This is a genomic window from Shinella zoogloeoides (assembly GCF_022682305.1).
Taxonomy (GTDB): domain Bacteria; phylum Pseudomonadota; class Alphaproteobacteria; order Rhizobiales; family Rhizobiaceae; genus Shinella; species Shinella zoogloeoides_B.
The window spans coordinates 1784271-1838699 of record NZ_CP093528.1 but is presented as its reverse complement, the minus strand read 5'-3'; the positions used below and the strand labels follow the sequence as shown (position 1 = coordinate 1838699).

General features: G+C 63.9%; 59 protein-coding genes and 1 pseudogene (2 of these 60 running past the window's edge). 32 read left to right on the top strand and 28 right to left on the bottom strand.

Annotation, left to right across the window (positions count from 1 at the left end):
- Both MOE34_RS09415 and MOE34_RS09410 read left to right on the top strand, forming a co-directional pair.
- A protein-coding gene (locus MOE34_RS09415; protein WP_242223138.1) for an L-serine ammonia-lyase crosses the window boundary here: on the top strand, positions 1-182 show its 3' portion. Its footprint begins 1219 nt before the window's first position; only the last 182 of its 1401 coding nucleotides appear in the window; its start codon lies beyond the left edge, outside the window; its stop codon occupies positions 180-182.
- Between the two features lie 73 nt (positions 183-255).
- Positions 256-693: a DUF1489 family protein gene (locus MOE34_RS09410; RefSeq protein ID WP_242223137.1), complete on the top strand. Its 438-nt coding sequence runs from the start codon at positions 256-258 to the stop codon at positions 691-693.
- Between the two features lie 6 nt (positions 694-699).
- Here MOE34_RS09410 and MOE34_RS09405 read toward each other — a convergent pair whose 3' ends face one another.
- The 6 genes from MOE34_RS09405 to MOE34_RS09380 form a co-directional block, all read right to left on the bottom strand.
- Positions 700-972, bottom strand: coding sequence for a hypothetical protein (locus MOE34_RS09405; RefSeq protein WP_242223135.1), 273 nt, complete (start codon positions 970-972; stop codon positions 700-702).
- Positions 973-1132: 160 nt separating this feature from the next.
- Positions 1133-2605, bottom strand: coding sequence for an SPOR domain-containing protein (locus MOE34_RS09400; protein ID WP_431522421.1), 1473 nt, complete (start codon positions 2603-2605; stop codon positions 1133-1135).
- Positions 2606-2710: 105 nt separating this feature from the next.
- The gene (locus tag MOE34_RS09395; protein ID WP_242223133.1) at positions 2711-3472 is read right to left on the bottom strand and encodes a hypothetical protein; all 762 of its coding nucleotides are present in this window, start codon (positions 3470-3472) and stop codon (positions 2711-2713) included.
- A 219-nt stretch (positions 3473-3691) separates the two neighbouring features.
- A complete protein-coding gene (locus MOE34_RS09390) occupies positions 3692-4291 on the bottom strand; it encodes a transglutaminase-like cysteine peptidase (protein ID WP_160784315.1) in 600 nt (199 codons plus the stop codon).
- 469 nt (positions 4292-4760) lie between these two features.
- Complete coding sequence (locus tag MOE34_RS09385; RefSeq protein WP_242223132.1) at positions 4761-5369, bottom strand: PilZ domain-containing protein; 609 nt, start codon at positions 5367-5369, stop codon at positions 4761-4763.
- A gap of 125 nt (positions 5370-5494) precedes the next feature.
- Positions 5495-6130 carry a PAS domain-containing protein gene (locus MOE34_RS09380; protein WP_160784313.1) on the bottom strand — a complete coding sequence of 212 codons (636 nt, stop codon included), beginning with the start codon at positions 6128-6130 and terminating at the stop codon, positions 5495-5497.
- Between the two features lie 293 nt (positions 6131-6423).
- On the opposite strand from MOE34_RS09380, the gene MOE34_RS09375 reads away from it, so the two are divergent.
- Complete coding sequence (locus MOE34_RS09375) at positions 6424-7167, top strand: rhomboid family intramembrane serine protease (RefSeq protein WP_242223130.1); 744 nt, start codon at positions 6424-6426, stop codon at positions 7165-7167.
- Between the two features lie 185 nt (positions 7168-7352).
- The gene (locus MOE34_RS09370; protein WP_160784311.1) at positions 7353-7781 is read left to right on the top strand and encodes a CBS domain-containing protein; all 429 of its coding nucleotides are present in this window, start codon (positions 7353-7355) and stop codon (positions 7779-7781) included.
- Positions 7782-7856: 75 nt separating this feature from the next.
- Here MOE34_RS09370 and MOE34_RS09365 read toward each other — a convergent pair whose 3' ends face one another.
- The 3 genes from MOE34_RS09365 to folE all read right to left on the bottom strand — a co-directional run bounded on the left by MOE34_RS09365 (position 7857) and on the right by folE (position 10248).
- Positions 7857-8819, bottom strand: coding sequence for a patatin-like phospholipase family protein (locus MOE34_RS09365; protein ID WP_242223127.1), 963 nt, complete (start codon positions 8817-8819; stop codon positions 7857-7859).
- Between the two features lie 364 nt (positions 8820-9183).
- A complete protein-coding gene (hisI, locus tag MOE34_RS09360) occupies positions 9184-9636 on the bottom strand; it encodes a phosphoribosyl-AMP cyclohydrolase (RefSeq protein WP_242223125.1) in 453 nt (150 codons plus the stop codon).
- Entirely contained in the window at positions 9637-10248 is a 612-nt protein-coding gene (gene folE, locus MOE34_RS09355) for a GTP cyclohydrolase I FolE (RefSeq protein ID WP_242223122.1), read from the bottom strand.
- A gap of 333 nt (positions 10249-10581) precedes the next feature.
- Here folE and MOE34_RS09350 point away from each other — a divergent pair, with 333 nt between their 5' ends.
- The 3 genes from MOE34_RS09350 (at position 10582) to MOE34_RS09340 (ending at position 12138) form a co-directional block, all read left to right on the top strand.
- A complete protein-coding gene (locus MOE34_RS09350) occupies positions 10582-11028 on the top strand; it encodes an iron-sulfur cluster assembly scaffold protein (RefSeq protein ID WP_242223120.1) in 447 nt (148 codons plus the stop codon).
- A gap of 204 nt (positions 11029-11232) precedes the next feature.
- On the top strand, positions 11233-11601 hold the full coding sequence (gene yidD / locus MOE34_RS09345) for a membrane protein insertion efficiency factor YidD (RefSeq protein WP_242223119.1): 369 nt from the start codon (positions 11233-11235) through the stop codon (positions 11599-11601).
- Positions 11602-11604: 3 nt separating this feature from the next.
- Positions 11605-12138: a DUF1697 domain-containing protein gene (locus tag MOE34_RS09340; protein ID WP_242223116.1), complete on the top strand. Its 534-nt coding sequence runs from the start codon at positions 11605-11607 to the stop codon at positions 12136-12138.
- Here the strand turns inward: MOE34_RS09340 and MOE34_RS09335 are convergent.
- The 3 genes and pseudogenes from MOE34_RS09335 to MOE34_RS09325 form a co-directional block, all read right to left on the bottom strand.
- Complete coding sequence (locus MOE34_RS09335) at positions 12133-12714, bottom strand: methyltransferase family protein (protein WP_242223114.1); 582 nt, start codon at positions 12712-12714, stop codon at positions 12133-12135. The genes MOE34_RS09340 and MOE34_RS09335 overlap by 6 nt on opposite strands.
- Before the next feature lie 102 nt (positions 12715-12816).
- Positions 12817-13293 (bottom strand): hypothetical protein, encoded by a 477-nt coding sequence (locus MOE34_RS09330; protein ID WP_242223112.1) that lies wholly within the window; start codon positions 13291-13293, stop codon positions 12817-12819.
- A gap of 949 nt (positions 13294-14242) precedes the next feature.
- A pseudogene (locus MOE34_RS09325) lies at positions 14243-14377 on the bottom strand (YegP family protein); the annotation flags it as partial.
- A gap of 314 nt (positions 14378-14691) precedes the next feature.
- Between MOE34_RS09325 and thrS the strand changes: the two are divergent.
- Positions 14692-16665, top strand: a complete 1974-nt coding sequence (gene thrS, locus MOE34_RS09320; protein WP_242223110.1) for a threonine--tRNA ligase — start codon at positions 14692-14694, stop codon at positions 16663-16665.
- A gap of 66 nt (positions 16666-16731) precedes the next feature.
- Here thrS and MOE34_RS09315 read toward each other — a convergent pair whose 3' ends face one another.
- On the bottom strand, positions 16732-17712 hold the full coding sequence (locus MOE34_RS09315; RefSeq protein WP_242223867.1) for a hypothetical protein: 981 nt from the start codon (positions 17710-17712) through the stop codon (positions 16732-16734).
- 107 nt (positions 17713-17819) lie between these two features.
- Here MOE34_RS09315 and MOE34_RS09310 point away from each other — a divergent pair, with 107 nt between their 5' ends.
- The 3 genes from MOE34_RS09310 to MOE34_RS09300 all read left to right on the top strand — a co-directional run bounded on the left by MOE34_RS09310 (position 17820) and on the right by MOE34_RS09300 (position 20243).
- A complete protein-coding gene (locus tag MOE34_RS09310) occupies positions 17820-18404 on the top strand; it encodes a nitroreductase family protein (protein ID WP_242223108.1) in 585 nt (194 codons plus the stop codon).
- A gap of 4 nt (positions 18405-18408) precedes the next feature.
- The gene (locus MOE34_RS09305) at positions 18409-19017 is read left to right on the top strand and encodes a flavin reductase family protein (RefSeq protein WP_242223865.1); all 609 of its coding nucleotides are present in this window, start codon (positions 18409-18411) and stop codon (positions 19015-19017) included.
- Between the two features lie 98 nt (positions 19018-19115).
- Positions 19116-20243 carry a DUF2336 domain-containing protein gene (locus MOE34_RS09300; protein ID WP_242223106.1) on the top strand — a complete coding sequence of 376 codons (1128 nt, stop codon included), beginning with the start codon at positions 19116-19118 and terminating at the stop codon, positions 20241-20243.
- Positions 20244-20297: 54 nt separating this feature from the next.
- On the opposite strand, the gene MOE34_RS09295 is transcribed toward MOE34_RS09300, so the two are convergent.
- Positions 20298-20720: a hypothetical protein gene (locus MOE34_RS09295; RefSeq protein ID WP_242223104.1), complete on the bottom strand. Its 423-nt coding sequence runs from the start codon at positions 20718-20720 to the stop codon at positions 20298-20300.
- 70 nt (positions 20721-20790) lie between these two features.
- Positions 20791-22866 (bottom strand): DNA topoisomerase IV subunit B, encoded by a 2076-nt coding sequence (gene parE / locus MOE34_RS09290; RefSeq protein WP_242223102.1) that lies wholly within the window; start codon positions 22864-22866, stop codon positions 20791-20793.
- Positions 22867-23074: 208 nt separating this feature from the next.
- On the opposite strand from parE, the gene MOE34_RS09285 reads away from it, so the two are divergent.
- Positions 23075-23959, top strand: coding sequence for an alpha/beta hydrolase (locus tag MOE34_RS09285; protein WP_242223100.1), 885 nt, complete (start codon positions 23075-23077; stop codon positions 23957-23959).
- Positions 23960-23969: 10 nt separating this feature from the next.
- On the opposite strand, the gene MOE34_RS09280 is transcribed toward MOE34_RS09285, so the two are convergent.
- Entirely contained in the window at positions 23970-24614 is a 645-nt protein-coding gene (locus MOE34_RS09280) for a hypothetical protein (RefSeq protein WP_242223098.1), read from the bottom strand.
- 11 nt (positions 24615-24625) lie between these two features.
- On the bottom strand, positions 24626-26197 hold the full coding sequence (locus MOE34_RS09275; RefSeq protein WP_242223096.1) for a caspase family protein: 1572 nt from the start codon (positions 26195-26197) through the stop codon (positions 24626-24628).
- A 164-nt stretch (positions 26198-26361) separates the two neighbouring features.
- Between MOE34_RS09275 and tpiA the strand changes: the two genes are divergently transcribed.
- From tpiA to MOE34_RS09260, 3 genes are all read left to right on the top strand, one after another.
- Entirely contained in the window at positions 26362-27132 is a 771-nt protein-coding gene (gene tpiA, locus MOE34_RS09270) for a triose-phosphate isomerase (RefSeq protein WP_242223094.1), read from the top strand.
- A gap of 124 nt (positions 27133-27256) precedes the next feature.
- Positions 27257-27745: a preprotein translocase subunit SecG gene (secG, locus tag MOE34_RS09265; protein ID WP_242223092.1), complete on the top strand. Its 489-nt coding sequence runs from the start codon at positions 27257-27259 to the stop codon at positions 27743-27745.
- Positions 27746-27890: 145 nt separating this feature from the next.
- Positions 27891-29519 (top strand): CTP synthase, encoded by a 1629-nt coding sequence (locus MOE34_RS09260; protein ID WP_242223090.1) that lies wholly within the window; start codon positions 27891-27893, stop codon positions 29517-29519.
- A gap of 87 nt (positions 29520-29606) precedes the next feature.
- Here MOE34_RS09260 and MOE34_RS09255 read toward each other — a convergent pair whose 3' ends face one another.
- From MOE34_RS09255 to MOE34_RS09235, 5 genes are all read right to left on the bottom strand, one after another.
- Complete coding sequence (locus MOE34_RS09255) at positions 29607-30020, bottom strand: BA14K family protein (RefSeq protein WP_242223088.1); 414 nt, start codon at positions 30018-30020, stop codon at positions 29607-29609.
- Between the two features lie 242 nt (positions 30021-30262).
- Entirely contained in the window at positions 30263-31039 is a 777-nt protein-coding gene (locus tag MOE34_RS09250; RefSeq protein ID WP_242223086.1) for an amino acid ABC transporter ATP-binding protein, read from the bottom strand.
- Positions 31040-31055: 16 nt separating this feature from the next.
- Positions 31056-32210, bottom strand: coding sequence for an amino acid ABC transporter permease (locus MOE34_RS09245; protein WP_242223084.1), 1155 nt, complete (start codon positions 32208-32210; stop codon positions 31056-31058).
- Between the two features lies 1 nt (position 32211).
- Complete coding sequence (locus MOE34_RS09240) at positions 32212-33420, bottom strand: amino acid ABC transporter permease (protein ID WP_242223082.1); 1209 nt, start codon at positions 33418-33420, stop codon at positions 32212-32214.
- Between the two features lie 92 nt (positions 33421-33512).
- Complete coding sequence (locus tag MOE34_RS09235) at positions 33513-34541, bottom strand: amino acid ABC transporter substrate-binding protein (RefSeq protein WP_242223081.1); 1029 nt, start codon at positions 34539-34541, stop codon at positions 33513-33515.
- 353 nt (positions 34542-34894) lie between these two features.
- Here MOE34_RS09235 and MOE34_RS09230 point away from each other — a divergent pair, with 353 nt between their 5' ends.
- Positions 34895-36085 carry a cystathionine beta-lyase gene (locus MOE34_RS09230; RefSeq protein WP_242223078.1) on the top strand — a complete coding sequence of 397 codons (1191 nt, stop codon included), beginning with the start codon at positions 34895-34897 and terminating at the stop codon, positions 36083-36085.
- A 42-nt stretch (positions 36086-36127) separates the two neighbouring features.
- Here MOE34_RS09230 and MOE34_RS09225 read toward each other — a convergent pair whose 3' ends face one another.
- Both MOE34_RS09225 and MOE34_RS09220 read right to left on the bottom strand, forming a co-directional pair.
- Positions 36128-37285: an FAD-dependent monooxygenase gene (locus tag MOE34_RS09225; protein WP_242223076.1), complete on the bottom strand. Its 1158-nt coding sequence runs from the start codon at positions 37283-37285 to the stop codon at positions 36128-36130.
- Between the two features lie 22 nt (positions 37286-37307).
- The gene (locus tag MOE34_RS09220) at positions 37308-37556 is read right to left on the bottom strand and encodes a zinc-finger domain-containing protein (RefSeq protein WP_242223074.1); all 249 of its coding nucleotides are present in this window, start codon (positions 37554-37556) and stop codon (positions 37308-37310) included.
- A 167-nt stretch (positions 37557-37723) separates the two neighbouring features.
- Here MOE34_RS09220 and MOE34_RS09215 point away from each other — a divergent pair, with 167 nt between their 5' ends.
- From MOE34_RS09215 to MOE34_RS09180, 8 genes are all read left to right on the top strand, one after another.
- Positions 37724-38509, top strand: a complete 786-nt coding sequence (locus MOE34_RS09215) for an alpha/beta fold hydrolase (RefSeq protein ID WP_242223072.1) — start codon at positions 37724-37726, stop codon at positions 38507-38509.
- 88 nt (positions 38510-38597) lie between these two features.
- A complete protein-coding gene (gene cysE / locus MOE34_RS09210) occupies positions 38598-39431 on the top strand; it encodes a serine O-acetyltransferase (RefSeq protein WP_242223071.1) in 834 nt (277 codons plus the stop codon).
- 95 nt (positions 39432-39526) lie between these two features.
- Positions 39527-39730, top strand: coding sequence for a DUF3126 family protein (locus tag MOE34_RS09205; RefSeq protein WP_064330164.1), 204 nt, complete (start codon positions 39527-39529; stop codon positions 39728-39730).
- 223 nt (positions 39731-39953) lie between these two features.
- Positions 39954-40307 (top strand): phasin family protein, encoded by a 354-nt coding sequence (locus MOE34_RS09200; RefSeq protein WP_242223070.1) that lies wholly within the window; start codon positions 39954-39956, stop codon positions 40305-40307.
- Positions 40308-40560: 253 nt separating this feature from the next.
- Positions 40561-40911 (top strand): ATP-dependent Clp protease adapter ClpS, encoded by a 351-nt coding sequence (gene clpS / locus MOE34_RS09195; protein WP_160784283.1) that lies wholly within the window; start codon positions 40561-40563, stop codon positions 40909-40911.
- A 9-nt stretch (positions 40912-40920) separates the two neighbouring features.
- Positions 40921-43431, top strand: coding sequence for an ATP-dependent Clp protease ATP-binding subunit ClpA (gene clpA, locus MOE34_RS09190; RefSeq protein ID WP_242223069.1), 2511 nt, complete (start codon positions 40921-40923; stop codon positions 43429-43431).
- Between the two features lie 66 nt (positions 43432-43497).
- Positions 43498-44232, top strand: coding sequence for an AzlC family ABC transporter permease (locus tag MOE34_RS09185; protein ID WP_242223067.1), 735 nt, complete (start codon positions 43498-43500; stop codon positions 44230-44232).
- Positions 44229-44576, top strand: coding sequence for an AzlD domain-containing protein (locus MOE34_RS09180; protein WP_242223064.1), 348 nt, complete (start codon positions 44229-44231; stop codon positions 44574-44576). Before MOE34_RS09185 ends, MOE34_RS09180 begins: the two co-directional genes overlap by 4 nt.
- On the opposite strand, the gene MOE34_RS09175 is transcribed toward MOE34_RS09180, so the two are convergent.
- Genes MOE34_RS09175 through MOE34_RS09160 form a run of 4 tightly spaced genes read right to left on the bottom strand, consistent with a single transcriptional unit; the run spans position 44569 to position 47387 of the window.
- Positions 44569-44991, bottom strand: a complete 423-nt coding sequence (locus tag MOE34_RS09175; protein ID WP_242223062.1) for an HIT family protein — start codon at positions 44989-44991, stop codon at positions 44569-44571. The genes MOE34_RS09180 and MOE34_RS09175 overlap by 8 nt on opposite strands.
- 17 nt (positions 44992-45008) lie before the next feature.
- Positions 45009-46193, bottom strand: a complete 1185-nt coding sequence (locus MOE34_RS09170; RefSeq protein WP_242223060.1) for a GNAT family N-acetyltransferase — start codon at positions 46191-46193, stop codon at positions 45009-45011.
- A 4-nt stretch (positions 46194-46197) separates the two neighbouring features.
- Positions 46198-46923 (bottom strand): glycerophosphodiester phosphodiesterase, encoded by a 726-nt coding sequence (locus tag MOE34_RS09165; RefSeq protein ID WP_242223058.1) that lies wholly within the window; start codon positions 46921-46923, stop codon positions 46198-46200.
- A complete protein-coding gene (locus tag MOE34_RS09160; RefSeq protein WP_242223056.1) occupies positions 46923-47387 on the bottom strand; it encodes a RidA family protein in 465 nt (154 codons plus the stop codon). Before MOE34_RS09160 ends, MOE34_RS09165 begins: the two co-directional genes overlap by 1 nt.
- A 118-nt stretch (positions 47388-47505) precedes the next feature.
- Here MOE34_RS09160 and MOE34_RS09155 point away from each other — a divergent pair, with 118 nt between their 5' ends.
- From MOE34_RS09155 to rseP, 8 genes are all read left to right on the top strand, one after another.
- Positions 47506-48333: a cell envelope integrity EipB family protein gene (locus MOE34_RS09155; RefSeq protein WP_242223054.1), complete on the top strand. Its 828-nt coding sequence runs from the start codon at positions 47506-47508 to the stop codon at positions 48331-48333.
- 176 nt (positions 48334-48509) lie between these two features.
- Positions 48510-49271 (top strand): 30S ribosomal protein S2, encoded by a 762-nt coding sequence (gene rpsB / locus MOE34_RS09150; RefSeq protein ID WP_242223052.1) that lies wholly within the window; start codon positions 48510-48512, stop codon positions 49269-49271.
- 240 nt (positions 49272-49511) lie between these two features.
- Entirely contained in the window at positions 49512-50438 is a 927-nt protein-coding gene (tsf, locus tag MOE34_RS09145) for a translation elongation factor Ts (RefSeq protein ID WP_119259226.1), read from the top strand.
- Positions 50439-50625: 187 nt separating this feature from the next.
- The gene (pyrH, locus tag MOE34_RS09140) at positions 50626-51348 is read left to right on the top strand and encodes a UMP kinase (RefSeq protein ID WP_242223050.1); all 723 of its coding nucleotides are present in this window, start codon (positions 50626-50628) and stop codon (positions 51346-51348) included.
- Positions 51349-51405: 57 nt separating this feature from the next.
- Positions 51406-51966, top strand: coding sequence for a ribosome recycling factor (gene frr, locus MOE34_RS09135; RefSeq protein ID WP_242223048.1), 561 nt, complete (start codon positions 51406-51408; stop codon positions 51964-51966).
- A 43-nt stretch (positions 51967-52009) separates the two neighbouring features.
- Complete coding sequence (locus MOE34_RS09130) at positions 52010-52756, top strand: isoprenyl transferase (RefSeq protein ID WP_242223046.1); 747 nt, start codon at positions 52010-52012, stop codon at positions 52754-52756.
- On the top strand, positions 52756-53589 hold the full coding sequence (locus MOE34_RS09125) for a phosphatidate cytidylyltransferase (protein ID WP_242223045.1): 834 nt from the start codon (positions 52756-52758) through the stop codon (positions 53587-53589). The genes MOE34_RS09130 and MOE34_RS09125 overlap by 1 nt, the downstream gene beginning before the upstream one ends.
- A gap of 25 nt (positions 53590-53614) precedes the next feature.
- On the top strand, positions 53615-54429 hold the 5' portion of the coding sequence (gene rseP, locus MOE34_RS09120; protein ID WP_242223042.1) for an RIP metalloprotease RseP. Its footprint extends 319 nt past the window's final position; only the first 815 of its 1134 coding nucleotides appear in the window; its start codon is at positions 53615-53617; its stop codon lies beyond the right edge, outside the window.

Below are 54429 nucleotides of genomic sequence, written 5' to 3'. Positions count from 1 at the left end.
GCAACGCGCTCGGCGCGGTCAAGGCGGTGACGGCCGCCTCGCTCGCCATCAAGGGCGACGGCACGCATTTCGTGCCGCTCGACGCCTGCATCGAGACGATGCGCCAGACGGGCGTCGACATGAACGAGAAGTACAAGGAAACCTCCACCGGCGGCCTTGCCGTCAACGTGGTGGAGTGCTGACCGGGCGTCCTTGGCTGTGGAGTGCGACACGGCGGCCCCTTGACCGGGCCGTCGCAAGGGCGTTCAAAGGGGCATGGCCCTGCATCTCCTCAAACTCTGTGTCGGCGCGGACTCGATCGACGATCTGCGTGAATGGGTATCCGAGCGCTCGCTGATCGCGATGGCGGCGGGCATGGAGCCGCATTCCAGCCATATCACCCGAATGATCCCCAAGCGCGACGCGGAGCTGCTCGACGGCGGGTCGCTCTACTGGGTGATCAAGGGACAGGTGCAGGCCCGGCAGCAATTGCTCGGCATCAAGGCCTTCACGGATTCGAACGGCATCTCGCGCTGTGAACTCGTTCTCGGGCCGGAAGTGATCGAAACCGAGCTTCAGCCTCGCCGCGCCTTCCAGGGATGGCGCTATCTGACCGAAGACGACGCGCCGCGCGATCTCAAGGACATGGGCGAGGGCGCCGCGGACCTGCCGCTGGAACTGCGCCGGGAACTGGCCGAACTCGGCCTTCTCTGAAGACTTCTAGCGAAGACGCAGGCGAACCGGATAACGGCGCTCGCTGGCGCCGACATGCAGGTGGATGCCGGCGGCGGGCTGGCCGGAGCGCCAGGCGCGTGCCCCATGCGCCAGCAGCATGCCAACGAGATCCTTCGTCCTGTTGCGCGAACGGCCAAGCCCGATATCCGCGATCCGCATCGCCGCCTCGTGCAGCGGATGGAGCGTGCCCTTCAGCGACTTGCGCTTTTCGTCGCGCGCTGCGGGGGGGACATCGAACATGTTCTCGTTCATCGCCATGATCTGCCTCGTACGCAATACCCAATCGAGGATGGCAGAGCCTTTTGAAGGGCTTGCCGGCCTTCCCCCGCGACCTCCGGTACGCAATACCTCACCGGTGGCCGTTGCGGGTGCAAGGCGGTAGTTCGGGACGCGCCGCTGACGGCGCGGTCCGGTGTTCTTACTGCTGGCTGGCCCAGCAGGCGAAGCCCTTGCGCTTCAGCACCTTGCAGGCGGCCGCCGCGCGATCCTGGTTGTCGAAGCCGCCGAAACGGGCGCGGAAGAGCTGTTCGCTGCCGCTATTGACCGCCACGGTGAAGGGTTTGGCGCTGGAGAGCGACTTGCCGCCCTGGTTCTGCGCCTTTTCGAGCAGCTTGTTGGCCTGGTCCCGGTCCGGCGTCGCGCCGATCTGGATCACCCAGCCCGAGGGCGTGGCTTCGGAAACGGCAGAGGTGGTCAGGTTGTCGACGATGCTGTTGGTGGTGTCGACCTCACCCGTCAGGTCTTCCTGCGGAACGACGGCGGCGCGCTGGACCTTGAGGGTGGCGGCGAGCGCGCGCTTGCCGACGACTTCCGAGCTGCTTTCGGTGGTGGCATAGGCCGTTTCGATGCGACCTTCATTGTAGCGGCCGGCCGGGACCGGGCCGTTTTCCGGCAGGTCGAGGCTTCCCTTGATCGAAGCTGCGGAGGCGGTGACGGCCGTCGTTGCGACATCCGCCGTCAGCGTCGGGGCATCCTCGGTCTGGGCGATCAGGTCGCCGCCGCCACGGCGCGAAGCCTTCGGCATGTAGGCGGCGATCAGCTTGCGCATCTGCTGGTCGCGGGCGCCGCCCGAACGGCCGCCCATGACGACACCGACGACGCTTCGGCCATCGGCCATGGCCGAGGTCACGAGGTTGTAGCCCGAGGCGCGGGTATAGCCGGTCTTGATGCCATCGACGCCGCGCACGCTGCCGAGCAGGCGGTTATGACCGTTGATGACCTGCTTGCCGAAGCGGAAGCTGCGGGTGGAGAAGAAGGAATAGTACTGCGGGAAATGCTGGCGCAGCGCGATGCCGAGGCGGGCCTGGTCGCGCGCCGTCGTCACCTGCGCCGTGTTGGGCAGGCCGTTGGCGTTGCGATAGACGGTGCGCGTCATGCCGAGCGCGCGGGCCTTCTGCGTCATCAGGCGGGCGAAGCGTTCTTCCGAGCCGCCGAGGAATTCGGCGAGCGCCGTGGAGGCGTCGTTCGCCGAGCGGGTGATGAGGCCGAGGATGGCCTGTTCCACCGTGATGGAATTGCCGGGGCGCACGCCAAGCTTGGTCGGCGGCTCGCTCGAGGCGTTCCTGGAGAAGGGCACACGGGAATTGAGGCTGATCTTGCCGGCTTCGAGCGCCTCGAAGGTCAGGTACAGCGTCATCATCTTGGTGAGTGAAGCCGGATAGCGCAGTTCGTCGGCGTCTTCGCTGTAAAGCACCTTGCCCGTCTTGGCGTCGATGACGATGCCGGAATATTTCGGCGCGGCGGCCGCCGGGGCGGCGAAGGCGACGGTGGCGACCATCCCGATCATCGCCAGACCTTTCGCCGCATTGGCAATAGCCTTACAGGAGCGGGGGAGGAAATCGAGGATTGCGGAACGGGACACTACGTTACTCTTCAGTCTCGGATTGCACATGTCGTTCGGGCGGCGTCTGCCGGAGCGACCGTTTCGGGCACAGTAGCGGCACAGCGTTACCAATCGGTTTATGATGAATCATTGGTTTCTGAGATTGGTGCTGTTTTATCGGGAGCGGATGGCGGAAGCTGCGCGGCCGTTTTCGACCAGGGACCGGCCGAGATAGTCGCGAACGCGCGCCTCCATGGCCTGCCACTGCGGCAAAAGTCTGCTCGAAAAACGGTAGAGCACGGAAAGATCGCGGCCGATGTGGATATCGCGCTGGCAATCGGCGCTCGTCGACTGCGCATCGTCGGCCGGGATCATGCAGCGCACCGCATAGTCGGAGCCGTCGGGCAGGATGCCGGTGAAGAAAACCTCGCCGCCATAGCCGGAATTTTCCTTCAGCGGCTGGCGGGTGAGGCCGGCAGGCCCCGGTTCGGGGCGGTCGTCGAAGAGATGGCTGTAGATCGGCTCCAGCCGGCCGGACATGTCCCGCGACATGGTGCTCTGTGAAAGATTGAGGAAAATCAGGCTCTCGGGATGGTTCGCATCATTGAAGCGCGCGCGCTCGCCGTTGGAGTAGCCGTTCATTTCAGGCCAGGTCAGATAGAGATCGACGCGCTCGGCGCGGCCGGTGTGGCGCTCTTCCTCGAAGCGGATCGTGTTGGCCGGCAGGCGGATCTGGTCCTGTCCGATGACGATGTCGATCGCCGCCGTGCTCTCGGTGTGCCCGGCAAGGGCGATGCGTTCGCCGAGCATGCGGCCGCCGACGCTGATCGCCACCGTCAGGCCCGCGAGCATCGCGACGCCGACGGTCAGGCGCGTGAGGAAGCGGTTGGAGATGAGCGGGGCATGTTCTTCGTTGCCGGTCGTTACCGCAGCCATTCTCGCCTCGCGCCGATTCCCGTCCGTGTGGGGATTTTTCAGGAGCGTCTGCGAACAGGGTTAATTTTTGGTTGAGATGCGGCCGGGCGAGGGGGCGGAAAAGAAAGCGGCCGGTTCCGGGACAGGAGAACCGGCCGCAGGGCCTTGGTCGGGGACGGGGATTGGGGGACTGACCGGGCCCTTTTTCGTGCCCGGCGGTGTCGCCGGGCAAGTCGTGGATTACTTGACGCTACCGACAGCTTCGGCGCGGCCGTCCTGCAGCTTCACCCACTTGCCGGAATTGGCCGAGGACTGGCGCTTGAGGAAGCGGTATTCGGTTTCAGACCAGAGCAGGACCTTGTTGCGCATGTTGTCGAGCACGAAGTCGCCGCGATCGGTGCGCACGGTGAGCACGGCATGGCCTTCGCCGTTGGGTTGCAGCACGACGGTGATCAGCAGGTTGGACGGAGAAATGCCGGCTTCCATCAGGTGCTTGCGCTTGATGAGGACGTAGTCCTCGCAGTCCGCCGCGCCGTCCGGGTAGGTCCACTTTTCCTCCGTGCCGTAGATTTCCATGTCGGTCATCGGCACGTAGTCGGTGTTGGCGGCGTAGTTGACGTTGAGGATGGTCTGCCAGTTTTCCTGCGTCAGCTTGAGCGGGCCGTCGTCCTTGCCGTTGGGGCCGCATTCGTCGCTGTACTGCTTGCAGAATTCGTAATGGCCGATGGGCTGGTTGGTCGCGCCGGCCAGCGGCGTGTTCGCCGGCAGCGCCATGGCGGCCTGCGCTGCGACAAGAGAGAAGAGGAAGGCAAGCGTCCCTGTCTTGATCGTTTTTGTCATTGTGTTTGTCCCCGTTTGATGAGGTCACAATGACACGTATGTTTTGATCCTACGCGAAAAGCCGAAGTATAACTTAGTTCAAATCAAGATCGCATAAGTACAAAATAAGAATAAAATTCGAAATTGATTTTATCTGTATTTGAATCGCTTTTGATTAAAAATTGAATGAAATACCTGCGCCGGATAGGTTGGCGATTTCATGCCATATATTTGATTTTACGGGGATTTTCTGCGGAAAAATGGCGTGGTCTCGGTCGTTCTGTCGCTTACTGCGGCGCCTGTTTCGCGGCGTAGCGTCGGCTGCCGCAATGCTTGGTGGAGATCGTGCTTGTCTCGCGAGCGTGCAGGACGGTCGGGGATCGATTTGGCGGGCGCAGATTTTTTTGATTCTTTTGAGGCCGGCCTGAAACAGCAAAAGGCCCCGTGGGGCCTTTTCGAAACGGTTACGGCTGTCGATCGTCCTGAAACGCTACAGGAACGAGGTTAGCGCCTCGCGGGATTGGACGGAGGAGAATTCGATGGCGACGCCTTCCTGGAAGTGGCGCACGACCTTGCCTTTCATGCTGCCGAGCTGCACCGGGGTGCCGAGCGCCGGGCGCACGTCGATATCCACCGCGGCGCCGGAAAGCGAGAGGTCGATGATGCGGCAGGGGTAGCGCCGCCCGTCGTCGAGCGTCAGGTCGGTCCGCGTGTTGCGCGGGGTGAGGCGGTCGTGGCGGCGGTCTTCCGGCAGGCCGAGCTCGTGCTTGTTGGCGATCCAGGTGAGCTGGGCGGCGAGCTTTTCCCGCTTGCGGTCCGTGGCGTTGAGCTGGATGGCGAAGCCCTGGTCGCCGAGAAGGGCGACGGTGCCCTCGATGCGGCCGAGGTGGTCGACATAGGCGATGATGCGCTCGCCCATGCGGGGGCGCGCGGTGCAGACGAAGCTGGCGTCGCCCGGCGACATGTCGATGACGGTGCAGTCGTATTCGTCGTGGCTGGCGAGCATCAGGCGGCCGGAAAGATTCACCGCGACGCGCTGGAAGCTGCGCTGGTCGGGCTGGGGTTTCCGGGCGGGCGTTGCTTGCTGAAAGGAATACATGAACACGCGAGCCTGATCATCCAAACTGTTTCCAAGCTTTAACCTTTCGAGGTTAACAGAAGGTTTGCCGCAACTGGAAATATCGCCACGGGCCGGCATTCGCGCGGTTTGTCCTGGCTGTGCCCTTACGTTTCCTCGGGCCGCCGGCCGCCCTCGAAGATGCGCAGGTGCATGACCTGGCTGACCTTCTGGCCGAAACCGGCCGGCCGCATGGCCATGACGGAAGTCGGCACAGGGATTGCGGGGCGGTTGCCGGCAAGGTCGTGCATGCGGGCCGGGTCGATGACGGACAGGGATCCGAGCGTGGCATAGCGGAAGGCCGAAAGCGGCTGGCGCTGGCCGGGCAGGGGAGCGAAGGCGCCGATGATGCGGTCCGCCGTCCGGGCCGTCGTCGCGAGCGGCAGCAGCGCGATTTCCGCCTCGGTCGTGTCCAGCGCGCCGTCCACGAGCTGCACCCGCAGGACCGCGGGCATGGCCTGCGTCATGACGTTGTCTGCGACCTTCGCGATCCGGCCGCGCTGGTCGGGGGCGAAAAGTGCCGCGAAATCCAGCCCCTTAAGCTCCCGGCCGAACTGCGCGCACAGGCGCGTGCCGGCAAGCCGGAAGCAGGGAGGCTGCGGCTGGCCGCCCTCCAGAATGAAGACATCCGGCAGGATCGCCGCGATATCCGCCGGTTCGATGGCGCTGCGCAGCGGGACAGCGCGCTCGCCGCGCTGGCGTGTCCAATAATCGTAAAGCGCCGTCGCGGCCTTCGTCTGCATGGTCGTCTTCCTGTCCTGTCTGTTCCGTTACGGCACGCCCGGGGCGGCGAACGGTGCTGCTGACCAAGACGGAGCGAGTTTCGTGCCACCGCGATATTAAGGTTAACGATTGGTTTCGATTGCGCCTGGGGGCGGCTTGGGGAAGTATCCACTCATCCCTCCGCGAGGGAATGGTTTACTGCACATCGACTTCCGCCCCGGGGATTGGGGGCATCGGCCGTCAGCGAAAGCTGCACGGCCTTTCTTTTCTCTGTATAAGCGCGATTCTGTTTTATGAATTTGGTGGATCGGTCATGAGTGGCGACGACATCGGAGCGCAGGTGGGCGCGCCGGAAATCCGCAAGCGGGAACCAGCCTTCAACCTGCCGGGCAGCCTCGTCTTCATGCTGGGTCTGCTGACGCTGATCCATCTGGTACGCACCTATATCCTGTCGCCCTATACCGACGAGTTCGTGCTCCTGCGGTTCGCTTTCGTTCCGGCGCGCTACACCGTTCCGCTCGCCGATCAGGATCTCGGCTGGCTCTGGAGCCCGATCACCTATTCGCTGCTGCACGGCGGCTGGGAGCACCTGATCTTCAACGGCTTCTGGATGGTCGCCTTCGGTGCGCCGGTCGTGCGCCGCATCGGGCCTTTCCGCTTCTTCCTGTTCTGGTGTCTTTCCGCCGTGGCGGCCGTCGCCTTCCACACGGCACTGCACTGGGGAACGATGGTCCTCGTCGTCGGCGCTTCCGGTGTCGTGTCCGGCCTCATGGGGGCGGCCGCGCGGTTCGTCTTCTCGCCGAGCGGGCGCGTCAGCCGGCAGTTCGCCCATCTCAACCGGCGCCTCACAATTCGCGAGGCGCTTGCCAATCGCTCGGTCCTCGTCTTTTCCGGCATCTGGTTCCTCACCAATTTCCTCATCGGCGTGGGCCAGCTCTTCGGCCCGGTCGAAGGGGGCGCTGTGGCCTGGGAGGCGCATATCGGCGGCTTCCTCTTCGGCTTCCTCTTCTTCCCGCTGTTCGACGTGGTGACGGGCGAGGGCGGCCGCCGCGATTAACGATACTCCGCCGGACGTCTTGCAATCGCCTCCTTCGTAGCGCACCATGACATTGTTCCGGTTCGCGCATGCAGACCGGAATCGGGCAGCATCCTTCAGGAGGAAGGGGATGGCCCACGTACTGGCAGGGCATCCCTGCGCGGATGTCCCGCCTCTCAGCGTCATGATGCACACGGGAGGTACGCATGTATGTAAGGACGATACTGGACGAGAAAGGCCGCAACGTCGTGACCGGCGGCCCGCAGCTCACCGTAAGGCAGGCTGCCGTCTATCTTCATGAAAATCACATCGGCGCCATCGTCATCGTGGATCGCAACGACCGTATTTCGGGCATCCTGACCGAGCGTGACATCGTGGCCGCCATCGCCCGCAGCGGGGCCGAGTGCCTGGACAAGCCCATTTCCTCCATCATGTGGGGCAATGTCCATCGCTGCGACGAAGACCAGACCGTCGATGAACTCATGGAAATGATGAGCACCCTACGCGCCCGCCACATCCCCGTGGAGAAGGAAGGGCGCCTCGTCGGCATCATCTCGATCGGCGACGTGGTGAAATCCCACATCCGAGCCATCCAGCACGAGGCCGACGCCATCAAGGCCTATATCTCCGGCTGATCGACCGCCGGAACGGTTTCGGGCGGAACGATTCCCATCGCTCCGCCCGCTATATCTCTCCTTACGACGCGGTTTTCAACGCGCCATGACCACGTCCTGCATGCGCTTGATCTCGAAAATCCGCGCCTTCGCCTCCAGGTAGCCGCGGTCGATCGATTCACCGGCGCGGTGGAATTCCGACAGGCCGATATCCGACAGCTTCGGATGCAGCGCCAGGTCCGGCGGATCGCCGGCAAGACGCGCGCGGGAAATGCGGTCCTGGATGATGTTGAAGGACTGCACCATCACGCCCGTCAGGCCGAGGCGGGCGGCGCTATCTTCCTGCCGGTTCTCCTCGATCTTCTGCGGGCTGGCGCTGTGCTTGATCACGGCGGAACGGCCGTAGAGGTCGTAGTTGAGGTTGACGGCGACGACCAGCGGCTCCTCATGCGCGCGGCAGACCGATACCGGCACCGGGTTGACGAGGGCGCCGTCGACCAGCGTGCGGTTGTTGCACTTGATCGGCTCGAAGATGCCGGGCAGGGCATAGGAGGCGCGCAGCGCCGTGATCAGCGCCCCGCTGTTGATCCAGACCTCGTGGCCGCTGTTGACTTCCGTCGCCACCGCGACGAAGGGGCGATCGAGGTTCTCGATGGAGAGGTTCTCCAGGTGCTCCTGCATGCGCTTGGTCAGTCGCATGCCGCCGAAGAGGCCGGAGCCGCGGATGGTGAAATCGAGGAGGCTGGCGATGCGGCGCATCGTGAGCGAGCGGGCGAAGGCCTCCAGCTCGTCCAGCTTGCCGGCGAGATAACAGCCGCCCACCAGTGCGCCGATGGAGGTGCCCGCGATCATGCCGATCTCGACGCCCTCTTCCTCGAGCGCCCGGAGGACGCCGATATGTGCCCAGCCCCGAGCGGCACCGCCGCCGAGCGCCAGGGCTATCCTGGGTTTGCGCGGCACGGCCGGCGCGGGAATGTGGGACATGTCATTCATGGAAGGTCCGCCCGGATCCGATGCATCCGCTGTTACGAGACTGCGATTGAAACTCCAGTTCAGCATGCCGGACCTCCGTTACAGGAAGGAATTCGCAGTACGGCAAACGGTTCCGCTGCCGCAGCGCCTTCAGCAACACGATAGATGACAGGATAGTCGCACTGTGTGACGCGGGGAACTTTCGAGGCGAATTTCAGCCCCGAAGGGACGTTCTCCGCGTCCGGTCCAAACTGGAGAAGGGCGCTTGCCCGCAGGACCGTCGCCTCACCGGAGGTGGCGCTGGAAACCTTTCGTGACGCATGCGAGCGATGGGGTTCCATGTCCTGATCCACATGGCGGGGATACAGGCCGCCATGGAGATGATTAGGCGCCCGGGCCGGTTGCCAATTGGTGAATCCGTGCCGGAATGGAACGCTTTTCGCGCGGATGCTTAATTTTTGCTGTAGATCGCCGCCGGATCGAATTGCGGCTCGCCGCCGGTGATCGTCAGCACCGCGCCGTCCGGGCCGTTCGAGACCGTACGGTAGAAGCAGGACCGCCGGCCGGTATGGCAGGTGGCGTCGTGGCCGGCCACGGAGACCTTCAGCCAGACGGCGTCCTGGTCGCAGTCGGTCCGCAGTTCCACGACGGTCTGAAGATTGCCGGAGGTCTCGCCCTTCTTCCAGAGCGCCTTGCGCGAACGGCTCCAGTAGTGGGCGATTCCGGTTTCGATGGTGAGCGCCAGGGATTCGGCGTTCATATGGGCGACCATCAGCAGTTCGCCGTCCTTCGCATCCGTTACCACGGCGGTCACGAGGCCGTTGTCGTCGAAGCGGGGGGTGAAGGCCGAACCTGTTTCCAGTTCGGCCTTGTCCTTCGATGGGGTCTTGAAGACGAGGGGCATCTAGCTGCGGATCATCGTCATGAAGCGGACCTGCTCGGCCGGCTCGGTCTTGAAGGCGCCGGTGAAGGTGGTCGTCAGCGTCGTCGAACCCTGCTTCTGGATGCCCCGCATGGCCATGCACATATGCTCGGCCTCGATCATCACGGCGACGCCGCGCGGGTTCAGCGTTTCGTCGATGGACTTTGCGATCTGCGCCGTCATCGTCTCCTGCGTCTGCAGGCGGCGGCCGAAGATCTCGACCACGCGGGCGATCTTGGAAAGGCCCAGCACGCGGCCGCTCGGCAGGTAGGCGACATGCGCCTTGCCGATGATCGGCACCATGTGGTGCTCGCAGTGCGAGAAGAACGGAATGTCCTTCACCAGCACCATGTCGTCATAGCCGGCGACTTCCTCGAAGGTGCGGCCCAGCACATCCTCGGCGGCAAGGTCGTAGCCGGAGAACAGTTCGCGATAGGCCTTCGCTACGCGCTTGGGCGTATCGAGCAGGCCTTCGCGCTCCGGATCGTCGCCCGCCCAGCGAAGCAGGACGCGAACGGCATCCTCCGCCTCTTTCTGCGAGGGGCGGCCGGCTTCATCCTCGATGCGCGGAAAACTGGTGACTATGGCGTCCATGGACCCATTGACCTTTCTGCAGGTTACCTGACGTGTTTATCGGACTCGCCACTGGCCATTCGCCTAACCCTGCAGGCTTGGGTTCCGTTGGCGGGCTCCGGGGCTTTCGAGTCTTCGCTTAACAGTGCGATCGACCGTCCGGCACGGTTTCCCAAACAACAGGTGATCGGCTTGCTCCTTGCAAAACGCTCACCCCAATACGAGTTATCATATAGTATCGGGCGACCCCTGCGAAAGAGGCTTGCGGCGACACGCGATGCTTTTTTACCGACGACACCGGAATAATCTCCTCGGAACATTGAAGATTCCGCAAAAAACGCGGAAAACAGAGCCATGATGGATGATATCTACAACAGCCGTATCCTTGAATTCGCCGGCAACATCCCGCGCATCGGCACGCTGCCGGACGCGGACGCGGAGGCTGGCGCCCATTCCAAGCTCTGCGGCTCGCGGGTGAAGGTGTATCTCAAGCTCGACGGCGATACCGTCAGCGATTTCGCCCATGAGGTGAAGGCCTGCGCGCTCGGCCAGGCGTCGTCCTCGGTCATGGCGCGCCACGTGATCGGCGCGACCGTTGCGGAAATCCGCCAGGCGCGCGAGGACATGCTCGCCATGCTGAAGGCGGACGGCGAGGGGCCGACCGGCCGCTTCGAGGACATGCGCTTCCTGAAACCCGTCAAGGATTACAAGGCCCGCCACGCCTCCACCATGCTGACCTTCGACGCCGTGGTGGACGCCATCGGCCAGATCGAGGCCAAGCGGCTCGAAAAGGCCGGGTGAGGGCGGTGGTTGCCGCCTGCCCCTCATCCCGCTGCCGCGACCTTCTCCCCGCAAGCGGGGAGAAGGGAAATGCCGCGCTGCTTTGCCTTCAAGCCCGGCGGACGGTGGAGTGCCGGACATTGCCGCGGATCCCTTCTCCCTGCTTGCGGGGAGAAGGTGCCGGCAGGCGGATGAGGTGCATCTTTCCCCCGGATGGCACGGCCCATGTGTAAGGCCCCGGATTGCAACCACACCCCGGGGCGCCTGCACCACAGGGGCCGCAACTGGCGCGGGCCGTTCCGCAAGTCGCCGGGGCGGCTTTTCGGCATGGGGTTCATTCGCCTCTACCAGCTCACCCTGTCCGGCTTCATCGGCAATTCCTGCCGGCACCTGCCGACGTGCTCGGAATACGGCTACGAGGCCGTCGCGCGGCATGGGCTGTGGCGCGGCGGGTTCATGACGCTGTTTCGCGTCATGCGCTGCGGGCCGGGCGGCACGCATGGCTTCGATCCGGTGCCCGAGGCGCTGGAAAACCGGTTCCGATGGTGGGCGCCGTGGCGGCTCTGGCGCCTTTCCAAAGCGGAGCGCGGCTGAACGATGACGACCTATGTGGCGCTGCTGCATTCGATCGTCCTTGCGCCGGGCAAGCGGCTGGTGATGGCGGACCTGAAGGCGATGGCCGGGGAACTGGGTTTTCGCGAGCCCCGCACGCTGGTCGCCACCGGCAACATGATCTTCGAAGCCGAAGAGGCGCCGCTTGCCGAAATTGAGGAGCGGCTGGAGGCGTCGTTCCGGGCGCGTTTCGGCAAGCATGTCGATATCGTCCTGCGCCGGGCCGACGCCTTTCTCCGTCTTGCGGCGGGCAATCCCTTTCCCGAGGGCAATGCGCCGGACGTCGGCATCCGCGTCATGCGCCAGCCGCTTGGCGCCGATGTGCTGGCGAAACTCGAACGGCTCGCGACGCCCGAAATCCACCTTGCACTGGTCGATGGCGACCTCTGGATCGATTTTTCCGGTAAGCCGAACGAAACCCGGCTGCTCTCGCACCTGACGACGAAGAAGCTCGGGATCGGCACGCTGCGCAACGCCAACACCATCAACGGCCTCGCCGCCATGCTCGGCCGATCATAGCCAGCGGCGCACCCGCCCCGCATAGGCGCGGTAGGGCGCGCCGAGATCGTGTTCCAGAACCTTTTCCTCGATGCGCACCTGAAGCGAGACCGCCACGATGACGGCGGTCGCGAGCGCGAACTGGACGATATCCGGCCGGGCGATGAAGAAGCCGGCAAAGAGCGCGACCTGCCCGACGAAGACCGGGTTGCGCGACAGGCGGAACGGACCGGTATCGACGACGGCGCCGGAATGGCCTTCCACCGAGCCGATGCGCCAGGAGACGCCCATATGGTGCTGGGCGTGGATCGCGAAGAGCGCGCCAGCAAGGGCAAGGAAAAGGCCGGCGACACGCAGCGGCATGGGCGGGGTGGCAAATTCCGCGACCGGCGCGAAGCCGAAGGCGAGCAGCAGCGGATAAATCAGCCCGCCGGCGAAGGCGAGGCGGAAGAGCAGCGCCGGCAGGCCCTGCCGCCTGTCCCGGCCGAACAGCCAGACGGGCTGGCCGGCATCCCGCGCCGAACGGGCGGTGAGGGCAAGGAAGGCGGCGAGATAGATGCCCATGAGGATGGCGGCAGGAAGGGCGAGGGAAGGCATGACCGGATCTCCGTCTTGAAGGATGCGGCAAGCCTAATCCCTCTAGCGACTTGAGGTTCAAGCCCCGTCTGGACGCCCGTGCTCATCATCCTCACGGAAGCCTTAACGGCGCTGGCGGCGCCGGTGGGCGCAAGGGGATGCGGGCGGGGGCGGGGCCTGCGCGTCCTCCTCTTCGTCGTCTAACCTCTCCGCCTCCTCGTCCCATCTGTCGAGGTCCTCCTGCGTATAGCCGGCGGCGAGCAGTTCCTGGCGCTCGCGCTCGGCGAGTTCCCGCGCTGCGCAGTTGATGGCGCTCTGGGTGGCATCGTTCGTCACGCAGGGTGGAAACTGCTTGTAATGGGTGGTGGCGATTTCCTCCCGGGGCCAGCAGCCGGTGCAACACTTCGCTCGCCGGCATTTCGGAAGGCGGCAATCAAGGTGAAGGCCGGCAAAGGTGGCCGCCTCGCGAAAGAGCGGCTGCAGCCGCCACGTAAGCCTCTGGTGCCGCTTGTCCTCGGGAAGCTCCGAGCCGTAATACATCGCATCCTCCTTTCCGCGCCGGCCCTCTCCATCGACCGGGCGCGCCAAGACCACCCGCATGGTCTCCATCGGGTCTTTGAAAACTGTCCGGAGAACCGCGCGAAAGCGTTGCCTCTCTGGTTATGGATGTGGTGGCTTCGCTTTCGCGCGGCCCAGGCGTTCTTCGGAGACGGTCCGGTCTCCTTCAGGCGGGGAGCTGCTTCGCTGCACAGAGTGCCGGCGTATATGCCTTGTCCGAAAACCGCTGACGCACTTTTCGGGGACATGCGCTGCACGCTGCTTGCATGGCGGACCCAAACCGACCCCGCAAGACCCGGGGAAGGGGGAAGCCTGTTGCGACGGAAGCTTTCACTCCCGCAGCGCTCCTCGCCTCTTCCGCCCCTGCCGTACGTTTCGACAGAACACGAAAGCGCCTCCTCCCGCCCGCATCGACACGTTACGCGATCCGTCCGGCGGCGGAAGGAGGCTCAGGATACGGCAGGTTTTGGGGGCGGGGAAAACATGTAAGCATTTTTTCGCACATCTTCTAATTTGATGGCTGTATCACTGTTGCTGTTTCTCCTCTTCAAAATTGATTCACATCAAAGAGTTAAATGTATATCTAGAAATTTATATTGAGTAGATTCGCCAAGGCCGCGAGTGCTGAAAGAGCAATCGCTCCGATGAGTGCGCCGGCTGCGTGATTAAAAATCCATAGAAGTGTATTTTTAGCGTTTTGCCAAATATGATTCGGCCGAACATTTTTTTTATTTCTATCCGTGTGAAGTTGCAGAATCTCATATTTTGCTACCTCAAGTTCTTCTTCGGAAAAATGACCAACGTTGTTGGCCTCCCGAATACTCTCTTCCAGTTTTTGGATTGCATTTCGAAATTCTTTGGATGCTTCAGAGTTATGGTCTACGCTAACGATCCGATCCGGCTCCGGAATAACGGCGTTTTCGAGCCGGCGTTTGAGATCGCGTGCCATTTCGAGTGGGGTATCACGGTGCATGTCGGCGATAGCGTTGTTAACGCTCTTTATGGAATTTTGAGCTTCAATTTTGCTGGGGTATCCCTTTGAACTCCATAATATCTCGGAATTATATTTAAATCTAAGGTGGTATTGGCTGGATCTATCTTTGTATATTTCGAAGGCGTGACTCACGTTCTACTCCAATTTTTTCCTTCTTTTCCGAAATTCCTGGCGCCTGCTCAATTTAAGACGTGATCCGGCCTTGGAAGGCTGGTGATCTGAAACATGAACACATCTCTGGCGCGTCCTCAAAGGGATACGCTGCAATCCTTCGGGGCGTGTCTTGCCCCTAATGTTACTTCAATCCGGCTGGCGACATAATCCTATCCTCTTCCAATCCCCCCGATTTCCCCGTATACCGCAGGCGCTTACGTGCCGGAATCCCCGGCCTTTTCCCTTCGCATACCACCCGCATTCGTTGGCGGGACTGGATAGGAGATTTTTGAATGTCTGCACCTGTTTCCCTGACTTTTCCCGATGGTTCCGTCCGCGAATATCCCGCGGGCTCGACCGGGCGTGACGTGGCCGAGGCGATTTCCAAGTCGCTGGCCAAGAAGGCGATCGCGATTGCGCTCGATGGCGAGCTGCGCGATCTCTCCGATACCGTTTCGAACGGCCGGATCGAGATCGTCACCCGCGAGGACGACCGCGCGCTTGAACTCATCCGCCACGACGCCGCCCATGTGATGGCCGAGGCCGTGCAGGAGCTTTGGCCCGGCACGCAGGTGACGATCGGCCCGGTCATCGATAACGGCTTCTACTACGACTTCGCCAAGGACGAGCCCTTCACGCCCGACGATCTGCCGAAGATCGAAAAGCGCATGAAGGAGATCATCCAGCGCAACAAGCCTTTCACCAAGGAAGTCTGGTCGCGCGACAAGGCCAAGGAGGTCTTCTCCTCCAAGGGCGAGAAGTACAAGGTCGAGCTGGTCGATGCGATCCCCGAGGGGCAGGACCTCAAGATCTACTACCAGGGCGACTGGTTCGACCTGTGTCGCGGCCCGCACATGGCTGCGACCGGCCAGATCGGCACGGCTTTCAAGCTGATGAAGGTCGCGGGCGCCTATTGGCGCGGCGATTCGAACAATCCGATGCTGACGCGCATCTACGGCACCGCCTGGCGTACGCAGGAGGAGCTCGACACCTATCTCAACATCCTCGCCGAAGCCGAGAAGCGCGACCATCGCCGCCTCGGCCGCGAAATGGACCTGTTCCATTTCCAGGAGGAAGGGCCGGGCGTCGTTTTCTGGCACGGCAAGGGCTGGCGCATGTTCCAGACGCTCGTCGCCTATATGCGCCGTCGTCTCGCCGGCACCTATGAAGAAGTGAACGCGCCGCAGGTGCTCGACAAGTCGCTGTGGGAAACCTCGGGACACTGGGGCTGGTACCGCGACAACATGTTCAAGGTGACGGTCGCCGGCGACGAGACGGACGACGAGCGCGTCTTTGCGCTGAAGCCGATGAACTGCCCGGGCCATGTGCAGATCTTCAAGCATGGCTTGAAGTCCTATCGCGAACTGCCTGTCCGCCTTGCGGAATTCGGTAACGTGCATCGTTATGAGCCTTCCGGTGCGCTGCACGGGCTGATGCGCGTGCGCGGCTTCACGCAGGACGACGCGCATGTCTTCTGCACCGACGAGCAGATGGCGGCCGAATGCCTGCGCATCAACGACCTGATCCTGTCGGTCTACAAGGACTTCGGCTTCGACGAGGTCGTCGTGAAGCTCTCCACCCGTCCGGAAAAGCGCGTCGGTTCCGATGCGCTGTGGGACCGGGCGGAAAGCGTCATGATGGACGTGCTGAAGACCATCGAGGCGCAGTCCGGCGGGCGGATCAAGACCGGCATCCTGCCGGGCGAGGGCGCGTTCTACGGGCCGAAGTTCGAATATACGCTGAAGGACGCCATCGGCCGCGAATGGCAGTGCGGCACCACGCAGGTCGACTTCAACCTGCCGGAGCGCTTCGGCGCCTTCTATATCGACCAGGCGTCGGAAAAGCGTCAGCCCGTCATGATCCATCGCGCCATCTGCGGCTCGATGGAGCGCTTCCTCGGTATTCTCATCGAGAACTTCGCCGGGCACATGCCGCTCTGGATCGCGCCGATGCAGGTGGTCGTCGCGACGATCACCTCCGAGGCGGACGATTATGCCCGCGAAGTGGCCGACAAGCTGCGTGACGCCGGCATGACCGTCGAGGTCGATACCCGCAACGAGAAGATCAACTACAAGGTCCGCGAGCATTCCGTGACCAAGGTTCCGGTCATCATCGTCTGCGGCAAGCGCGAGGCGGAGGAACGCTCCGTCAACATCCGTCGCCTCGGTTCTCAGAACCAGACGGCGATGTCGCTGGACGAGGCCATCGAGGCGCTATCGCTGGAGGCGATGCCGCCGGACCTCAAGCGCAAGCTGGGCAAGGCCTGATAGAATTCGGCCCCGGAGCGGTTCACCGCTCCGGGACCGGTTCGTTTATGGGATGGTTGGTCGCGCTCAGTCCACCACGTCCTCGGCGGCGGCCTTCTGGTCGTTGGCCTTTTCGTCGAGCAGCACCTCGACATCGGTGTTCATGCCGGCCTGCACCTGGAAATCGCGCTGGTAGATCTTGTTCTTGTTGCGGGCGACGGCGATGTAGCTGCCTTCCGCCAGAACCAGCGTCGGGAACGCGCCGACGCTTTCGGAGACCGTGTCGCCCGAGGATGTCAGGATCGACCAGGCCGTATCGGCGATCGCCTCGCCGCCCGGCTCGGAGACGAGCTTCAGCGTCAGTTTGGCGGCACGGTGCTGGATGGTGGCCCGCGTCAGCTTGCCCGCCTCCACCTGGATATCGGCGCGGATGACGGCATTGACCGTGCCGTAGTCGGAAACCACGTGGTAGGTGCCGGCGTTGAGGCGCACCACGGTGTTCGGCTTGACGTCATCCATGACGAGGTTGCGCTCGCCGTCCTCGCGCACTTCCGCGGCATAGACGGTAAAGCTCAATTCCTTCGGCGGAATGCGCACGTCCGGGCCGGAGACGGCGTTCAGCATGATGCCGCCGGCGTCGAGAACCATGGTCTGCTTGTCGACGGCACCCTCATCGGGCACGACGAGCTTCTTCGTCGCGCCGGCGCGGCCGAAGGCGACATTGACGAAATATTCGCCGGGCACGAGCTGGAACGCGGCCGTGCCGCCCTCCGATGTCGCCAGCAGCGGCAGCTTGCCGTCCGCGCCGGGAATGGGGGAAAAGACGCGCCAGGTCAGGCCATGCTCCATGGGCTGCCCGTCCTTGGTCAGCAGCGCCTCGCAGGTAACGTCGCGCAGGTTCTCCGGCATCGCCTCGCCGGTCACGATCGGGTTGAAGGAGGTGAGCTTGCTGCCCTTCAGCGGCGTGGTGACCTGCGAAAAGCTTTCGAGCGAATCCTGCGCCTGCGCGAGCGGCGCGGCAAGGCTCGCGGCGATGAGGCTCATGGCGGCGACGGGATGGATACGCATGCGCATGGGGATGGTTGACTTCCTGACTGTAAGGCTCCACTTGAAAGCCCTGCTAATGGCATTTTCAAGGCCGCGCCCGGCGGCCAGGATATTGGAACTCCCGCCCGATGAAAACCGAAATCAAGCTGATCGATTATCTTTCGACCCGCCGGTCGATCCCCGCCTTCCAGATGAGCGAGCCCGGCCCCTCGAAGAACGAGGTGGAGGAGATGCTGAAGCTCGCCTCGCGCGTGCCGGACCACGGCAAGCTCGCGCCCTGGCGCTTCATCGTCTATCGCGGCGAGGCGCGCCGGCGATTAAGCGAGGAACTGGCGAGGATCGCGATGGGCGACAAGCCGGACCTTGCCGAGGATATGGTGAAGGTGGAGAACACGCGGCTGACCCGCGCGCCCGTGGTGATCGCGGTCGTCAGCCGCGCGGCCCCACATTTCAAGATCCCGGAATGGGAACAGCTCATGTCGGCGGGCGCCGTCTGCCTCAACCTCGTCATGGCGGCCAATGCCTATGGTTTCGCGTCGAACTGGTTGTCGGAATGGTATGCCTTCGACGAGCGCGCCCATGGCATCCTCGGCGTGAATGCGGGCGAGAAGGTCGCCGGCTTCATCCATATCGGAACGCCGACCGTGCCGCCGACGGAGCGGCCGCGGCCGGAGCTGGCGGACATCGTCACGTGGATCGGCGATGACGCCTGACGCGCTGTTCTACGAGACGGCGGACAATGCGCACGGCCTGAGGCACGATCCCTTCAAGGCGATCGTCGCGCCGCGACCCATTGGCTGGATCGGCACAAGGGCGGCGGACGGGCGACGGAATCTCTCGCCATATTCGTTCTTCAATGCCGTGAGCGACACGCCGAAGCTCGTGATGTTCTCGTCCAGCGGACATAAGGACAGCGTGACGAATATCGAGGAGACCGGTGTCTTCACCTGCTCGCTTGCGAGTCGCCACCTTGCGGAGCGGATGAACGCGAGTTCGATCACTGTGCCCCATGGTGTCGACGAGTTCGAGATCGCCGGACTGACGGCCGTTACGGGCCGGCTGGTCGATGCGCCCTATGTGGGCGAGGCCTATGCCGCGCTCGAATGCAGGGCGACGCAAATCCTGCGGCCAGTCGATCTCGACGGGCGCGAATCAAACAATTGGATCGTGTTCGGGCAGGTTGTCGGCATCCATGTCAGCCCGGAAATCCTGAAGGACGGCATGATCGACATGGCGGTCGCCCGCCCGCTCGGGCGCATGGGCTATATGGATTATTGCGACGGCGGATCGGATGTCTTCGCCATGACGCGGCCGAAGTCCGGGTAAGGACGCCGTCACCGGCAGGTTAACGGACATGGTGAACCAATCTTAAACACTTTGGCGCTAGGGTGGTGCCAGTCGCGTTTAGGCGTTTGGGGCGTCCATTGATCGTTCATGCATTTCTCCGTTGGGTCGAGACCGCGCGGGCCGCCGATAGGGCGAAGGCTGCCAGCGTTCTGGCGCGAGCCTATGCCCGGGCGCGGATCGCGCCGGATGACCGGCGTGCGGCCGAGATGGCGATGATCTTCCTGCTCGACGATCCCGCGCCGCAGGTGCGGCTGGGACTGGCCGAGGCGCTGGCGGATAGCGAGGACGCGCCGCGCGCCGTCGTGCTGCCGCTTGCCGAGGACCAGCCGGAAATCGCCGCTCACATCCTTCTTTGTTCCCCCGTGCTGACGGACGCCGATCTCGTGGATATCGCGGCGAGGGGCGGCGAGGCGACGCGCATGCTGATCGCGCACCGCGCCTTCGTCTCGCGGCCTGTCTCGGCCGCGCTCGCCGAGGTCGGCGACAGGCCGGATCTTCTGGCGCTGCTGGAAAACGAGGGCGCGGCGATCTCCCGCCGCAGCCTGACGCGTATTGCGGACCGGTTCGGTCACGATGCGGAAATCCGGGCGCTGCTGCTCGACCGCGAGGACCTGCCGAGCGACGCGCGCCACGCGCTGGTCGAGAAGATCGGCTCGGCGTTGGCGGGCTTCGGTCTCATTCAGGCGGCGGTCGGCTCGAGCCGTGTCGAGCGCATCACGCGCGAGGCCTGCGACGTGGCGACGATCGGGATGGTGGCGGATGTCGCCTCCGGGGAAATGCCGGTGCTGGTGGAGCATCTACGCCTTGCCGGCAGGCTGACGCCGGTTTTCCTGATGCATGCGCTGTGCACAGGCCGGGCCGAATTCTTCGCCGTCTCCATCGCCAATCTTTCCGGGCAGGCGGAGCGGCGTGTGCGCTCCATCCTGTCGGATGGCCGCGAGGCGGCCGTGCGCGCGCTCTACGAGACCACGGGCCTCGGCCGCGATATCAGCGCGCTCTTCGCCGAAGCGACGATGCTGCTACGGCGTGAAGCGAAAGGCGGGGACGGCTTGCTTTCCGTCTCCGAAAGGCTGCTTTCACGCGCCCGTGGCGCGGAGGGCGCCTCCTGCCGGTCGATGCTGGAGATGGTCGAGCGGCTTGCCATCGCGGAACAGCGCCAGACGGCGCGCAGCTATGCGCTCATCGCTACGCGGGAAGCGGCGTAAGCCGGGAATTTTCCGCATGCGGCCTTCACGTCGTCCGGGCTGGTACTCCGGCGATCAATCCGCAAACCGTTTCACGACCCAGGAATAGCCGCTTTCGGCATAGCGCACGGGCGTCGTGACGGCCGCTTTGAGGGCGTCGGCGTCGGGGATCGCCTTCTTCACGAAGCCGAGCGCGCGCGCGGCAAGCCCCTGCTTTTCCTCCGCCGTTTCGACAGGAACGGGGATTTGCGCCCCTGTCTGGGCGTCGGCCGGGGTTTCAGGCGTGGCCACATCCGCGGTCATGCGATTGCCCGAGCTTTCGCAGACAGCGACGATGACAGGATAATTCTTGTTCTGGTGGCGGTTGATATAGGTCTCGGCCTGGGCGTCGCACAGCGCCACAGTCTGCCAGCTCCGGTCGACCGTGTCGATGTAGTGGCACTGGGTCGCGCTGTCGTCGCAGCCCATGATCGTCATGACGATGAGCGCTGCTTTCATGGCCGTCCTTTCCGCGTTGGATGGCCCCGGTTAGAGGCCGGCATTGCCGCGAAAGTATGGCGGCAACGCTTCAGATGTCGAGGTTGTCGGCGAAGACGGCGCGTTCCTGGATGAAGCGGAACCGGGCTTCCGGCTTGGTGCCCATCAGGTCGTCCACCGCCGTGCGCGTGCCCTCGAAATCGACGTCGTCGATGGCCACCTTCAGCAGGGTGCGCTTGGAGGGGTCCATCGTCGTTTCCTTGAGCTGCGCCGGCAGCATCTCGCCAAGGCCCTTGAAGCGGCCGATCTCCACCTTGCCGCGCCCGTTGAATTCGGTGCGCATCAACTCCTCCCGGTGCGGGTCGTCGCGCGCGTAGAGCGTCTTGCCGCCCTGGCTGAGGCGGTAGAGTGGCGGCACGGCGAGATAGAGATGCCCGCCGCGAATGAGTTCCGGCATCTCCTGATAGAAGAAGGTGATGAGCAGCGAGGCGATATGCGCACCGTCGACGTCGGCGTCGGTCATGACGATGACGCGCTCGTAGCGCAGGTCCTCGTCTCGATATTTCGAGCGCGTGCCACAGCCAAGCGCCTGCACGAGATCGGAAATCTGCTGGTTGGCGCCGAGCTTTTCGCGGCCGGCGCTCGCGACGTTGAGGATTTTTCCGCGTAGCGGAAGAATCGCCTGGTTGGCGCGGTTGCGCGCCTGCTTGGCCGAACCGCCGGCCGAATCGCCCTCCACGATGAAGAGTTCGGCGCCCTCGGCGGAATTCTGCGAGCAGTCGGCGAGCTTGCCGGGAAGGCGCAGCTTGCGGACGGCCGTCTTGCGGCTCACTTCCTTTTCCTTGCGGCGGCGCATGCGCTCTTCCGCGCGCTCGATCACCCATTCGAGGAGTTTCGCGGCCTCGGCGGGGTTGTCGGCAAGGTAGTGGTCGAAGGGGTCGCGCAGCGCGTTTTCGACGATGCGCTGGGCTTCCACGGTGGCGAGCTTGTCCTTCGTCTGGCCGACGAATTCCGGCTCGCGGATGAAGACCGAGAGCATGCCGACCGCCGAGATCATCACGTCGTCGGTGGTGATGGCGGCGGCGCGCTTGTTCTGCGTCAGTTCGGCGTAATTCTTCAGGCCCTTGGTGAGCGCGATGCGCAGGCCCGCCTCGTGCGTGCCGCCGTCTGCCGTCGGGATGGTGTTGCAATAGGAATGGATCAGCGAATCGCCGCCGTACCAGGTAACGGCCCATTCCAGAGAGCCGTGGCCGCCCGACTTCTCGCTCTTGCCGGCGAAAATCTCGCGCGTGACAGTGTATTCCTTGCCGAGCGTCGCCTGCAGGTAATCCTTCAGGCCGCCGGGGAAGTGGAAGACGGCCTTTTCCGGCGTCTCGGAGCCTTCCGGCAGGAGGGTGGGATCGCAGCTCCAGCGGATTTCCACGCCGCCGAAGAGATAGGCCTTGGAGCGGGCCATGCGGAAGACGCGGCCGGGATCGAAACGGGCATGCGCGCCGAAAATCTCCGGATCGGGATGGAAACGCACCTTCGTGCCGCGCCGGTTGTGCACGTCGCCAAGTTCCTCCAGGCCACCGACCGGCTTGCCGCGCGAAAAGCGCTGGCGATAGAGCTTCCTGTTGCGGGCGACCTCGACTTCGAGATGATCGGAAAGGGCGTTGACGACGGAGACGCCGACGCCGTGCAGGCCGCCCGAGGTCTCGTAGGCCTTGCCGTCGAACTTGCCGCCGGCATGAAGCACGGTGAGGATGACCTCCAGCGTCGACTTGCCCGGCATCTGCGGGTGGTTCTCGACCGGAATGCCGCGGCCGTTGTCGATGACGGTAAGATAGCCCTCGGCATCGAGATTGACCTCGATGAAATTGGCGTGGCCGGCGACCGCTTCGTCCATCGAGTTGTCGATGACTTCGGCGAAGAGGTGGTGCAGCGCCTTCTCGTCCGTGCCGCCGATATACATGCCCGGACGCATGCGCACCGGCTCGAGGCCTTCCAGCACGCGGATCGCCGAGGCGTCGTAGCCGCCGGAACCTTCGGCCTGGGCCTGGACCTGGGCCGGGTGGCTCTCGGGCACGGGGGCAGGGGCGCGCGCGGTCTTCTCCTCCGGCGCGGCGGGCTGCCGGGCGGGTTCGGAGGGCATGTTGGCGAAGAGGTCGTTACTGTCGTCTTGCATGGGCCGTTCAGAGTTTGTTCCGGTTGCCAGTTTCATCTCCCGATATGAAAGGATCGGGGGCTGGCGAAGATCAGGTCGTCGGCGAATCACGGATGACTCTGCCAGATTTCCCGGGTTTTCGCGATGTCCGGGTATGTCGAAGCCTGTGGAGGATTGCGTTGTGCGCGGGCGGATGGCAAGTATCGCCACCCCAAGGGAGCGCCGGTTCATGCCTCAGTCCACAGTTCATTGCCTCCGCCGGCTGGTTTTGGCCGCGGCCTTCGCCGCGCTGGCGGCCCAGGATGCCGCCGCGCTGACGCTGAAGCCGTGGAAAGACGAGCTTTTCGGCTATGGCCGGATCATTGAGACGGCGGATGACGGGGCGCTCCGCGTCGTCGATTATGAGGAGATGCGCGACATCAACGGCCGCGACCAGATCCCGGAGCGGCGGGTGAAGTCCGCCTATGTCTCCACGGCGGTGAAGAAGGCGCAGCGGAACCTGACGGTCGATACGCCCGCCGGGCCGCTTGACGTTGCGATGACCGGCAAGGAGGAAGGGGCGGCCTTCACGGTCATCTTTATCCACGGTCGTGGCGGGGATCGGCGGCTCGGCAACAACGACTGGAATTTCGGCGGTAATTTCAACCGCATCAAGAATCTCGCGCTGCAGAATGGCGGCGTCTACTACGCGCCGAGCGTGCCTTCCTTCGACGACAAGGGCGCGGCGCATGTCTCCGGTCTCATCCTGCGCGCCCGGGCGCTTTCGCCGGACAGGCCCGTCATCCTCGCCTGCGCCTCGATGGGCAGCTTCATCTGCGCCCGCGTGGCGCGCGACGCGACGGCGGTGAAGAACCTTGCCGGCATGGTGCTGATGGGCGGGGCGGCGGATGGCGACTATGCCAGGACCGCCGCCTTCAAGGCGAAGCTGCCGGTCTTCTTCACCCATGGCGATAGCGACAGCGTCTATGCGGCGAACGATCAGATCGCCGTCTTCCGCAAGCTGCGCAAGGCAGGCATTCCGACGCGTTTCGTGCTGTTCCAGACCGGCGGCCACGGCACGCCGGTGCGCATGACCGACTGGCGCGAGACGCTCAACTGGCTGCTGGCGCAGTAGGCTTCCTTCCTTACGTCGAGCGCAGGAGAATCTTGGTCGAGCCGACGGCGGCTGCGATCTGCCGGTAGTGGCTCGCCCGCTTCTCGGAATTCTCCGAGGCGCGCAGGAGCTGCGTCTGGGCTTCCTCGATGACCTGCCGAGCCTGATCCATGGCCTTTTCGAGATTGCGGCGGCGGATGGCCGTATAGGTCTTCGTCGTCTTGATCCGCGCATTGCCGCGAGAGCGGATGCGCGGGGCCTTGCTGTCGACATTGGCGGCCTGGATGCGGCCGAGCCTGCCGGCGGCCTGCCGGACGATCTGCCGGGCCTCGTCATAGGCCGGCCCCTTCGGGATGCGCTGGGCGATATCGAGAAGGCGCTGGCGCAGGCAATCGATGCGGTAGACCGGATCGTAGGCGGCGCATTCCTCGCTCGCCGCGCCGATGTTCCGGGCGATCGAGAGGGTGAGGTACTCGGTCGGCGTCGTCGTCTCGACGGAGGTGTGGCTCGACCCCTTGCCGGTCGTCAATCCGCCGGAGCCTCCCGTGGTCGTCGTGGTGCCGCCGCCACCGGGCGCCGGCGCCACCTGGCCGTAGGTCTCCGGCAGGCCGGCAAGCGTGAGCGCCGCCGCGAGGAGCGCGGTCTGGATCGAACGCAGGGCTTCCGGTTTCCTCATCGATACCTCCGCTATTGTGCCTGCCCGAAGGCGATGCGCATGCCGCGCTGCGTCCCCGCGCCGAGATCGCCGTCCAGGGCGCCGGCATAGAACCTGTTGCGCTGCAGCTCGGCCTGAAGCGCGCGGCGGGTTTCCGGCTTGAACATGGTCGGGCGGCTGGTGAGCTGCTCCAGTACGTCCGAAACGCCGGAGCGCAGCGCCTGGTAGAGATAGGCGGCCGCGTCTTCAGGCGTCTTTCCGGGGATCATGCCGTCGTCGATCAGCGCGGCGACGTTGAACATGGCTTGCGGATGGCGCAGGTCCGCTGCCTTGACGAAAAGCGCGATGGCCTGCTTCGCATCGCGCGGCAGGCCTTCGGCGCCCTGATAGTAGAGGAAGCCAAGATCGTTGATGGCGTCGGCAAAACCGAGATCGGCGGACCTGCGGTAGAGTTTCAGCGCCTCGGCGACGTTCTGCGGCGTGCCGATACCCTTTTCATGCAGCTTGCCGAGTTCGAACATGGCTTCTGCATCGCCGGCTTCGGCCGCCTTGCTGAACAACCGGAAGGCCTCGGCGGGCTGGAACTTTGCCGAATCCGGCGAGAGGGCCATGTAGCCGAGGCCGATCATGGCGCGGGTGTTGCCTTCCTCGGCAAGGCCCGCAAGCTGCCCGGCCTGATCGGGCTTCAGCGCCTGCCATTGGCTGGCCTTGTCGGTGATGGCAGCGACCTTGGCGTCCTCGCCGGCGAGGAAGAAAGGCGCACCGGAGAGCGAGCCGTAGAAATGCGGTTGCTGGCGGTTGGCCGTCAGCGTCATGACCCGGTCGCGGATCTGGCGGAAGACGAGGCCGATCTCGATATTGGGGCGTGGCAGGCTTTCGAGGACGGCGCTGGTGAAGGGGCTGTGTTCGCCTTCGCCGTCGAGCGCTACCTTGCCGCCCTCCGCCGCATAGACGACGAGCATGCCCTGCGAGGGATCGGGCGTGGAAAGTCCGCCGCTCCCCATAGCCGAGGCGCCCGCCGCCGCGGCAAGGCCGGGCGAGGCAGGGAAGGGGTTGTTGCGGCAGGAATCGAGGATGACGATGCGCAGCTTGCGGGCATGGGCGACGCTGCCGAGCACCGAGCGCAGGCTGACGGCCCGGTCGGGTATCTTCGCGGGATCGTCGATCTCGATATCGATGGGGATCAGGTAGTTCTCGCCGGCCGCCTCGACCCCGTGGCCGGCATAATAGACCATGGCGATGTCGGCCGTTTCCGACTTGCGGGAGAAGCCAGCTATCGTGTCCTTCATCTGGGCAAGGGGGACGTCGACGGCAAGATCCACCGTGAAGCCGAGCCGTTCGAGCATGGCGGCCACGGCGCGTGCGTCAGCCTCGGTGTTGCGCAGCGGCGCGATGGACGTATAGGCGGCCATGCCGACGACGAGCGCGACGCGCTTTGCGCCGAGTTCCCGCGAGGCCTCCGCTTCCTCCGCCGTCACGCGGCCGACGGCGGTCTTTATGGGCATCAGGCCGCGCGTCTGCGGCTGGCCCTCCTGCGCCATGGCGACGCCGGCAAGCAGAAGCGCGGCCGCCGCGCCGGCTATAAGGCGTCGTGAGGGAAGCATTCGCCCCATCCATCCTGCATGATCGAGTTCGCCCTGCGATATTACGGTTCAGAAACCCGCAATATTCAAGCCCGATTCCGGCCGCGCCGCCGCAGAACGCACCTTTTCTTGCCGGCCCCGATTTGCTACGCCCCATGCGGTTGATTTCATGGAAGGGGATGCTCATGACACCGGACGTTACACCGCTCGTCGCCGGGAACTGGAAGATGAACGGCACGCGCGCATCGCTCGACCAGATCAAGGCTATGGCCGAGGGGGTGAAGGGGCCGCTTTCGCAGAAGGTGGAAACGCTGATCTGCCCGCCGGCGACGCTTCTCTACGTGGCGACCGCGCTTTGCGACGACAGCCCGCTTCAGATCGGCGCGCAGGATTGCCATGAGAAGGCTTCCGGCGCGCATACCGGCGACGTCTCCGCCGAGATGATCGCGGATTGTTTCGGCACCCATGTCATCGTCGGCCATTCCGAGCGCCGCACGGACCACAAGGAGAGCGACGCGCTGGTGCGCGCCAAGGCGGAGATCGCCCACCAGAACGATCTGGTCGCCATCGTCTGCATCGGCGAGACCGGCGACGAGCGCAAGGCGGGCAAGACGCTCGACGTGCTGAAGACGCAGCTTGCCGCCTCCGTGCCGGATGGCGCAACGGCGGAAAATACCGTCATCGCCTATGAGCCTGTCTGGGCGATCGGCACCGGACTGACCCCGACGGTGGCGGATGTGGAGGAGGCGCATGCCTTCATGCGCGCCGAACTGACCGCCCGCTTTGCCGGCGAGGGCGCGAAGATGCGCATTCTCTACGGCGGCTCGGTCAAGCCGGGCAATGCCGGGGAGTTGATGGGCGTCGCCAATGTCGACGGCGCGCTGATCGGCGGGGCGAGCTTGAAATCCGACGACTTCCTTGCCATCTACCGCGCATACGAAGCGCTGACGGCCTGAGGCTTTCTCCGCCTGCTCCGCAAAAGGGCGGGCGGATTGGCCGGTAAGGGCTTGGAATGGCGCACGGCTTGGTATATTGAGCCGCAAACCTGAAATGTGAGCCGTCTGGCCGGGACCTGAAAACATGCAGACCATCTTGCTCGTCATCTATCTCATGGTCGTCGTCGCACTGATCGGCGTCGTGCTGATCCAGCGCTCGGAAGGCGGTGGCCTCGGCATCGGCGGCGGCTCCGGCTTCATGTCGGCGCGCGGCACGGCCAATGCCCTGACGCGCACCACGGCGATCCTTGCCACGCTGTTCTTCGTCCTGGCGCTCGGCATGGGCATCCTTGCCCGCTACCAGACGCAGCCGACCGACATCCTCGACCGCATTCCGGGCACGACCGGCACGGGCGGCGTTCTCGACGCACTGGGCGGCCAGCAGCAGAGCCAGGGTACGCAGACCGACACGAACCAGACGCCCGCAACGACCGGCACGGATGCCGTTCCGACCGAGGGTGGCGCTGCTACCGGCACCGGCGACACGCCGGCGAATTCCGGGACGGCGACTGGCGCCGGCACGGGTGCCGCGACGGGGCAGGGCGGCAACGCCGGCGTTCCGAGCGGCCAGTAAGCCGCGGAAACGAAAACAAACCGGCCGGTTGGCGCAAACCAACCGGCCTTCTTCTGTGTAAAACGCCGATTGCGACTTCCGAAATCACGGTCAAGGTGATTTTTCGGTGGCGGAATCGATTTTGAAAAGGTATCCGGTGACTCCCATGGCGCGATATGTATTCATCACAGGCGGCGTGGTTTCTTCCCTCGGAAAAGGCATTGCCGCCGCTGCACTCGGAGCTCTCCTTCAGGCCCGCGGTTACCGCGTTCGCCTCCGGAAGCTGGACCCCTATCTCAACGTCGACCCGGGCACCATGAGCCCGACGCAGCACGGCGAGGTGTTCGTCACCGACGACGGCGCGGAGACCGACCTCGACCTTGGCCACTACGAGCGCTTCACCGGCCGCTCTGCCACCAAGACCGACAACATCACCACCGGCCGCATCTACAAGAACATCATCGACAAGGAACGCCGCGGCGACTATCTCGGCGCGACCGTGCAGGTCATTCCGCACGTCACCAACGAGATCAAGAACTTCGTCACCGAAGGCAATGACGACTACGACTTCGTGCTCTGCGAGATCGGCGGCACGGTGGGCGACATCGAGGCCATGCCCTTCATGGAAGCGATCCGCCAGCTCGGCAACGACCTGCCGCGCGGCACCGCCGTCTATGTCCACCTGACGCTGATGCCCTACATCCCGGCCGCCGGCGAGCTGAAGACCAAGCCGACGCAGCACTCCGTCAAGGAGTTGCAGGCCATGGGTATTCACCCGGACATCCTGCTGGTGCGCGCCGACCGGGAAATCCCCGAAGCCGAGCGCAAGAAGCTCTCGCTGTTCTGCAACGTGCGCCCGACCGCCGTGATCCAGGCGCTTGACGTCGCGTCGATCTACGACGTGCCGCTCGCCTATCACAAGGAAGGCCTCGACGACGAGGTTCTGGCCGCCTTTGGCATCGAGCCGGCCCCGAAGCCGCGGCTCGACGCCTGGCAGAAGGTTTCCGACCGCATCAAGACGCCGGAAGGCGAGGTGACCATCGCCATCGTGGGCAAGTACACCGGCCTCAAGGATGCCTACAAGTCGCTGATCGAGGCGCTCTACCACGGCGGCATCGCCAACCACGTCAAGGTCAAGCTCGAGTGGATCGAGTCGGAGGTCTTCGAGAAGGAAGATCCGGCGCCCTACCTCGAGAAGGTGCACGGCATCCTCGTTCCCGGCGGTTTCGGCGAACGCGGTTCCGAAGGCAAGATCAATGCGGCGCGCTTTGCCCGCGAGCGCAAGGTGCCCTATTTCGGCATCTGCTTCGGCATGCAGATGGCGGTCGTGGAAGCGGCGCGCAACCTTGCCGGCATCGAGAAGGCCTCCTCCACTGAATTCGGCAAGACGGCCGAGCCGGTCGTCGGCCTGATGACGGAATGGGTGAAGGGCAACGATCTGGAGAAGCGTTCGGCGGCCGGCGATCTCGGCGGCACGATGCGCCTTGGCGCTTACCGCGCCTCGCTGAAGGGCGGCACGAAGATCGCCGACATCTACGGCTCGACGGACATTTCCGAACGCCATCGCCATCGCTACGAGGTCAATGTCGACTACAAGCAGAAGCTGGAAGGCTGCGGCCTCGTCTTCTCCGGCATGTCGCCGGACGGCCTCCTGCCGGAAACGGTCGAATATGCCGACCATCCGTGGTTCATCGGCGTGCAGTATCACCCGGAATTGAAGAGCCGTCCGCTCGACCCGCATCCGCTCTTCGCCAGCTTCGTGGAGGCGGCGCTGGAGCAGAGCCGCCTCGTTTGAGGCAAGCGAAGGATCAATAAAAACCCGGCATTCCTGCCGGGTTTTTTGTTGCCCTACAGTCCTGAAAGCCTGGCCCGGAGGCAATCCCTATCGCGAGTAGGGCGAGATGCATTCCTTGCGCGGGCCGTAATTGGGCTGGAACGTATTGTCGTAGGCGCGATAGGACCTGTAGCGGTTCGCGCACCAGCTCACATGCGAATCACCCGTGCCCCGGTCGTTGGCAATCGCGCCACCGATCGCAGCACCGAGGCCGAAGGCGGCCAGCGGATACCACCATCCGTCCGAATGGCGGCGGTAGCCCGGGCGGTGGTAACGGGAGCCACGATGGCCGTGCCAGCGGCGTTCCATCCGGCGGTCGTAGCTATACTGCACCTTTTCGACGGCGGACGCCGCGGGAACGGGGACGTTCGCGAAGGTAACCGCCTGCGCGGGAATGACCGAAGTGACAGCAAGGGCGAAAGAGATGGCGCCTGCGCCAAGGCTGGTTCTGAGCTTCAACATGGTGGAACCTTTCTGCTTGTTCGCAATCATAACGCGCCGGAGCGGGGTGGGTTCCAAATCCCAGCCGGGCGTGTTCGAGCCATGAATGAATGGCTCCGTCTCTCGGTTCTCGATGCGACCCGATGAGCGTGGAGAGAGCAAGGACGGGCCGGCGGGGTATGCCGAAACGCCCTCTCGCATCATGCCCAAACAAAAAGGCGGGCCATTGAGCCCGCCTCTTTTCCGGTTCGATGCCGATCCGCTCAGTGCAGGATCTGGCTGAGGAACAGCTTGGTGCGCTCGTGCTGCGGATTGTCGAAGAACTCGGCCGGCGAGTTCTGCTCGACGATCTGGCCCTGGTCCATGAAGATGACGCGGTTGGCGACCTGGCGGGCGAAGCCCATTTCGTGCGTCACGCACAGCATGGTCATGCCTTCCTCGGCCAGCGAGACCATGGTGTCGAGCACTTCCTTCACCATTTCCGGGTCGAGTGCGGAGGTCGGCTCGTCGAAGAGCATGATCTTCGGCTTCATGCAGAGCGAGCGGGCGATCGCCACGCGCTGCTGCTGGCCGCCCGAGAGCTGGCCCGGATACTTGTTGGCCTGTTCGGGGATCTTGACGCGCTTGAGGTAGTGCATCGCCACTTCCTCGGCATCCTTCTTCGGCATCTTGCGCACCCAGATCGGGGCCAGCGTGCAGTTTTCCAGGATCGTCAGGTGCGGGAAGAGATTGAAGTGCTGGAACACCATGCCGACTTCGCGGCGCACTTCGTCGATCTTCTTCAGGTCGTTGGTCAGCTCGATGCCGTCGACGAGGATCTGGCCCTTCTGATGCTCTTCCAGACGGTTGATGCAGCGGATCATCGTGGACTTGCCCGAGCCGGACGGGCCGGCGATGACGATGCGCTCGCCCTTCATGACCTTCAGGTTGACGTCGCGCAGAACGTGGAAGTCGCCGTACCACTTGTTCATGTTGACGATCTCGACGGCGACGTCCGTCGCGGAGACCGTCATCTGTTGCGCCTGGGCTTGGTTGGCCATTGTTGTTTCCTCTCAGTTATCTCTTGTGGTTCGTGTCGAGCCGGCGTTCCACGAAGGCCGAGTAGCGCGACATGCCGAAGCAGAAAATCCAGAATGTGAAGCCGGCGAAGATCAGGCCCGTCAAGGGCGTGACAGGCGTGATCCAGCCCGAGTCCCCAAAACTTGCCTTCACGATGCCGAGCAGGTCGTACATCGAGATGATCGTGACGAGGGACGTATCCTTGAACATGCCGATGAAGGTGTTCACGATGCCGGGGATCACGAGCTTGATGGCCTGCGGAAGCACGATGAAGGTCATTTTGTGGAAGTAGTTTAGACCAAGAGCATCGGCCGCTTCATATTGTCCTTTCGGAATGGCTTGAAGACCGCCGCGAATAACCTCCGCCATATAGGCGGACGCGAAGATCGACACGCCGATGAGCGCGCGCAGGAACTTGTCGATATTGTTGCCCGGCTCCAGGAAGAGCGGCAGCAGCACGCTCGCCATGAAGAGGACGGTGATCAGCGGCACGCCGCGGATCAATTCGATGAAAACGATGCAGACCGTTTTCATCACCGGCATCCTCGACCGGCGTCCGAGCGCCAGCAGGATACCCGCCGGCAGCGAGACGACGATGCCGACGAAGGACAGCACGAGCGTCACCATCAGGCCGCCCCAGAGCGACGTTTCCACATGCCTGAGACCGAACATGCCGCCGAGCAGCAGGATGTAGGAGACGATGGGGAAGGCCACCAGCAGCAGAAGGGCGTTGAGGCCCTTGCGCGGCACCCGGGGTATCAGCAGGGGAACGAGCAGCGCCACGAACATCGCAACGACCAGCAGAGGACGCCACAGCTCGTCGCGCGGATAGGAGCCGAACATGAACTGCACGAATCGGTCGTTCACATAGGCCCAGCACGCGCCGCTCCACCCGGAGGGCAACTGGCCGCCCTGGTCGACGGTGAGGCAGGCGGTGCGGTCGGAACCGCTCCAGACGGCGGAGAAGAACAGCCAGTTGAAGGCCTTTGGCAGGTAATAGAGGATCACCGTGATGGCGAGAACGGTCAGGATGCCGTCCTTCCACGAGGCGAAAAGATTGTTGCGGATCCAGGCGAGGGCCGACTTTTCGGATGCCGGCGGCTTCTCGGCCTCCAGGAAGTGGTCGCGCAGATAGGTAATGTTCTCGGTCATCTCAGCGCTCCACCAGGGCCATCTTGGCATTGAACCAGTTCATGAACAGCGAGGTGATGAGGCTGATCGAGACATAGACCAGCATCCAGATCGAGATGATCTCGATCGACTTGCCCGACTGGTTGAGGATGGTGCCGCCGACCGCAACGAGATCGGCGTAACCGACCGCCACCGCGAGCGAGGAGTTCTTGATGAGGTTGAGATATTGCGAGGTGAGCGGCGGGATGATGATCCTGAGCGCCTGCGGCAGCACGACGAGGCGGGTCGTATGGCCCGAGCGCAGGCCGAGCGCGAACGCGGCCTCGGACTGGCCCTTCGGCACACCGCGGATGCCGGCGCGCACGATCTCGGCGATGAAGGCGGCCGTGTAGAGCGACAGGGCGAGGTAAAGCGCCAGGAATTCCGGCCCGATGACCATGCCGCCCTTCATGTTGAAGGAGCCCGGTACGGGATAGTCGAGCGTCATCGGCTGGCCCATCGCGATGAAGACGCCGAGCGGGAGGAGCAGGACGAGCGCGAGATTGATCCACAGCACCGGCGGGCGCTGGCCCGTGGCGCGCTGGCGGGCATTGGCCCAGATCGTGAAGGCGATGGCGGCGATGACGCCCAGCACGAAGGCGGCAAGCACGATCCCGAAGCCTTCGCCGAAGACCGGGGCCGGCATGTAGATGCCGCGATTGGAGATGAAGAAGACCGCGTCGGGGTTTTCCTTCACGCTCTGGAAGATGGTGCGGATCGACGGCAGCAGGGCGAGAACGCCGAGATACCAGAAGAAGATGACCAGCAGCGGCGGGATGTTGCGGAAGATTTCCACATAGACCGTGCAGAGCTTGGCGATCAGCCAGTTGTGCGACAGGCGTCCGACGCCGACCAGAAGGCCGACGATCGTGGCGGTCACGATGCCGACGGCGGCGACGACCAGCGTGTTGATGAGGGCGACCTGCAGCGCGCGGAAATAGGTCGAATCGCTCGAATAGGCGATCAGCGTCTGCGCGATGTCGAAGCCGGCGCGGCTGTTGAGGAAGCCGAAGCCGGCCGTCATGTTGGCGCGGGCGAGGTTCTGGACGACGTTGTTCCAGGCGTACCAGACGGCCGCGACGATCACGACGAACGTGACGACCTGATAGACGATGCTTCTCAGTGCAGGATTGTAGAGAAGAGATACCTTCGGCGGTTCGCCGGACCCTGTTCGGGCATCCGCAAGAGCCATGCATTTCCCCTGACGTTGTTTCGCCCTGTTTTCCGGGCGTTAGCTGAAAAGGGAGGGCAATGGCTTGCCCTCCCGGATCGATTCGATGCCGCTTAGCGGATCGGCGGCGCGTACTGCAGGCCGCCCTTCGTCCACAGGCCGTTCAGGCCGCGGGCGATCTTGAGCGGGGAGCCTTCGCCGACATTGCGCTCGAAGGATTCGCCATAGTTGCCGACTGCCTTGATGATCTGCACGGCCCAGTCCTTCGGCAGGCCGAGGTCGGCGCCGATGGTGGAGTCAGCCTCTTCGCCGAGGAAGCGCTTGATGTCCGGGTTGGCGGACTTCTTCATCTCCTCGACATTGGCCGTCGTGATGCCGAATTCCTCGGCGGCGACCATGGCGTAATGCGACCAGGATACGATGTCGAACCACTTGGAATCGTTCTGGCGAACGGCCGGGCCGAGCGGCTCCTTGGAGATGATTTCCGGCAGAACCATGTGGTCGTCCGGGTTGGTCATCTTCAGGCGGATCGAGTAGAGGCCCGAGGCGTCGGTCGTGTAGGCGTCGCAGCGGCCGGCATTGTAGGCGGCGTCCGCTTCGTCCTGCGCTTCGAAGACGACCGGCTTGAAGTCCATGTTGTTGGAGCGGAAGAAGTCGGCGAGGTTCAGTTCCGTCGTCGTGCCGGACTGTACGCAGACCGACGCGCCGGACAGTTCCAGGGCGGACTTCACGCCGAGTTCCTTCTTCACCATGAAGCCCTGGCCGTCATAGTAGTTCACGGCGCGGAAATCGAAGCCGAGCTGCGAATCGCGGCTGACGCTCCAGGTGGTGTTGCGGGCAAGAATATCGATTTCGCCGGACTGCAGGGCCGGGAAGCGGTCCTTAGCCGAGAGCGGCGTGTACTTCACCTTGGTGGCATCGCCGAAGACGGCAGCGGCCACGGCCTTGCAGAGGTCGATGTCGAGGCCGGCCCAGTTGCCTGCCGAATCCTGCGCGCCGAAACCGGCGAGGTTCGAGCCGTTCACGCCGCACTGCACGAAGCCCTTGGCCTTCACGTCAGAGAGCGTGTCTGCCTGTGCTGCCGTTGCGCCAAGCCCCAGCACGGCGGCGCCGACGAGCGCCGTCACGATTTTTTTTGCCATTTTTTACAACCCTTTTCGTTGTCTTTATTTGTCCGCGGCTCTCGCGCCCTGACAGGCGCGACCGCGGAACCCGCCACCCTCCCGGCGCGAGGTGTCTTATCTCATGCTCAAATTTCCGCAGGGTCAAGGGAGAGCGGCCATTTTCCGGCTGGTAACCCAAATTTGTCGGCATTTGACCGATTCTTGGGCAAAAAATCGGGGATTTGTGCAGAAAGCCGCCCGGAAAAACCACTTGTGTAACAATTGTAGCGCTTTGGATGCCGTCTTATCCTGCGGCATGGGGGTTGACCTCACCTGCGGCGTGGCGAAAAGTCGACGCCGTCAGATCCCTCGCATTCCTCCGGAACGAAACCATGAAAAACAGAGACGAAATCCTCGCCGGCGCCGGCGTGAACACCCGCCTTGCCCATGCCGGCAACGACCCGGCCGATTATTACGGTTTCGTCAACCCGCCCGTCGTCCATGCCTCCACCGTGCTCTTCCCGAATGCCGCGACCATGGAAAACCGCGCGCAGAAATACACCTACGGCACGCGCGGCACGCCGACGACCGACGCGCTCTGCGCGGCCATCGACGAGCTGGAAGGCTCGGCCGGCACCATCCTCGTTCCCTCGGGCCTTGCCGCCGTCACCGTGCCGTTCCTGGCCTATCTTTCGGCCGGCGACCATGCGCTGATCGTCGATTCGGTCTACCATCCGACGCGCCATTTCTGCGACACGATGCTGAAGCGCCTCGGCGTGACGGTCGAGTATTACGATCCGATGATCGGCGCCGGCATCGAGGCGCTGATCAAGCCGAACACGAAGCTGGTACATACTGAGGCGCCGGGTTCCAATACCTTCGAAATGCAGGATATTCCGGCCATTGCCGCCGCCGCCCACAAGCACGGCGCGGTCGTGACCATGGACAATACCTGGGCGACGCCGCTCTATTTCCGTCCGCTCGATTTCGGCGTGGACGTCTCCATTCATGCGGCGACGAAGTATCCGGCCGGGCATTCGGACGTGCTGTTCGGCACCGTCTCGGCCAATACCGTCCATTGGGAACAGTTGCTGGAGGCGCAGATCACGCTCGGCACCTGCGCCTCGCCGGACGATTCCTACCAGGTGCTGCGCGGCCTTCGCACCATGGGCGTGCGGCTGGAGCGCCATCAAGAGAGCGCGCTCGAACTGGCGCGCTGGCTGGAGGGCGTCGATGGCGTTTCCCGCGTGCTGCACCCGGCGCTGCCGAGCTTCCCGGGCCATGACCTCTGGAAGCGGGATTTCAAGGGCGCGAGCGGCATCTTCTCCATCGTTCTCGACGGTGTCGCGGCGGATCGCCACAAGGCGAAGGCCCATGCCTTCCTCGATGCGCTCAGCCTCTTCGGCCTCGGCTATTCATGGGGCGGCTTCGAGTGCCTTGCCGTGCATGTGAACCTCTCCGACCGCCGGGTGGCCAAGGGGCCGACCGAGGGGCCGGTGCTGCGCCTGCAGATCGGTCTGGAGGACGTGAAGGATATCCGGGCGGATATCGAGCGCGGCCTGACGGCGGCGCGGGCCGTTTGATCTTCTGAGACCGACCCTCATCCGGTAGGCGGATGAGGGGGCTCACTCCGGCGTTCTATACCCGTAGAGCCAGTCGAAATCGGCTGCGAGGTCTTCCGGCTTGCGCAACGACAGCACCAGATTGCGGGCGAGGGCGACAGGACCGCGGGCGTGATAGGCGAAGCGGTTGAAGGCGCCGCGGCTGCGCACCCGGGCGACGCGCGCCCGGCGGGTTTTCTCGAAGCTGCCGAGAGCGGCCGTCTTGTCCGTGGCCGTCGCCAATCTTTCCGCGAGCAGCGCCGCGTCCTCGATCGCCATTGCAGCGCCCTGCGCCGCGAATGGCGTCATGGCATGGGCGGCGTCGCCGATCAGCACGGTTCTTCCATCTGTCCATGCGCCGTCCGGGCAGCCGAAGAGCGGCCAGACCAACGGGTCTTTCGCATCGGGCAGGAGACGGCGGATATCCGTGTGCCAGGTGGCGAAGGCGCTCAGCAGGCGCGCGCGGGTCGTGCTGTCGCCCCGGCGTAGCCAGCCTTCCGCCGGTGCCTCCGGCTGGGCATGGATGGCGACGATGTTGAAGGCCTGGACCTTGGCCAGCGGATAGGCGACGAGATGGGCGTGCGGCCCGAGGAAAGCCGTCACGGCGCGCGGATCGAGAAAGGCGGGCGCCGTATCGTAGGGTACGAGGAAGCGCCAGGCGACATTGCCGGAATACCGGGCGGGAAGGGCGCCGGGCACCGCTTGCCTGAGCCGCGACCAGACGCCGTCCGCGGCGATGAGGATGTCGGCCGGCGCGATGGCGAGCGCCGCGTCGGCGGTCTCGATTCGCTCGCCCATCGTCAGCGTGCACAACGACTCCCGGTGAACCGCATCCAGCAGCACGGCCTGTAGCGAGGCGCGATGCAGGACGCCGTAGGGCGCATGCCAGCGGTTGCGGGCGGACACGCCGGCCGGGACCGAGGCGAGGGGGGAGAGCGAGAGGCCGGAGGCCAGCAGGATGCGGTCGGGTTCCGTCCAGCGCGCGCGCAGCGCATCGATAAGGCCGAGGTCGGCGAGGATGCGCGAGGCGTTGGGCGAAAGCTGGAGGCCGGCGCCGACCTCTTCGAGGGCCGGGGCCTGTTCGATGATGTGGGAAGCGATGCCCTTGCGGGCCAGCGCAAGCGCCGCCGTCAGGCCGGCAATACCGGCGCCGACGATGGTCGTGGTCTTGACGGTGGACATGGGGATACCGGCCTTTCGGCCGTTACGCCGCGACCTGGTTGGTGAAGGTGCAGCCGGCCGGATCGGTCTGGGTGGCCTTCAGCGCCGGGTTGTAGCGATAGAGCGTCGAGCAGTAGGGGCAGACCTTCTCGTTGTCGTCGCCCATGTCGAGGAAGACGTGCGGATGGTCGTAGGGCACGGAGGCGCCGACGCACATGAATTCCTTCACGCCGATCTCGATCGAACTATGGCCGCCGTCGTTCTGGAAATGGGGAATGCTGTGGCCAGCCATGTCATGCTCCGTGCAAATGCTCTTTTCTGGCGCGGACCATAGTCGCCTTCGGGCGAAATGTGTAGATGCAAAACCGTCGCGGCTTATGAGATTTCGGCCCCTTTGCGGTTTTCTCGGCGGCGGATCGGCATTATGTGCAAGGCGAGAAAACGAAAGACGGCCCCGCGATGAACCTCGACAACCCGCCCTTTTCCCGCTTCACCCGTGACGGCCTGGAGCTTGCCTTCTTCGACGAGGGCGATCCGGCCGGCGCGCCGGTGCTGCTGATCCACGGCTTCGCCTCCAGTGCCAATGTCAACTGGGTGTTTCCCGGCTGGCTGAAGACGCTGGGCGATGCCGGCTACCGGGTGATCGCCATCGACAATCGCGGCCACGGCGCAAGCGACAAGCCGCACGACCCGGCGCTCTACACGCCGCCGCTGATGGCGGGCGACGCCGCCGCGCTGCTCGATCATCTCGGTATTTCCGAGGCGCATGTCTTCGGCTATTCCATGGGTGCGCGCATCACGGCCTTCATGGCGCTCGCCCATCCGCACCGCGTCCGCTCCGTCGTCTTTGGCGGTCTCGGCATCGGCATGGTCGAGGGTGTCGGCGACTGGGATCCCATCGCCGATGCGCTGCTCGCCCCGTCGCTGGAGGCGGTGACGCATGAGCGCGGCCGCATGTTCCGCGCCTTCGCCGACCAGACGAAATCCGACCGGCAGGCGCTTGCCGCCTGCATTATGACCTCGCGCGACCTGCTGACGCCGGCGGACATGGCGCGCATCGACGCTCCGGCGTTGATCGGCGTCGGCACGAAGGACGACATCGCCGGCGCGCCGCAGCCGCTCGCCGACCTGATGCCGGACGCCCGGGCGCTCGACATTCCCGGCCGCGACCATATGCTTGCCGTCGGCGACAAGGTGTTCAAGCGCGCCGTGCTGGACTTCTACGCGGAAATCGACGGGCGCTGACGGCCCATTACGACAACCTCCGGGCGGCCATTCCGCTTGGACGCGCTTTGCTTTATATTCAGGGCGAATGATACCAAGGAGTGCGGCGATGGTCGCGACGAATGAACTGAGGGCCAGCGAGAAGCTGAAGGCCATGGATCCGATCTGGGACAGCCTGCGCGAGGAAGCGCGCGTGGCCGCCGAGGTCGAGCCGCTGCTGGCGGCCTTCCTCTATTCGACGGTGCTCAACCACCGCTCGCTGGAGGAAAGCGTGATCCACCGGGTCTGCGAGCGCCTCGACCACCCGGACCTCCAGGCCAACCTGCTGCATCAGATCTTTGACGAGATGCTGGAGGACTGGCCGGAATGGGGCGGCATCCTGCGCGTCGATATCCAGGCCGTCTACGACCGCGACCCCGCGTGCCTGCGGTTCCTCGACGCCGTGCTGTATTTCAAGGGTTTCCACGCCATCCAGACCCATCGCCTGGCGCACTGGCTGCATGAGAAGGGCCGGCGCGACCTGTCCCTCTATGTGCAGAGCCGATCCTCCAGCGTGTTCCAGACGGACATCAACCCGGCCGCACGGATCGGCAAGGGCTTCTTCCTTGATCATGCGACGGGCTTCGTCGTCGGTGAGACCGCCGTCATCGGGGATAATGTGTCCATCCTCCATAACGTCACGCTCGGCGGCACCGGCAAGGAGGGCGGCGACCGCCATCCGAAGATCGGCGACGGCGTGATGATCGGGGCGGGCGCAAAAATCCTCGGCAACATCCATATCGGCCATTGCTCACGCATCGCCGCGGGGTCGGTGGTGCTGAAGCCCGTTCCGCCGAAATCGACGGTCGCGGGCGTTCCGGCGCGGGTCGTGGGCGAGGCGGGCTGCAACGAGCCGTCGCGCGCGATGGACCAGCTTCTGGCCGCCTTCGACTACGACGTGTGAGCGGGAAAAGTCCCCTTCATAGGGAATTGGAGGGTTTACACGCCCAAAGGCAGGTGCGAGAAGCGCCGCACATCAACCGTTGACGGAGACATAACGTGAAGCCGGAAGAAATCAGGAAGCTCGAGGCCTACTTCAAGCGCAATCTCAACAAGGAGATCGTCGTGAAGGCCCGCCCGCGCAAGGATGAATCGGCGGAAGTCTATCTCGGCGACGAATTCCTGGGCGTCATCTTCCGCGACGACGAGGACGGGGAACTGTCCTACAACTTCTCCATGGCGATCCTCGACATCGATCTCTGATCCGTCGCTATCCTCGCAGGAACATCGAGGCCCGGCCGCTCTGCGCGCCGGGCTTTTTATTATCGTTTTACGACGAATTGCGTTTTGTCAGCGCCCAATGATCATACCTATCGCGCAAGGTCTTGCTTTGCCTGCGGAATATTGCATCGCAGCATCGCGATTGACTTTTTTGTGCATTGCATATAGATTTCGGGTCAATCACCGGGATCCAAAGGAGACTTCGATGTTCAATTTCGATGACGCCAACAAGAAGGGCAAGGAAGCCGTGGACACGTTCGTAAAGAGCTACACGTCCGTCGCGCAGGGCTGGCAGGCGATCGCCACCGAGGCCGCCGACTATTCCAAGAAGTCCTTCGAGAACGGCATTGCCCATTTCGAGAAGCTGTCCGGCGTCAAGAGTGTCGAAGCTGCCGTCGAACTGCAGAGCGCCTTCGTGAAGACCTCCTATGAAGGTTTCGTCGCCGAAGCCACCAAGCTTGGCGAAATGTATGCGGACCTCGCAAAGGGCGCCTACAAGACCTACGAAGCACCGGTTGCCAAGGCCACCGCTGCCGCCAAGGCCGCTGTCGCAGCCTGATAATCCTACGCGTATTGCGTTCAAAGGCCGGTCGCGGGCAACCGCGGCCGGCCTTTGCGCGTTCCGGGGATTGCGCGAGGCTGACGCAGCGGCAGCAAATCCGGGTATTTCCTTCGGATGGCCAGCGATTATGATTGCAGTGCGAAGCGAGGGTCTTACAATCGTGTGCCGAGACATTAGATAACAGTTCCAGATGGCAGCCTCGGGCGAGGCGCACCGATGCAAGCGACTGTAGTCAAGGGAATGGACACGCATGAATGTGAGATGGGTTCGGATGCAGGATGGCGATGAGGGCGGCGACACTCCCGGTCGCAGCACCTCGGTCATTACCCGCACGAAACCTAAGACCAAGAAGCCGAGCCTGTACCGCGTCCTGCTTCTCAATGACGACTATACACCCATGGAATTCGTGATCCACATTCTGGAACGTTTCTTCCAGAAGGACCGGGAAGCGGCCACGCGGATCATGCTGCATGTGCACAATCATGGCGTAGGCGAGTGTGGCGTGTTCACCTACGAGGTTGCCGAAACCAAAGTGACACAGGTGATGGACTTCTCCCGCCAGCACCAGCACCCGCTGCAATGTGTCATGGAAAAGAAATGAGGAACGACCGTGCCAACATTTTCTTCAAGCCTTGAAAAGGCCCTCCACCAGGCACTGACCTACGCGAACGAGCGCCACCACGAATATGCGACGCTCGAACATCTCCTTCTGGCGCTGATCGACGACGCCGACGCGGCCGCCGTCATGGGCGCCTGCAACGTCAATCTCGACGTGCTGCGCAAGACGCTGACCGAATATGTCGACGACGAGCTGGCGAACCTCGTCACCGGCTACGAGGAGGATTCCAAGCCGACCTCCAGCTTCCAGCGCGTCATCCAGCGCGCGGTGATCCATGTCCAGTCGTCCGGCCGCGAGGAAGTGACCGGCGCCAACGTGCTCGTCGCGATCTTTGCCGAGCGCGAGAGCCATGCCGCCTATTTCCTGCAGGAGCAGGAGATGACGCGCTACGACGCCGTCAACTTCATCTCGCACGGCATCGGCAAGCGGCCCGGCTCCACGGAGCAGCGCTCTGTGCGCGGCTCCGACGATGCGGAAAACGAGCAGAAGCAGCAGCGCGGCAGCGCTGAGCAGGAAGAGCCCGCCAAGAAGCAGGATGCGCTCACGGCTTACTGCGTGAATCTCAACGAGAAGGCGAAGGGCGGCAAGATCGACCCGCTGATCGGCCGTCACGCCGAGGTCAACCGCACGATCCAGGTTCTCTGCCGCCGCTCCAAGAACAACCCGCTCTATGTGGGCGATCCGGGCGTCGGCAAGACGGCCATCGCCGAGGGCCTCGCCAAGCGCATCGTCGAAGGCAAGGTGCCGGAGGCGCTGGCGGACGCCACGATCTTCTCGCTCGACATGGGCACGCTGCTCGCCGGCACGCGCTATCGCGGCGACTTCGAGGAGCGGCTGAAGCAGGTCGTCAAGGAACTCGAAGAGTATCCGGGCGCCGTGCTGTTCATCGACGAGATCCATACGGTCATCGGCGCAGGGGCGACCTCCGGCGGTGCGATGGATGCGTCCAACCTTCTCAAGCCGGCGCTTTCCTCCGGCGCGATCCGTTGCATCGGTTCGACGACCTACAAGGAATACCGCCAGTTCTTCGAGAAGGACCGGGCGCTCGTTCGCCGCTTCCAGAAGATCGACGTGAACGAGCCGACCATCGACGACACGATCGAGATCATGAAGGGCCTCAAGCCCTACTTCGAAGAGTATCACAAGCTGAAATACTCCAACGAAGCGATCAAGACGGCCGTCGAGCTTTCGGCACGCTACATCAACGACCGCAAGCTGCCGGACAAGGCGATCGACGTGATCGACGAGACCGGCGCGGCCCAGATGCTGCTGCCCGCCGGCAAGCGCCGCAAGCTGATCACCGAGAAGGAGATCGAGGCCACCATCGCCACCATGGCCCGCATTCCGCCGAAGACCGTTTCGAAGGACGACGAGCAGGTGCTCGCCAACCTCGAAAAGGAACTGCGCTCGGTCGTCTATGGTCAGGACCTCGCCATCGAGGCGCTGGCCTCGGCGATCAAGCTGTCACGCGCCGGTCTTCGCGAGCCGAACAAGCCGATCGGCTGCTACCTGTTCTCCGGCCCCACGGGCGTCGGCAAGACGGAAGTCGCCAAGCAGCTTGCCAGCTCGCTCGGCGTGGAGCTGCTGCGCTTCGACATGTCGGAATACATGGAGCGGCACACGGTCTCGCGCCTGCTCGGCGCACCTCCCGGCTATGTCGGCTTCGACCAGGGCGGCCTCCTGACGGACGGCGTCGACCAGCATCCGCATTGCGTGCTGCTGCTCGACGAGATCGAGAAGGCGCATCCGGACCTCTACAACATCCTGTTGCAGGTCATGGATCACGGCTCGCTGACCGACCATAACGGCAAGAAGATCGACTTCCGCAACGTCATCCTGATCATGACGACCAATGCGGGCGCATCCGACATGGCCAAGGCCGCGATCGGCTTCGGCTCGTCCAAGCGCGAGGGCGAGGACATGGAGGCGATCAACCGCCTGTTCACGCCGGAGTTCCGCAACCGCCTCGATGCGATCATCCCGTTCGGCTCGCTGCCGACGCCGGTCATCCATCAGGTCGTGCAGAAGTTCGTCATGCAGCTCGAAACGCAGCTTGCCGAGCGCAACGTCACCTTCGATCTCCAGCCGGAGGCGATCTCGTGGCTGGCGGAGAAGGGCTACGACGAGAAGATGGGCGCCCGCCCGCTGGCGCGCGTCATCCAGGAAAACATCAAGAAGAAGCTTGCCGACGAGATTCTCTTCGGCAAGCTCAAGAAGGGCGGCGTCGTGCGCGTCTCCGTCGGCCTCAAGGAAGACGGCTCGAAGGGCCTGATCCTCGACGCCGTGCCGGAAACGGCACCGATCAAGCCGAAGGCTGAGATCGCGGAGCGCCCCGCCAAGCAGGCGAAGCCGCGCAAGGCCAGGGAAACCGTTGCCGCCGAGGCGGCGCCGGCCAAGGCCAAGTCTTCGAAGAAGGCGGCTGAGACCAAGGCCGAGGAGCCGAAGGATGAGCCGCCGCGCAAGTCCTCCAGTGCGGTTCCGAAGGTGCCGCGCAAGAAGTAACGGCTTTACGCATCATACCGGCCGGGCAGGAGACTGCCCGGCTTTCTTTTGTCGCAAGAGACTTTCATGACCGCCGAGCCGGAACCCCATTCGCAGATTCATTGGTTCCTTCTCGGCATGCGCGGCCTTTTCAGCCTGCCGGCCATCATCCTGATGCTCTCCTTCGTCGGTTTCGCCGCCTTCACGGCGGAGGCCAGGATTCCTGTCGGGCAGGTCATGTTCATGACGGGTATCGTCTGGGCGCTGCCGGCCAAGGTGATCCTCGTCGGCTCCATGCTGTCGGGCGCGCATATCGCCGCCGCCTTCATCGCGGTGACGCTTTCCTCCGTGCGCATGATGCCGATGGTCGCGGCGCTGGTGCCGGAAATCCGCGACCGGCGTACGCCGACCTGGCTGCTGCTGGTCATCTCGCATTTCGTCGCCATCACCGCCTGGGTCTTTGCCATGGAGCGAGTGCGGGACGTGCCGCGCCATGGGCGCGTCGCCTTCTTTGCCGGTTTCGGCATCACGCTGACGAGTATCAACATCGCGCTCGTCGGTCTTGTCTATGGCGCGGTCTCGGAGTTTCCGCCGATCGTCTCGGGCTGCCTGTTCTTCCTGACGCCGGTCTACTTCCTCACCTCGATCTGGATTTCCGCCCGTCATCGCGTGATCTATTTCGCGCTCGGCATCGGGCTTGCGCTCGGCTGGCTCTTCGCGGTGATCGCGCCGCAATACGATATTCTTCTGGCCGGCGTGATCGGCGGCACATTGGCCTGGTGGGGTGAGCGCGTCTTGCGCTTGCGGGAGGCGCGCCGATGAGTTTCGATGGCCTCTGGCCCTATATCTATATCGCCGTCGCCGGCTGGCTGGCGACGGATCTCTGGCGCTGGGCGGGCGTGCTTGCCGGCAACCGCATAGACGAGCGGTCCGAACTGTTGAACTGGGTGAGGGCCGTCGCCACGGCGCTGGTGGCGGCAGTCATCGCCAAGATGATCTTCTTTCCAACGGGAACGCTGGAAGCCTCGCCGCTCTGGCTGAGGCTCGGGGCGGTCATCTTCGGCGCGCTCTGTTTCTTTCTCGGTGGACGCTTCCGGCAAATCCTCGGCATCGCCGCGGCCATGGGGTTCCTGGCCGCGGGGCTTGCCATTCTCGGCGCTAGCTGAGCGCCTTGCGCAGCTTTTCCGCATTGGCGGCAAGCACGCCCTGATCCTCCATCGTACCGGAATGCGGCTTCAGCGGTAGTCCCTCGACGCGCGGGATGACGTGGAAATGCAGGTGGTAGACGGTCTGGCCGGCGGCCGGCTCGTTGAACTGGATAACGGTGACGCCATCGGCCTCGAAGGCTTCCTTGGCGGCGACCGCCACCTTCTGCACGACCGGCATGAGGCTGGCGAGCGTCTGCGGGTCGGCATCGAGGATGTTGCGCGAGGGAGCCTTCGGGATGACCAGCGTATGGCCGTTCGCCTGTGGCATCACATCCATGAAGGCGACGGCGTGCTCGTCCTCGTAGACGCGGTGCGAGGGAATTTCGCCACGCAGGATTTTGGCGAAGATATTGTTGGTGTCGTAGGCGGTCATGCGGGTCTCCCGGTGTTTCAGTCCTGGTGTTCGCCACGGCGGAAGGGGCCATGGTCGGCAAGGTATTCACCCATTTCCTCCACGTCGCGGCGCTCGCGCTCGAGATAGTCGGCGACGGCGCGGCGCAGGCCGGCATGGGCGATGTAATGGGCGGAATGGGTGGTGACGGGCAGGTAGCCGCGTGCGAGCTTGTGTTCCCCCTGCGCCCCGGCCTCGACGCGGGCAAGGCCCTTGTCGATGGCGAAATCGATGGCCTGATGATAGCAGACCTCGAAATGCAGGAACGGATGGTCCTCGATGCAACCCCAGTGGCGGCCGAAGAGCGTGTCGCCGCCGATGAAGTTGATCGCGCCGGCGATGTAACGGCCCTCGCGTCTGGCCATGACGAGCAGGATGTCGTCGGCCATGCGCTCGCCGATCAGGCTATAGAATGTGCGGTTGAGATAGGGCCGGCCCCATTTGCGGCCGCCGGTGTCCATGTAGAAGGTGAAGAACTGGTCCCAGACGGATTCCGTCAGGTCCCTGCCGGTCAGCCAGTCGATTTCAATGCTGTGCTCCAGCGCCGCCCGGCGCTCCTTCTTCAGCGCCTTGCGCTTTCGCGAAGCGAGTGTTTCGAGAAAATCGTCGTGCGTGCCGTAGCCGGCATTGAGGAAGTGGAACTGCTGGTCCGTGCGGTGCAGGTAGCCGGCGGCCTCGAAGACCGGCATTTCCGCCTCCGGCACGAAGGTCGCATGGGCGGAGGATGCGCCGTGCCGGCGGCACAGCTCCTTGAAGCCTTCGGCAAGTCCGGCCTGCGTTTCGATGACGGGCTGGCCGATACGGTGCAGGAGGCGCGGGCCGGTCGCGGGCGTGAAGGGAATGGAAGCCTGCAGCTTCGGATAATAGCGCCCGCCGGCACGTTCGAAGGCGTCGGCCCAGCTGTGGTCGAAGACATATTCGCCCTGGCTGTGGTTCTTGAGGTAGGCGGGCAGGGCGCCGAGCAGGCCGCCGTCCTCGTCCTCGAGCAGCAGGTGCTGGCCGAGCCAGCCGGTCTCGGCGATGGCGCAGCCCGATTCCTCTAGCGAGGAGAGAAAGGCGTGGCTGATGAAGGGGTTATAGGGCGTTTCGGCATCGTCCCGGGAGGCGCCGGCAAGGCGCCCCCAATCCTCCGCCGGAATATCGGCGAAGCTCGTTTCGATACGGATGCGCACCGCCTCCGCCATCTCGTCAGGCAGTCAACGGCTCGCGGGGATCGAAGCCCTCGAAGGTCATCTGGTCCGCGTTGTTGGCCGTGATCGTGCGCGCCTCGTCGTCGCGGACGGTCCAGGTGATGACCTGCTTGCCGAGATCGCGCTGGCGGCTGATGAAGGTATTCGGCAGATGGCCGTAATAATAGGAAACGAAGTCGAGGCCGAGCTGCATCGCCTCCTCGTGAACGGCGAAATTTTCCGGGCGTGCGCCTTCCGCCGTGAGGCCGACGGGGCGGCTGGTGCCGATTTCCTTGAGGTCCTTCAGAAGCCAATGGTCGAAGCTCATCAGTGCGATGGGGCCTTCGTAGCTTTCGATGGCGTCGAGCACTGCCATGGCGAAACCATCGTCGTCATCCTTGCGGCCCTTCAGTTCCAGCACGAGCGGCACGCGGCCCTTCACGAGATCGAGAAGCTGGCGGAGCGTCGGGATGCGGTCCGCCGTGCCGCCGATGGTCAGGAGGCCGAGTTCGGCGGCGGTGCGCTGGCGCACGTCCCCCTCGATGCCGCACAGGCGCTTCAGGTTATCGTCATGGAAGACGACCGGAATGGCGTCGGCCGCATATTGCAGGTCGCATTCGATGGCAAAGCCTGCATCGGCCGCGCGGGCGAAGGCGGAGAGCGTGTTTTCCCAGACGGCCCGGTTGAGGTCGTGATAGCCGCGATGGGCGATCGGCCGCTCGGTCAGCCAGTTGAACTTGTGCATCAGGCGATTTCCATGATGGCGTCGATCTCGACGGCGGCGTTGAGCGGGAGCGAGGCCATGCCGACAGCGGCGCGGGCATGCTTGCCGGCGTCGCCCAGCGCACCGACGAGGAAATTCGACGCGCCGTTGAGGACGAGGTGCTGTTCGACGAAATCGGGCGCGGAGGCGACAAAGCCGTTGATCTTGACGATGCGCTTGATGCGGGAGAGATCGCCGAGCGCGGCCTTGGCCTGTGCGAGGAGGCCGAGGGCGCACAGTTCCGCCGCCTTCTGGCCGCCGGCGACGTCGACATTCGTACCGAGATGGCCGGTATAGGCGAGCTTTCCGTCCTGCATCGGCAGCTGGCCGGAAATATGAAGCATGTTGCCGCTGATCACGAAGGGCACGTAATTTGCCGCGGGTGCCGCCGCAACGGGAATGTCGTAGCCCAGTTCCTTGACGCGTTTTTCGATTTCAGCGGACATTGCGGTCTCCATGCTCGGCTGCACGATTGGAAATGAATGCGGCAACGCGCGGATATTGCCTCGCTTTTGCCGAAAGAGTTCATATAACATCGCCACCGGATTCAACAGGAGGAAACGGATGTTTCGTTCAGCCTTTGTCGCGGCCCTTCTGGCCGGGGCATGCTTCGCCGGCAGCGGCGTTACCAGCGCTTTTGCCAACCCGGCGAGCGGGCTTGCGCCGCACCGCGCCGTCTATGACCTCAAGCTCAAGGATGCGAGCGAACGTTCCGGCATCGCCGGCATGTATGGCCGCATGGTCTACGAGTTCAACGGCAGCCCCTGTGACGGCTATACGGTGAGCTTCCGCTTCGTGACGCAGGTCAATACCGGCGAGGAAACGAAGCTGACCGACCAGCAGACGACGACCTACGAGGACCTGAAGAACGGCAATTTCCGCTTCCTCACCCGTTCCTTCACCGACGAGAAGCTCGACAAGGAAGTGCGCGGCTCCGCCCATGAGGGCAAGGAGGGCGTCAGCGTCGACCTGACCTCGCCGGACACGCGGAAGGTGGAACTGGCGGCGAGCCGCTTTCCGACCGAGCATATGCTGGAAGTCATCGCGCGTGCCAAAAAGGGCGAGCGCTTCTTCGAATCGCGCATCTTCGACGGCTCGGATTCGGGCGACAAGACACTGATGACGACGACCGTCGTCGGCAAGAAGGAGATGCCGAAGGCCGGCGACGTGGATGCCGACAAGGCGGGCGATTTCGCCAGGCAGGGCTTCTGGCCGGTCTCCATCGCCTATTACAACGATGCGGGCGAGGGCGATGCGCTGCCGGTCTACCGCATGTCCTTCAAGCTTTACGAGAACGGCATCACCCGGGATCTCACCATGGACTATGGCGATTTCGTGCTGAGCGGCAAGCTCGCCAAGCTGGAGCTGCTCAAGCAGTCGGAGTGCAAGTAAGGCACTTTTTTACCCATTTGCCCTTGATTTGCCGGGAAACTGCGGTTAAAGGGCCGCTCATTCCACACGTGAGGCATGGGATCGTCCGGGAGAAATCCGGGCTGTTCCGCCGGTGGCATTTCCGAAGGAAGTGCTGTTCGCCTTGCGGAGGTTCAACCGGAAAAGGATAACTAGGCATGGCATTGCCCGATTTCTCTATGCGCCAGCTTCTGGAAGCCGGCGTTCACTTCGGCCACCAGACCCACCGCTGGAACCCGAAGATGAAGCCGTATATCTTCGGCGACCGCAACAACGTTCACATCATCGACCTAGCACAGACCGTTCCGCTTCTGTCGCGCGCCCTTCAGGTCGTGTCCGACACGGTAGCCGGCGGCGGCCGCGTCCTCTTCGTCGGCACGAAGCGCCAGGCTTCCGACATCATCGCTGACGCTGCCAAGCGTTCGGCCCAGTACTACGTCAACTCGCGCTGGCTCGGCGGCATGCTGACGAACTGGAAGACGATCTCCAACTCGATCCAGCGCCTGCGCAAGCTCGACGAGATCCTTTCCTCGGAAGGCTCCGGCTATTCCAAGAAGGAACGCCTGACCCTCGAGCGCGAGCGCGAGAAGCTTGAAAAGGCTCTCGGCGGTATCCGCGACATGGGCGGCACCCCGGACCTGATGTTCATCATCGACACCAACAAGGAATCGATCGCGATCCAGGAAGCCAAGCGTCTCGGCATCCCGGTCGTCGCCATCATCGACTCGAACTGCGATCCGGACCCGATCGACTTCCCGATCCCCGGCAACGACGACGCCTCGCGCGCCATCTCGCTCTACTGCGACCTGATCGCCCGCGCCGCCATCGACGGCATCGCGCGCCAGCAGGGCGCTTCGGGCCGTGACCTCGGCGCTTCCGCCGAAGTTCCGGTCGAGCCGGCTCTCGAAGGCGAAGCGTAAGGTCTAAGTCGGAGCGAGCTTCGCTCCTGCTTTTCCATCTTGTCGAGGCCAGAGAGACGATCCCTGGCCTCGGCTCGTTTGAAGACCCTGTCTGCCCGCGACCCATGGGGTCACGGCTGAGGCGGCAGGCCGGGGTGGTCTTCATCACCCTGTCATACTTCCGGGTACATTCGTTCCCAAAACCTTGAGTTCGCCGAGGTTTTCCGGCGGCACGCAACAAGAACCGACAAGAGGCTCACAATGGCTGAAATCACCGCTGCACTGGTGAAGGAACTGCGCGAAAAGTCCGGCGCAGGCATGATGGACTGCAAGAAGGCGCTGGCTGAGAACAACGGCGACATCGAAGCGGCAATCGACTGGCTGCGCGCCAAGGGCATCGCCAAGGCCGACAAGAAGTCGGGCCGCACGGCTGCCGAAGGCCTCATCGGCGTTGCAAGCGCCGGCACCAAGGCCGTCGTCGTAGAAGTCAACTCCGAGACCGACTTCGTCGCCCGCAACGATGCCTTCCAGGGCATGGTTCGCGGCGTTGCCGACGTTGCTCTCGGCACCGACGGCACCGTTGAAGCCGTTGGCGCCGCCATCTACCCGGCAACCGGCAAGTCGGTCACCGACACCATCAAGGACGCCGTCGCCACCATCGGCGAGAACATGAACCTGCGCCGCTCGGCTGCCCTGTCGGTCGAAGACGGCGTCGTCGCGACCTACATCCACAATGCCGCCGCTGACGGCCTCGGCAAGCTCGGCGTCCTCGTCGCGCTGAAGTCGACCGGCGACAAGGAAGCCCTGAACGCCATCGGCCGCCAGGTCGCCATGCACATTGCTGCAACGGCTCCGCTCGCCATCCGCGCCGAAGAAGTCGACGCCGCCGTCGCTGAACGCGAGCGCAACGTCTTCATCGAGCAGTCCCGTGCTTCCGGCAAGCCGGACAACATCATCGAGAAGATGGTCGAAGGCCGCATGCGCAAGTTCTTCGAGGAAGTCGCCCTGCTGTCGCAGGCCTTCGTCATGAACCCCGACCTCACGGTTGGCGCTGCCGTCAAGGAAGCTGAAAAGACCGTCGGCGCGCCGATCGAAGTCACCGGCATGGCCCGCCTCCTGCTCGGCGAAGGCGTCGAGAAGGAAGAGTCGGACTTCGCTGCTGAAGTCGCCGCCGCCGCCAAGGGCTGATTTTCCTATTCCCTTAGGGAAAAGGTGAGGGCGCCGCGTGACAACGCGGCGCCCTTCGTGTATCCGGCTTGCCGAAATGCCTGCCCCGAAATTTCTCTGCGGCCAAGGCTGCCCTGCGCGGAACCGTCCTCCGGTTTTCGCCCGGCGGCCGGATCGGGCGAGCAGGCGCACGAGTTCAGGAGCGACCATGACTGCCAAGCCAATCTACAAACGTGTTCTGCTGAAAGCCTCCGGTGAGGCGCTGATGGGATCGCAAGGCTTCGGTATCGACGTTGCCGTCGCCGACCGCATCGCCTCCGACATTGCCGAAGCCCGCGCGCTCGGCGTCGAAGTCGGCGTCGTCGTCGGCGGCGGCAACATCTTCCGCGGCGTCGCCGTCGCCTCCAAGGGCGGCGACCGCGTCACCGGCGACCACATGGGCATGCTGGCGACCGTCATCAACGCGCTGGCTCTGGCGACCTCGCTGCGCAAGCTCGACATCGACACGGTCGTGCTCTCGGCCATCGCCATGCCGGAAATCTGCGAGAGCTTCTCGCAGCGTGCGACGCTCTATCACCTGTCGCTCGGCCGCGTGGTGATCTTCGCCGGCGGCACGGGCAACCCGTTCTTCACGACCGACTCGGCCGCCGCGCTGCGCGCCGCCGAAATGGGCGCCGAGGCGATCTTCAAGGGCACGCAGGTCGACGGCATCTATTCCGCCGACCCGAAGAAGGACCCGAACGCCACCCGCTTCGACCGCCTGACGCACAGCGAGATTCTGGAAAAGGGCCTTGCCGTCATGGACGTCGCCGCCGTTGCGCTGGCGCGGGAGAATTCCATTCCGATCATCGTCTTCTCCATCCACGAGAAAGGCGGTTTCGCCGAAATATTGACCGGCGGCGGGCGCGGGACCATCGTAACCGACAACTGATTCTGGAGGCGCGCACGCCCATTGCGTGCAGCCATGACTGAAAACGGGAGTATTCCGATGAGTGAAGGTATCGACCTTAAAGAACTCAAGCGCCGCATGGACGGCGCGATCAACGCGTTCAAGAACGACATCGCGTCGCTGCGCACCGGCCGTGCCTCGGCCAACGTGCTCGACCCGGTGCAGGTCGAGGCCTACGGTTCGCGCGTGCCGCTGAACCAGGTCGCCAACATCTCCGTTCCCGAGCCGCGCATGCTGTCGGTTTCCGTCTGGGACAAGGGCATGGTCGGCGCCGTCGAGCGCGGCATCCGCGAATCGAATCTCGGCCTCAACCCGATCATCGACGGCCAGAACCTGCGCATTCCGCTGCCGGAGCTGAACGAGGAGCGCCGCAAGTCGCTCGTCAAGGTCGCGCACGACTATGCCGAGAAGGCCAAGGTCGCGATCCGCCACGTCCGCCGCGACGGCATGGACGACCTCAAGAAAGCCGAGAAGGATGGCGATATCGGCCAGGATATGAGCCGCAGCCAGTCGGAAAAGGTGCAGAAGATGACGGACGACGTGATTTTGGACGTCGATCGCTTGCTTGCCGAGAAGGAAAAGGAAATCATGCAGGTATAAGGCCCCGGCCACCTGCATTCATTTTCTCTTTTCCGGATTGCCCATGAACCAGCTTTCGCCCAGCACCGTACCGGCACACGTCGCCATCATCATGGATGGCAACGGACGCTGGGCGAATGCGCGCGGCCTGCCACGCGCCATGGGACATCGCAAGGGCGTGGAAGCCGTTCGCGAGGCCGTCAAGACGGCCAGCGAATGCGGCGTCTCCTATCTCACGCTCTTCGCCTTCTCCTCGGAGAACTGGAGCCGGCCGGAAAGCGAGGTCTCCGACCTCATGGGCCTGCTCAAGACCTTCATCCGGCGCGACCTTGCCGTGCTGCACAAGCAGAATGTGCGCATCCGCATCATCGGCGACCGGCAGAACCTTGCGGGCGATATCCTGCCGCTGCTGCTGGAGGCTGAGGAGACGACCCGCGCCAATACCGGCATCACGCTGGTGATCGCCTTCAATTACGGCGCGCGTGACGAGATGGCGCGCGCCATGCGTAGGCTCGCCGCCGAGGTGGCGGCCGGGCGGCTCGATCCCTCCGCGATCACGCCGGAGCGCATCGGCGCCGGCCTCGATACGGCCGGCATTCCCGATCCCGATCTCGTCATCCGCACCAGCGGGGAGGAGCGGCTTTCGAATTTCCTGCTCTGGCAGGCGGCCTATGCCGAACTGATGTTCATTCCCGAGTTCTGGCCCGATTTTTCGCGCGAGACCTTCATTTCCGCGCTCTCCCGCTATGCCATGCGGGAGCGCCGGTTCGGCGGGCTGCAGCCCGCCGCCACGCTTGCAGTAGGGTCGTGATGCAGAGTGAACTCAAGCTGCGCATTCTTTCCGGCATCGTTCTCGCCGTCGTCGTGCTCGCCGCGACGTGGTTCGGTGGTTTTGCCTTCCGCGTCCTTTCCGCCGCGATCGCGCTGCTCGTCTATTACGAGTGGTCGACCATAACGCGGCTTGCGGAAACCGATTTCCGCGGCAATGCCTTCGGCTGGCTCTCCGTCGTGCTCGTCTCCGGCCTCGTGCTCTTCGGCTTCGACGAATTCGCGCTGCCGCTGCTCATCGGCGCCGTTGCGATCGGCGTCGTCTATGCCCTGATCCTCAAGGGAAGCGGCTGGCTTGCGGGCGGCATCGCCTATTCCGGTCTGACGGTGATTTCGCTTGCCGCGATACGCGGCGACACCGCGCACGGCTTCGCCGCCATGCTCTTTATCTTCGCTGTCGTCTGGGCAACGGACATCCTGGCCTACTTCGTCGGCCGCGCCATCGGCGGGCCGAAGCTGGCGCCGCCGATTTCGCCGGGCAAGACCTGGTCCGGGGCGATCGGCGGGACGATTGCCGCGGTCATCGCCGGCACGCTCGTGCATATGGCGTTCTTCTCGCTGAACGGCTTGTGGGTGCCCGTCATCGCGCTGGTGCTGTCCGTTTTCAGCCAGATCGGCGACCTTTTCGAATCCTTCATCAAGCGCCGTTTCGGCGTGAAGGATTCGAGCCGCCTCATTCCGGGACACGGCGGCGTCATGGACCGCGTCGACGGCCTTGTTTTCGCCTGCTTCGCCGCGTTCCTCATTGCGCTTGGCGATGCCATCGTGTCGGGCACCGCGAACACGCCGGCGAGCGTGTTCCTTTTCGGCCCGTAACCGCGAGAGATTTGGGACTGGGATAATGGATATGCTGGCCGGCTTCGCCGGATTCCTGACGGGATACATCGTTCCCTTCCTGATCGTGCTGACGCTGATCGTCTTCGTGCACGAGATGGGGCATTATCTTGCCGGCCGCTGGTCCGGCATCGGCATCACCGCCTTCTCGGTCGGCTTCGGCCCGGAGCTGATCGGCTTCAACGACCGGCACGGCACGCGCTGGAAGCTCTCGGCGATCCCGCTTGGCGGCTACGTAAAATTCCTCGGCGACGACGACCCGGCCTCCATTCCCGACTATGAGAGTGTCGCCGCGCTGCCGGAGTCCGTGCGCAAGCGCACCTTCCTGGGCGCCGCCCTGTGGAAGCGGGCCGTTACGGTCGCCGCCGGTCCCATCGCCAATTTCGTGCTGGCCATCGCCATCTTCGCCGTGATGTTCTCCATCTACGGCCGGCAGGTCGCCGATCCCATCGTTGCGGAAGTGCGCCCCGACAGCGCCGCCGCCATGGCAGGCGTCAAGCCGGGTGACCTTCTGGTCGCGCTTGACGGCAGTCCGGTCGTCACCTTCGACGATGTGCGCCGCTATGTCAGCGTGCGCCCGGAGATGAAGATCATCGTGACCGTGCGCCGTGACGGCGCCGATCTCGACCTTCCCATGGTGCCGCAGCGCACCGAGATCACCGACCAGTTCGGCAACAAGGTCGAACTGGGCCTGATCGGTATCGTCACCAACCAGGAGACCGGCAATTTCCGGGTCGTCGAATACGGCCCCGTCGAGGCCGTGTGGCAGGGCGTGGTGCAGAGCTGGCATATCGTGACCGGCACGTTCGACTATCTGTCCAA

What these genes read in the sequence shown, in the direction of transcription:
- MOE34_RS09280 (WP_242223098.1), bottom strand. Translation starts at nt 24,614, where the DNA reads ATGAGGAAACCGGAAGCCCTGCGTTCGATCCAGACCGCGCTCCTCGCG.
- thrS (WP_242223110.1), top strand. Translation starts at nt 14,692, where the DNA reads ATGTCTGCACCTGTTTCCCTGACTTTTCCCGATGGTTCCGTCCGCGAA.
- pyrH (WP_242223050.1), top strand. Translation starts at nt 50,626, where the DNA reads ATGACTGCCAAGCCAATCTACAAACGTGTTCTGCTGAAAGCCTCCGGT.
- MOE34_RS09175 (WP_242223062.1), bottom strand. Translation starts at nt 44,991, where the DNA reads ATGACCGCCTACGACACCAACAATATCTTCGCCAAAATCCTGCGTGGC.
- MOE34_RS09340 (WP_242223116.1), top strand. Translation starts at nt 11,605, where the DNA reads ATGACGACCTATGTGGCGCTGCTGCATTCGATCGTCCTTGCGCCGGGC.
- parE (WP_242223102.1), bottom strand. Translation starts at nt 22,866, where the DNA reads ATGCAAGACGACAGTAACGACCTCTTCGCCAACATGCCCTCCGAACCC.
- MOE34_RS09310 (WP_242223108.1), top strand. Translation starts at nt 17,820, where the DNA reads ATGAAAACCGAAATCAAGCTGATCGATTATCTTTCGACCCGCCGGTCG.
- MOE34_RS09250 (WP_242223086.1), bottom strand. Translation starts at nt 31,039, where the DNA reads ATGGCCAACCAAGCCCAGGCGCAACAGATGACGGTCTCCGCGACGGAC.
- MOE34_RS09390 (WP_160784315.1), bottom strand. Translation starts at nt 4,291, where the DNA reads ATGACAAAAACGATCAAGACAGGGACGCTTGCCTTCCTCTTCTCTCTT.
- MOE34_RS09225 (WP_242223076.1), bottom strand. Translation starts at nt 37,285, where the DNA reads ATGTCCACCGTCAAGACCACGACCATCGTCGGCGCCGGTATTGCCGGC.
- hisI (WP_242223125.1), bottom strand. Translation starts at nt 9,636, where the DNA reads ATGCCCCTCGTCTTCAAGACCCCATCGAAGGACAAGGCCGAACTGGAA.
- MOE34_RS09385 (WP_242223132.1), bottom strand. Translation starts at nt 5,369, where the DNA reads ATGTATTCCTTTCAGCAAGCAACGCCCGCCCGGAAACCCCAGCCCGAC.
- MOE34_RS09230 (WP_242223078.1), top strand. Translation starts at nt 34,895, where the DNA reads ATGAAAAACAGAGACGAAATCCTCGCCGGCGCCGGCGTGAACACCCGC.
- frr (WP_242223048.1), top strand. Translation starts at nt 51,406, where the DNA reads ATGAGTGAAGGTATCGACCTTAAAGAACTCAAGCGCCGCATGGACGGC.
- MOE34_RS09215 (WP_242223072.1), top strand. Translation starts at nt 37,724, where the DNA reads ATGAACCTCGACAACCCGCCCTTTTCCCGCTTCACCCGTGACGGCCTG.
- clpS (WP_160784283.1), top strand. Translation starts at nt 40,561, where the DNA reads ATGAATGTGAGATGGGTTCGGATGCAGGATGGCGATGAGGGCGGCGAC.
- MOE34_RS09375 (WP_242223130.1), top strand. Translation starts at nt 6,424, where the DNA reads ATGAGTGGCGACGACATCGGAGCGCAGGTGGGCGCGCCGGAAATCCGC.
- MOE34_RS09295 (WP_242223104.1), bottom strand. Translation starts at nt 20,720, where the DNA reads ATGAAAGCAGCGCTCATCGTCATGACGATCATGGGCTGCGACGACAGC.
- folE (WP_242223122.1), bottom strand. Translation starts at nt 10,248, where the DNA reads ATGGACGCCATAGTCACCAGTTTTCCGCGCATCGAGGATGAAGCCGGC.
- MOE34_RS09255 (WP_242223088.1), bottom strand. Translation starts at nt 30,020, where the DNA reads ATGTTGAAGCTCAGAACCAGCCTTGGCGCAGGCGCCATCTCTTTCGCC.
- MOE34_RS09130 (WP_242223046.1), top strand. Translation starts at nt 52,010, where the DNA reads ATGAACCAGCTTTCGCCCAGCACCGTACCGGCACACGTCGCCATCATC.
- yidD (WP_242223119.1), top strand. Translation starts at nt 11,233, where the DNA reads ATGTGTAAGGCCCCGGATTGCAACCACACCCCGGGGCGCCTGCACCAC.
- MOE34_RS09160 (WP_242223056.1), bottom strand. Translation starts at nt 47,387, where the DNA reads ATGTCCGCTGAAATCGAAAAACGCGTCAAGGAACTGGGCTACGACATT.
- MOE34_RS09400 (WP_431522421.1), bottom strand. Translation starts at nt 2,605, where the DNA reads ATGTGCAATCCGAGACTGAAGAGTAACGTAGTGTCCCGTTCCGCAATC.
- MOE34_RS09245 (WP_242223084.1), bottom strand. Translation starts at nt 32,210, where the DNA reads ATGACCGAGAACATTACCTATCTGCGCGACCACTTCCTGGAGGCCGAG.
- MOE34_RS09155 (WP_242223054.1), top strand. Translation starts at nt 47,506, where the DNA reads ATGTTTCGTTCAGCCTTTGTCGCGGCCCTTCTGGCCGGGGCATGCTTC.
- MOE34_RS09330 (WP_242223112.1), bottom strand. Translation starts at nt 13,293, where the DNA reads ATGCGGGTGGTCTTGGCGCGCCCGGTCGATGGAGAGGGCCGGCGCGGA.
- MOE34_RS09260 (WP_242223090.1), top strand. Translation starts at nt 27,891, where the DNA reads ATGGCGCGATATGTATTCATCACAGGCGGCGTGGTTTCTTCCCTCGGA.
- MOE34_RS09395 (WP_242223133.1), bottom strand. Translation starts at nt 3,472, where the DNA reads ATGGCTGCGGTAACGACCGGCAACGAAGAACATGCCCCGCTCATCTCC.
- MOE34_RS09235 (WP_242223081.1), bottom strand. Translation starts at nt 34,541, where the DNA reads ATGGCAAAAAAAATCGTGACGGCGCTCGTCGGCGCCGCCGTGCTGGGG.
- secG (WP_242223092.1), top strand. Translation starts at nt 27,257, where the DNA reads ATGCAGACCATCTTGCTCGTCATCTATCTCATGGTCGTCGTCGCACTG.
- MOE34_RS09220 (WP_242223074.1), bottom strand. Translation starts at nt 37,556, where the DNA reads ATGGCTGGCCACAGCATTCCCCATTTCCAGAACGACGGCGGCCATAGT.
- MOE34_RS09335 (WP_242223114.1), bottom strand. Translation starts at nt 12,714, where the DNA reads ATGCCTTCCCTCGCCCTTCCTGCCGCCATCCTCATGGGCATCTATCTC.
- MOE34_RS09350 (WP_242223120.1), top strand. Translation starts at nt 10,582, where the DNA reads ATGATGGATGATATCTACAACAGCCGTATCCTTGAATTCGCCGGCAAC.
- MOE34_RS09405 (WP_242223135.1), bottom strand. Translation starts at nt 972, where the DNA reads ATGGCGATGAACGAGAACATGTTCGATGTCCCCCCCGCAGCGCGCGAC.
- tpiA (WP_242223094.1), top strand. Translation starts at nt 26,362, where the DNA reads ATGACACCGGACGTTACACCGCTCGTCGCCGGGAACTGGAAGATGAAC.
- MOE34_RS09380 (WP_160784313.1), bottom strand. Translation starts at nt 6,130, where the DNA reads ATGCAGACGAAGGCCGCGACGGCGCTTTACGATTATTGGACACGCCAG.
- MOE34_RS09365 (WP_242223127.1), bottom strand. Translation starts at nt 8,819, where the DNA reads ATGCTGAACTGGAGTTTCAATCGCAGTCTCGTAACAGCGGATGCATCG.
- MOE34_RS09275 (WP_242223096.1), bottom strand. Translation starts at nt 26,197, where the DNA reads ATGCTTCCCTCACGACGCCTTATAGCCGGCGCGGCGGCCGCGCTTCTG.
- MOE34_RS09170 (WP_242223060.1), bottom strand. Translation starts at nt 46,193, where the DNA reads ATGGCGGAGGCGGTGCGCATCCGTATCGAAACGAGCTTCGCCGATATT.
- MOE34_RS09370 (WP_160784311.1), top strand. Translation starts at nt 7,353, where the DNA reads ATGTATGTAAGGACGATACTGGACGAGAAAGGCCGCAACGTCGTGACC.
- MOE34_RS09180 (WP_242223064.1), top strand. Translation starts at nt 44,229, where the DNA reads ATGAGTTTCGATGGCCTCTGGCCCTATATCTATATCGCCGTCGCCGGC.
- MOE34_RS09185 (WP_242223067.1), top strand. Translation starts at nt 43,498, where the DNA reads ATGACCGCCGAGCCGGAACCCCATTCGCAGATTCATTGGTTCCTTCTC.
- MOE34_RS09165 (WP_242223058.1), bottom strand. Translation starts at nt 46,923, where the DNA reads ATGCACAAGTTCAACTGGCTGACCGAGCGGCCGATCGCCCATCGCGGC.
- MOE34_RS09285 (WP_242223100.1), top strand. Translation starts at nt 23,075, where the DNA reads ATGCCTCAGTCCACAGTTCATTGCCTCCGCCGGCTGGTTTTGGCCGCG.
- MOE34_RS09240 (WP_242223082.1), bottom strand. Translation starts at nt 33,420, where the DNA reads ATGGCTCTTGCGGATGCCCGAACAGGGTCCGGCGAACCGCCGAAGGTA.
- cysE (WP_242223071.1), top strand. Translation starts at nt 38,598, where the DNA reads ATGGTCGCGACGAATGAACTGAGGGCCAGCGAGAAGCTGAAGGCCATG.
- MOE34_RS09315 (WP_242223867.1), bottom strand. Translation starts at nt 17,712, where the DNA reads ATGCGTATCCATCCCGTCGCCGCCATGAGCCTCATCGCCGCGAGCCTT.
- tsf (WP_119259226.1), top strand. Translation starts at nt 49,512, where the DNA reads ATGGCTGAAATCACCGCTGCACTGGTGAAGGAACTGCGCGAAAAGTCC.
- MOE34_RS09200 (WP_242223070.1), top strand. Translation starts at nt 39,954, where the DNA reads ATGTTCAATTTCGATGACGCCAACAAGAAGGGCAAGGAAGCCGTGGAC.
- MOE34_RS09125 (WP_242223045.1), top strand. Translation starts at nt 52,756, where the DNA reads ATGCAGAGTGAACTCAAGCTGCGCATTCTTTCCGGCATCGTTCTCGCC.
- rpsB (WP_242223052.1), top strand. Translation starts at nt 48,510, where the DNA reads ATGGCATTGCCCGATTTCTCTATGCGCCAGCTTCTGGAAGCCGGCGTT.
- MOE34_RS09410 (WP_242223137.1), top strand. Translation starts at nt 256, where the DNA reads ATGGCCCTGCATCTCCTCAAACTCTGTGTCGGCGCGGACTCGATCGAC.